Below are 57,671 nucleotides of genomic sequence, written 5' to 3' on the forward strand. Positions count from 1 at the left end.
TACAGGAAATGAAAGCGTTAAGCCCAACAGACATGCCGCCGCCGTTCGCGCGCTATGCGCATGGCGTCGAAATTCCGGGCGACTGGAGGATGGTGCAAACCTCGGGGCAACTGGGTATTCGCCTGGATGGGACCATCCCCGAAGACGCCTATGATCAGGCGGTGATTTGCTTTCAAAACATCGAGAAAATACTTGGATCAGCGGGCATGAGCGCAAGCGACGTTGCGCATGTCAGCGCCTTTGTCACCGACCGGTCCCATATGGCGGATTACATGCGCGCCCGAGATGAGTTTCTTGCGTCGACCAGCCGCTTGCCAAGCTCAACCCTGTTGATTGTCAGCGGCTTTACGCGACCAGAATTCAAAGTCGAAGTCGAGGTTCTGGCGGCAGCTCCCTAGTGCATGCGCCGGGACCTCAGCCCCATCTTGCCGAAATCTCAGGAAACCGCAGAAAGATGGCGGCTGTTGTTTCAGCTCCAAAGACTGGATTGGCATCTCGGAACAGGATTTCTTCGGTCCGCTTGCGTGCGGCTTCAAGTGTCGATGGCGCGCCGGCATCCGCCCAGGCCTGCGGCGTCGCACGATCTGCAAGGTCGGGGTAGAAATAGTCGCTCTGCATGCGTCCCAAGGTCTGCCCGCTGCCCAGGAAATGGCCGGGCCCGTTCAGGCAAACCTCGCGGATGACGTCAAAGGCCAAGGCGTCTTCGTTTATCTCAAAACCGCGCGTCGCTCGCATGACCGAACCGATCATGTCGTTGTCCAGAACAAAGCTCTCCTTGCTGGCCGCCAGTAGTGACCCGTACATGCCCGCCGCCTCGTAGATCAGGTTCGCGCCCGCCAACGCGCTGAGAAGCTCGGTGATGCCCTTTTCGTACCCTGCCTGAAAGTCGGGCATTTTGCTGTCCGTCATACCTGCGCTGACGGCGCAGGGGATGCCGTAGTATTGCGCCATCTGGGCGCAGGCCGCCATCAATACACCTTGCTCGGCGCTGCCGCCGGACATGGCCCCCGTGCGCAGATCGCTGACAAAGGGCAAAGCGCCAAAAAGTGCGGGGTGCCCGGGGTTCAGCAGGTTCACATAGAGCAGCCCGGCCAGCACTTCGGCCGTTTGCTGGGCGACCGCGCCCGCAAGCGGGGCAGGGCTGGTTGCCCCGGCCTGACCTGCCGAGACAAGTTTCAGCGGCGTGCCGGTTTCTGCAGCGCATTCGATGATGCCAAGCGCTTCTTCGGCAAACGTAAGGGGCGGCACGACAAAACAGGTGGAAACACAACAGAAGGGCCGCGCGCGCCATGCCTGTTCACCGCCTGCGATCATATGGAACATCTCAACCGCCGACTGCATGGTTGAGACGGAACTGAAGGATGTACCAATCGGCTTGGCCGTCCCGGCGGCGCAGGCATAGGCCGTATTCAACTCCATCGCATGCGTATCTTCGATGTCGCGCGCCACGACCGTGCGTTGGAACATGTGGATGTTCGGCAGCGCCTGTGCCAGTCGGGCCATGTCGTGCAGATCGGCCAGAGTGCTGTCCCGTATCTGGCCCGTCTTGCTATCGACGATATGAACTGCCGCGCCCGAGGTGCCCAGATGAATACGCGTCCCGCTTGGATCAAGGTCATATTCCGGGCGCTGTCCAAACAGCTTGAACCCGCGGCCCGCAGTTTCCAGCGTGCGTTCGACAAGCTCTGGCGGAAACAACAATCTGCCAGCCTTGGAAACGGACCCACCTGCAGCTGTGATCGTTTCAATGCAGCGCGGCGTTGCGCTGGCCAACCCGACCTCGGCCAGAATACGCAAGGCGGTCTGGTGGATGGCTTCGATCCCGTGGGCCGGGATCGGACGATAACGCCCGCCTTCAATGCCGGGCCAGATGGCCTCGCTAGGCCCCGAACCAGCGCCGCCTTGACGTTCGGCGTGCCGTGCCGCGCGGCCTGATCTTGATCTGCTCATCACGGGTCTCCTTGGTGGGTCAAAAGTGCGGCAATGCCCGGATGTTCTGGCCAGTTGCGCAACTTGGCCGCCCACGCATCCGAGTGCGGACCGGTATTGGCATGGAATTTCTCCCAAATCTGAGCGTTGCTCATGGGTGCCTGTGGCGCACCCAAAGGATAGGCGCAGGTGTCCCGGATGACCGTTCCATCCGTCAGCGAAACAACGATGCGGTCAGGGTCATTTTCCGAATAGTTCAGGTCAGGGCGGATTGGCGCAAAGGCATGCACTTTGGTTTTCGCGATAAGACCGGCCACCTCGGGGTCGTCCCAAACTCCGGCCTCAAGATCGGACAGCGTCAGCCCACCACGCAGAACCCCCATCGCCACAACAAAAGGCGCGCTGAATAACGCCTCGGCGCGGTTCGACGGCTGGCCAAAGGGCAGCACGGCAGCGTGGAAATCCGGAAGATGCAGATCGACCTGCTTGATCCTGTCAGGCGAAAACCTCTTATTCATGCGCACCGCGCAGGTCATGAGGCGATGCGTATATCCACAGCTTGGCCAAGGCTTCAGAACCAACCCATGTTCGGTTAGGGCATAGCTGGTGCCGAGCTTATCGAGGGCGGCGTTCATACGGTCAGAATTCAATCCGCCCATCAACGCCGCGCTGCCTCTTGCGTGGTCCAAAACATGCGGCTGGCCGGTCAAGCCTGCCTGGGCAAGGCACGCTGCTTCAACGCCGGCGCGGGCTGCAAAACCCGCCTGAATTGGCTTTGCATGAGAGCCAAACTGGCAGGTATACCCGCTGGCCGAACTGATGGCGAAAGACATGGCATGTGTCGTTTCCGCCACCGACAATCCCATCAAGCGTGCACAGGCCGCGGCGGCGGCCGGGGCACCCAGCGTTGCGGTGGAATGCCAGCCGGCATCGTAGTGCTGGAAATTCATCGCCTCGCCCAACCGTGCGATCACTTCGAAACCCGCAAGGTAGGCCCGCGCAAGCTCCGCTCCGTTGGTCTGCGGTCCGGCCACCGCCAGCAAAGCAGGCAACAGAACCGCGGTCGGGTGCGCGTTGCCCGGAATTTCCCAATCGTCAAAGTCTAGCGCGTGCCCCGCGACCGCGTTCAGGAATGCGGCCTGAGGTCGGGCGGTTGTCATGTCCGTTCCGATCACGGTCGCAGGACCAGCCGCGGCCAGGGCCCGAACACCCTCTCGCGTAAGGCGCGCGACATCTGTTTGCAGCCCGGCATGGATGCAGCCCAAGGTGTCAATCACACCATTGCGCAAAATGGCGAGTGTGTCGGGATCCGCGTCCAGCGGATCTTTGGCAACAAAGCGGGCCAACCTGATCAGGGCTGGCTCAGCGCCTGAAACGGTTTGCGATCCCGGCATGCTCGGCATCTCGCCCGCGAAAAAGGCTCCTTCGCTCCGCTCAGCCATGCGCGACCTCATCGAACAGGATTACGCCACGCCCCGCCTTTCCAGCCAGCATGTCAGCAATGGCTTCATTGATCTGATCAAGCCGATAGCGCCGCCCGATCAATTGGTCGATTGGCAGATCGCCGTTCAAATAGTGCTGCGCATAGGCCGCAAAATCGCGCGTTGTGCAGGCCGACCCAAAGATAGAGCCGGTTACAGTGATCTCGGCCCGGGTAATATCTGTTGTGGGCAGGTCCATGGTTGCGTCATTGGCATCCAGTCCAACAAAAGTCACCTGCCCGCCGGGGCGGCAGTATTCCAACGCAGCCCGTTGCAGGGCGCGTTTCCCGACAGCCTCAAACACATGATCCGCGCCGTGCGCCGTCATTTCTTTGATACAGGCACCGACATCCACGTCAGCAAGGATGAAATCCGTGGCCCCCAGATCACGCGCTTTGGCTTCGGCATCAGGCGAGGCGTCAATTGCAATGATCCTGCCCGCGCCAGCCAGTTTCGCGCCCATGATGATCGACAGGCCAACACCGCCCGCGCCGATGACGGCAACCGTTGATCGTGGCTTGACCCGAGCGCGGTTCAGCACGGCCCCAACGCCTGTCGTAATTGCACAACCCAGCAAGGCGGCAACCTCGAACGGGACGGATTTGTCGATGCGGACGCAGCTTTCCTGGGGCACCACCACATGATCCGCCCAGCAGGCCAGCATCGACAGGTGGCGCACCGGACCATCTGAATTGGAAAACCGGCATGTCCCGTCCATCATCGTGCCGTCCCAAAGCGGCGCTTCGTAGGTCTTGCACAGGTGGGTTTGCTCATGCCTGCAAAAGAAGCAATCGCCGCAATAGGGGATCCAGCTCAGCACGACGTGGTCGCCGACGGAAAGATCACGCACCCCTTCACCCAGTCGGACCACCTGACCGGCACCTTCATGACCCAAGACAACCGGCAACTCATGGTTGGCCTGACCTGAGATCACGTGGTAGTCGGAATGGCAAACCCCGGCCGCCCCCATGCGAACCAACACCTCGCCTTTGCGCGGCGGGGCCAAATCCAACGTTTCCACGACAAGAGGTTCTGCCTTGCCGTACATCACGGCCGCCCAGGATTTCATGACGGAAACCTTTCGGGTGACACGTGCGGCAAGCGCGTTTTTTGCGGATTCATTGTTCACTCCGATAGGAATGATGGGACTTTTGAAGAAGACTATTTTGCCCTATTCATCAGGGGAACGTCGGAAAACCTTATAATTCCCATTCCATGGGGGAATAGAATGGCGGCCTTGAACTGGAAGCTTCTGACCGCTTTTGAGTCAGTCGCACGGCATCGAAACTTCACGCGTGCAGCGCGCGAGATGAATGTTCAGCAGCCCGCGATCAGTCGCCGGGTGGCCGAGTTGGAATCCGAGCTGGGAATCAAACTTTTGCAACGAACCCGGCCCTTTGCAACGCTCACGCGGGAAGGTGAGGTCCTTTACCGCGCACTTTCGGGTGGTATCATGCAGGTCAGCAGCGCACTGGAACAGGTACGCCAGCGACCGGACCAATCATGTGTTTCCGTCAACACGACCATTGGCTTTGCCAGTTGTTATCTGATGAAGCGATTGCCCGAGTTTCGCGCCTTGCACCCGAATATCTCGATCGAGTTGATCTCAAGGGATCAGAATGACGCCTATGACACAGATACGGATGTCGTGATTGCCTTCAATCATCTGGACCGCTTACCGGGTTCGCACAAGGCCCCGATCTTTCACGAGACTATGGTTGCCGTCGCAAAGCCCGCCCTTGCGGCCTCAATCGGTGACGACCTTGAGGCACTTGCCCAGCAAAACCTTCTGTGTCTGACGATGGGTATACACGGCAACGACTGGGCAACCTTTTTTGATGGCACGGGCATTTCTGTACGACCGCCCACGACCGATCAGAAATTCACCAGCTTCATGGTCTATCTGCAGGCGGCATTGAACGGCGATGGTGTCATCCTGGGGTGGGAGACGCTGTTGCAGGATCATTTCGACCTCGGCCAGCTTGCCCCCATCACAAGCCGACGTATCGAAACACAGCGCGGGTACTACGGTTGCCTGATGTCGCGCGCAACGGACAAATCTTCGGCTGTCGCGTTCCTAAATTGGGTGTCTGCCTAAGCAAAAGCATGCCGTTTCCAAGGGTCGAAACAGGGCTCTGAAGCCGTGGCGTTTCTGCGAATCTTGAATATGTGGCATTCTGTGTTCCGGGCGATACCAGACGGAACGTGATTCAGATCTGGCGCCCGCGGCCTGGGAGGAGCCAGTTATGAACCTGAGACCTGACCCGACTTTTCACGCAACTCCGAAACTTGCTATGGAGGCACCAGCGGAAACGCTTGCATTCACAATGATGCTCAGTCCGGACGGCTCACAGCCGGATGGCCTGGCCGTTGTGGACGTTGACCCGAAATCAAAGACCTACGGCCAGATCGTCCATCAGCTTATCATGCCCAACAAGGGTGATGAGTTTCATCACTTTGGATGGAACGCGTGCTCTTCTGCGCTTTCGCCCCTGACCGGGCATGCCTTTCTGGAACGCAGGTATCTGATCGTACCGGGTATCCGGTCCTCGCGCATCTACGTGATCGACGTGAAGGAACCCCTGAAGGCGAAGATTCACAAGATCATCGAACCTGAAGAGGTGTTCGCCAAAACGGGCTATTCCCGCCCGCACACAATCCACTGCGGTCCCGAAGGGATTTATGTTTCGACACTCGGCGGCGGTGGGGCCGATGGCACAGATGGTCCTCCGGGCATTTTCATCATGGACTGCGAGACCTTTGATATCCTTGGCCGCTACGAGATGGACCGCGGGGAACAGGACAAGCACTATGATTTCTGGTGGAATCTTCCGCGCGACTACATGGTGAGTTCCGAATGGGGGCTGCCGCCGCAGTTCGAAAACGGGATCGTGGCCGAGGATTTGCTGTCCAATAAATACGGTCACAAGATCCATTTCTGGAACCTGCGCGAACGTCGTAACGTGCAAACCATTGATCTGGGTGAGAACCACCAGATGGCTCTGGAAATTCGGCCCGCTCATGATCCGGCAAAGGATTATGGATTCTGCGGTGTCGTCGTGGACACAACAAACCTGCAGGGCGCAATTTTCACGTGGTGGCAAAAGGATGACGGAACCTTCGAGGCGAAAAAGACGATCACGATTGATCCGCGACCTGAGAAGGCCGAGAACCTTCCGCCTCTGTTGCAGGGATTTGAGGCCGTACCTCCGTTGGTCACCGACATCGACCTGAGCCTGGATGACAGGTACCTCTACGTCGCCTGTTGGGGTCAGGGTGAAATGCATCAATATGATGTCTCTGACCCGATGAACCCCAAGCTGACCGGCAAGGTCGAGCTTGGCGGGATTGCGCGCGGGGCGAAACACCCGAACGGCAAGGATTTTGTTTACGGCCCCCAGATGGTTGAGATCAGCCGGGACGGCAAACGGGTCTACTGGACCAACTCGCTGTATTCGACCTGGGACGATCAGTTCTACCCGGACGATGAGGGCGGGCAAATGGTCATGGCCAATGTCGGGGAAAACGGTGGTCTGGAACTGGACAAGGATTTCTATGTCGAGTTCCCCAAAGGCTATCGCAGCCACCAGATCCGCCTGGAAGGCGGAGACTGCTCAACCGACAGCTTCTGCTACCCGTCTGTCTGACGCGTGGACGGATTAGACACGGCAACAGCCCTGTGGTGGGCTGTTGTCGCCTCGGGCATATATCACGGGGTCAATCCAGGTATGGGTTGGCCCCTGGCCGTGTCCGCGGCGCTGATGGACAAAAGCCGCAACAGTCTGTTCAAGGCGTTGATCGCGCTGGCGGCCGGGCATCTGGTGGCGATGGGCGCCATTCTGTTTCCCTTTACCGCGCTGCTGTTTCTGGCCGAATGGCAGCGAGAGATTCAGATCTTCGCAGCCTGTCTCGTGATCGGACTGGGCGTCTATCTGTTGTTCAACCGGCGTCACCCGCGGATCCTTGCGCGGGTCCCTCCGTCGCGGCTGGCGCTCTGGTCGTTTTTGGCCGCGATGGCACATGGTGCGGGGCTGATGCTGGTTCCGATCTATCTTGGCATCTGTCGCACGATCGCCACGGACCCGGGCCATGCAGCGGCCGCTGATCTGATGACTGGAAACGCTAAAATCGCTGTTGGTGTTGCCTTGGTACACACCCTGGCCATGACGGCCTCGGGCGGTATTCTTGCGTTTGGAGTGTACCACTGGCTGGGCCTGCGTTTTCTCTCAAAAGGGTGGTTCAATCTGGACGTTGTTTGGGCGTTGAGCCTGATCCTTGTGGGGTCAATTTCGTTGCTGTTCGTTCACTGAAGCTGCTGGGATAGACGCCCGAGCATAAGGTGACGGACACTCAGAACGCTGCCTTTGTTATCGTGCATGACAGCGGCCAGAAGCTGCGCCTGCATCATGAACAAGCCAGACAATTCCAGTTGATCCTCAAAAAAGCCTTACTTCGCGGGGCGAGTGTCGGTCTTTTGATGTTCAAAGCATCGACTAGTGACTTTAATTGTCTAAAAAGACAATATGGGTTCTGATAGCACTTCGAGGAAAACCACACATGCTTGATCAAGACAAAATGCCGGAGGAGGCATTCCAGATTCTCAAACCCGAAGCTTATACTTCGGAGGAATGGTTCGCGCGGGAAAATCGCGACCTGTTTTCAAGAACATGGGGTTTTGCTGGCCTCGAGACAGACCTAGTAAATTCAGGCGACTACATCACCGCCAAGGTCGGACGCTACACGTTGCTGGCCATTCGCGGAACCGACGGAGAACTGCGGGCGTTTCACAACATTTGTCGGCACCGAGGGACCGAGCTGGTGGATCGCGGCTGCGGCAACACCGGTAAGACGATTGTTTGTCCTTACCACCGCTGGACCTTTGGCCTGGACGGTGCTTTGCGCGGGGTGCCTGATCAGAAAAGCTGTTTCCCTGATCTGGATAAGAAAGCCAATGGCCTGCACCGCGCGTCCGTTGGCGTTTTCAAAGGAATGGTGTTCGTCAATCCTGAACCCGACCAGAACGTCTCTGATTGGCTAGGTGGTGTACAGGATGTGGTCTGGCCGCATGACATCAACAGCAAGGAAATGGTGGATTTCGGCGAGATCGTCACCTACGAGATGCAATGCAACTGGAAGGTATTCTTCGAAAACGCCATCGACGGATACCACCTGGCCTATCTGCATGAGCACACGCTTGGCGGCCCGACCCAGGATAAAAACATCTGGGACGCGTATGGCGACAATCAGGTCTGGTATTCGACGGAAAACGGTATGGCCCGGTCCAGAACGCCAAACTTTGTCACGCGCAACATGGACAAGTGGCGCTCCAAAAAGATCCCCCATGCCGAGAAAGAAGGGTACGGCGGCGTGTATATGCTGTTTCCGACAACACTGATCGTGGCCAACCCCTGGTCCTTCTCGGTGTCGGTGATGGAGCCCGTCAGCGCCGAAGTTACCTTGTTGCACGCACGCGTCTGGGCTGCCAAGTCATGGATGTCGATGCGTGGGTCGGTCAAGGACATCCCCGGTTATGACAAGAAGAGCGGCATGATCAAGTCTTCGCACTGGACCAAACACCCGTTGGAAACGAATGACTTCCAGACCGAAGACGTCTACGTCGCCGAAAAAATGCAACGTTCGCTGGGCTCACCGAAATACGGCGTAACCGATCTGGCAAATGGGGCGGGCGCGGAATCTCCGCTGACCTATTTCCAAAGCCGCGTCAGCCGGTACATGACGTAGCAGCATCGACGCCAAGTCTAACAATGCACATGTGACGGCGGGTGCCCATACCGGCCGTCACAACACATGAATTCTGATACACACCCGCTGGTCAGCGGTGGCCAACGTCTAAGGATTGGTCACAGAGCCCCGCTGTCGGGCGCGCCGTGCAAATCGGAATTTTCCCTGCGCTTAGACAACCAATACAAACCTTGGCGAGGGCCCAAGACTCACCTGCTGTGATCTACCTTTGCTATGGTTGAGCCTCTCTCGATCAGCCTGACTTCCAGTCTTTCAGCTCTTGGTTTTTCTTGAATGGAAATCCACCGCTCCAAAGCAACGGCTGCCCTTTCTCCCATCCGGGAAACAGGAAGGTGCACCGTTGTTAAGGAAGGCACCGAACAAGCAGAGCTTGGCAAATCGTCCAGTCCCATCAAGGATACTTCTTCTGGTACGCTTATTCCTTTGGACTGCAGGCCAAACAGAACCCCTAGCGCGACGACATCCGAAAGGCACAGGATGGCATCGGGTTTGGTCGGATAGCTTAGAATACGTGCAGCAGCTTCTGTTCCGCCACGGAGGCTGATCTCGGTCTCGACTGTTGTAAGCTGACCTTCCCAGTCTATTTCGCGCAGCCCCGAGAGGCGGGCGAATGTCCGGTCGTTGTTGTGAACCGGGCCATGTACGACTGCGATTTGCCGATGCCCAAGTTCGATGAGGTGCCGCAAAGCCAACTGCGCTGCTGCCTTGTTGTCATAGCCAATCGTCGGCAAGGCACTGGCGTCATCAAAATACGACGTGATGATCGTGGGGATCATTGTACGATCCAACAAATCGTGGAACTCGGCGGTATGTGCCGCTCCGGTAACGATCAACCCTTCTGCACCAATATCGACAAGGCCCTTCGCTTTCTTGGCTTCGACCTCCAGATCGGACTCTGTTGTGGCGACGACAAGTGAAAGGTCATTTTCCGAGAGCTTTCGTTCCAGCGCGGCAAGAAAACGGGCAAAAATTGCATTGTCCAAAGTAGGCACCAATGCTCCGACAAAACGCGTGCGACCAGAGTTGATTGCCCTTGCAGCAGCGCTTGGAACGAAGCGAAGCTCAGTGATTGCCTTTTGAACGCGGTCCAGCGTGTCTTTTTTGACAAGACCCGGTTCATTCAGAACCCGAGACACCGTGGCAACAGATACGCCCGCAGCTTTTGCAACGTCTCGAAGGTTTGCACGCTTTTTTGGCGTCGGGTCTTTTTGCGTCACCTGATTTTGCACCTGTTTTCCGATTTCTAACGAAAGTGTTGACATATGAAACTAGTTTCATCAACCTCTGTAACTAGTTTCATAACTGAGAATCCGTCAGCGACATGCAAGGTTCGGCCGTCCTACACGCGTTCACGAATACTGGGTTTAGCAGCCCGGGGCGTAGCTTCCCGGGCTTTCCCAAAGAATCTGGCACCCGGAAACTAACGCTTGCGCCGCGTGACGCGGATTGCGTTGAGCTTAACGCAGGCGACCTGCTTTCGGTTGAAGCGAGCTCGGGGCACAGTTCACTCGAGATCGTTGCTTTTCTAAACGGTCAGCCTGCGCTTTCCTGTCTGGGCCTGAAGGCCAGCGGGGCAGTTGATCCGGACACCTTCAGCAGCGAACGTTTTACTTCCTGGATCGCGTCAAACGGGGGAGGGCAGTCGGAACGCATTCCCAATTGCAGGCTGCCGGTAGCGACCGAGCCCATCGTGCTGCGCTCCGACAGACCTGTGGTGATCTGGCTGATCCGATCCGTGACTGTTACCGATTTGATCGAGGGAACTGACAGCGGCTGTATAACGGTTTCCCACAAACACGCTGACCCGGATTACCCTCTGTTGCCGCCGCTTCTGGGCGATACCCGGGACGAGTTCACCGTGCCGCGTGGGACCGGGTTGGCCTACGAAGTGAAAGCTGGCGAATTCGTTCAGATCATCGACATCGAAGGGCAGCAATGCTCGGATTTCATGGCCTTGCGCTCGGATGGCTTGGATCAAGGCGTCGAGTGGATGATCGACTCGACTGCAACACGATCGATGGTGCGCCGCGCCTATCCTGGTCCCGGATTGCTGGACAAATTTTATGATCGAGAGATGCGGCCACTTCTTAACGTCGTTCAGGACACGTGCGGGCGTCACGACACGTTTGGCCTGGCCTGTACCGCGCGCGGTTATGAAGAACGTGGTTTCCCCGGTCACGTGAACTGTTCTGACAATATGTCCAAGACGTTGGCGCCTTATGGCGTTGCGCGTCGTTCGGCGTGGCCTGCGATCAACTTTTTCTGGAACACGTGGATCGATCCAACAACGCATCACATCCTGACGGAAGAGTCTCACTCTCGCCCCGGCGACTACGTCGTCATGCGCGCGATGGAAGATCTGGTCTGCGTCTCGACGGCCTGCCCGGACGACATTGACCCAATCAATGGTTGGAACCCGACAGATGTGCATGTCCGCATCTACCGCCCGGAAACGCCAATCCGCCGTGCGGTTGCTTATCGTGAAAAGGAAGATGCTCCGATGTCGATCAGTCAGGAATCCGCGTTTCACGACCGGCTTGCGCCTTTGACCCAGCAGTTTGCGCCTGCGCGTGACCTTTGGACGCCTGTCAGTTTTCCTGCCTATGGGACGCTGGGTGAATACTGGGCCTGCCGCGAACGGGTCACGGTTCAGGACATGAGCGGGTTGCGCAAATTCGATATTGTCGGACCCGACGCTGAGAAGCTGCTGCAACACGCAACAACACGCAATGTGGCCAAACTGCCGGTTTGGCGAGGGTCGTATACTCTGATGTGCGACGAAAGCGGGTCTGTCATCGATGACGGAACCTTGTTCCGGCTCGCGCCCGAGCTTTTCCGCTGGTGCTGCGGGTCCGAGGAAAGCGGCCGCACATTGCAGGCCTTGGCATCGGAACTGGATCTGCAGGTTCGGGTGCATGCCGTGCAGAACGCGATGCCAAATCTCGCCATTCAGGGGCCAAAATCGCGCGATCTGCTGCGCAAGATCGCCTTCACGCAACCGCATGTCCCATCGCTTGATGAACTGAAGTGGTTTGGCGTCACAATCGCGCGGCTCAACGATCGCGAGGGCGCACCGTTCATGCTGTCGCGGTCAGGCTACACCGGCGAGCTGGGTTACGAAATCTTCTGCGCCAAATCCGATGCGGTGGCGATCTGGGACGCGGTAATGAGCGCGGGTGAAGAGTTTGGCGTCACCCCCATGGGTTCAGCCGCGCTGGAGATCATCCGGATCGAGGCCGGGCTGGCTGCGGCAAATGCCGAGTTCGCGCCGGGTATTGATGCATTCGAGGCCGGGCTGGGATTTGCCGTCGATCTGAACAAGAGCAGTTTCACGGGCAAAGCGGCCCTTGAAAGAAACGCGCGCGAACCGCGCCGCGTTCTCAAAGGGCTATTGATCGGGTGCGATGATGTGCCGGCACACGGCACTCCGGTTTTTGCAGGCGAACGGCAGGTCGGCGTCGTCACATCAGCCACCCGCTCACCCATGCTAGAGCACGCGATCGCAATTGCGCGCCTGTCGGTCGAGCACGCAGAAAACGGCACCGAACTGGAAATCGGGCAACTCGACGGGCGGATGAAACGTCTGGGGGCAACGGTTTCGGACATTCCTTTCATAGACCCGCAACGCAAGCGGGCACGCGCCTGATGGCGCATCCAACACCACGCAACGGGAGATAAAGGCATGAAAAGACTGACAACACTCACAGCAACAATGGCCTTGGCCTTGGGGGCCACTTCGGCAATGGCCCAGGAAAAGGTCATGGTGGGTGAGCCCAGCTGGCCCGGCGCCAAAATCATGAGCCGTGTCATCGGGCAGGTGATCGAAACGCGATTGGGCGGAGAGGTCGGCTACGCGCCGGGCGCGAATGCGGTGATTTTTGCCGCCATGGACGGCGGGCGCGGGGATATCGACGTGCATCCGGACGTGTGGTTGCCCAACCAGTCCTCGTTCACAGACGAATACGTCGATCAGAAGGGCACCGTCGCGCTGTCATCGGGCAACTACGAAGGCCGTGCGGGGATTTGTGTTCCGAACTACATGGTCGAGGATCACAACATCAAATCAATCTACGATCTGGCCACGCCAGTGGCGCAAGAGCTGTTTGACTCGGATGGCGACGGCATGGGCGAGGTTTGGGTTGGCGCGTCCGGTTGGGCTTCGACCAACACCTTCAAGGTGCGGGTGCGCGACTATGGTATAGAAACCTTTCTGACACCCACCACCGAGGATGAGACGGTCTTCTATTCCCGCCTCAAGGATCAGATCGACCAGAAAAAGGGCGCTGCGTTCTACTGCTATGCGCCGCACTACGTGCACGCCTTGTATGACGTGACGATTCTGGAAGAACCCGAGCATGACGCGGCCACCTACAAGATGGTTCAGCCGGATCAGGATGCGGATTGGTACAACAAATCGCATGTCAGCACTGGCGAGCCGGTGAAAACCGTGACCGTTGCTCATTCGAAATCGCTGGAACAGCGCAACCCGGCTGCGGCGTCTTTCCTTGCCAATATCGATATGGATGCCGGTCAGCTGAGCGGACTGACCTATGAAGTCGTCGTCAAGGGACGCGACACCGATGAGGTCGTCGCCGAATGGATCAACGCAAACGGTGACACGGTCGACGGCTGGCTTGGCCTGAAAACCAACTGATACCGAAAGGCCCTCGGCCCGTGTGCCGGGGGCTCAATCTACAAGCTAGACCAAAGTGGGGCCAGTATGACGGCGGATATCGCAATTGATGCGCGCGGCGTGTGGAAGGTGTTCGGCGCACGCGCAAAGGAAGCGCTGAAAGCCATTCACAGCGAGGGGCTGAGCAAAGCCGAAGTGCTGGAGCAGTTCGACTGCGTCGTCGGCGTGGCTGATGCCAGCTTTGAGATCCAGCGCGGCGAGCTGTTTTGTGTCATGGGTCTGTCGGGGTCGGGTAAATCGACCCTCGTGCGTCACGTGAACCGCCTGCTGGAACCCACCGACGGTCATATCTATCTGGATGGCGATGATGTCATGGGCCTGAACGATGAGGGCCTGCGCGATTTGCGGAACCGGCGCGTCGCCATGGTGTTCCAGAACTTTGGCCTGATGCCCCACCGAACCGTTCGTGACAATGTCGCCATGCCGCTGGAAATTCGCGGCACTGGCAAGGCACGCCGCTGGGAAGAAGCCGATCGTGTTCTTGAACTGGTGGAACTCAGCGGTTGGGAAGACAAATACGCCCATGAGCTGTCCGGCGGCATGCAACAGCGTGTCGGACTTGCCCGCGCTATTGCTGCGGACCCGGAAATCCTGCTGATGGACGAGCCGTTTTCGGCCCTCGATCCGCTGATCCGCAAGCAATTGCAGGACCAGTTCATGGAGCTGAGCCACAAACTCAACAAAACCACGATGTTCATCACCCATGACCTCGATGAGGCGATCCGCATCGGTCATCGCATCGCGATCATGAAGGATGGGCGCATCGTTCAGATCGGAACGCCGGAAGAGATCATTCTGAACCCGGCAGACGACTATGTTGCCGATTTCGTCGCCGGCATCTCCAAGCTCAACATGATTTTCGCCCACGCGGTCATGAAGCCGGTCGACGAGTTCGAGGCGCATCATGGCGAGGTTCCCGACGACGCCAAAGAGGCACATCCGGACATGGACCTGTCTGACCTGATGACCCTCTGTGTTGACGGGCACGGCGTGGTGGCGGTGACACAGGACGGCAAGACTGTGGGCGTTATCAACCGCGCGGGGCTCATCCGCGCGATCCAGGACAGTCAGGCATAAGGGGACCACGATGAAACACGTTGATGCACAACAGGTCCAACCCGAAACCGCCGACCGCCTGGAAGGGTTGATCGGTGATTTTGTCGGGCAGAGCCAAGCCTATTACCAGAAAACCTTTGCCTACATGATGCAGGCACCCGGTTATCGGTTCACTCTGAACAAGGCCGCGGCCATTCTCGGTCCGATCTGGTTCGGCGCACGTGGCCTCTGGTCGTGGTTCCTGGGTTTTCTGGTGCTTGAGACGCTGGCCTATATTCAAATCGGCTTGGGTCTGTTTGGCGATCTTGGTCGTGAATTCCGCGAACGGGCCGACCAGATTGAACAAACCCTGTCACTACGACGGCAGCAGATCGAAGCGGCAGAACAGTCCGGTGCTGCGTCACTGGATTCACTCAAGCGCGCGGCCGAGTCGCTGGAAAGCGCATTGGTCGGAGCGCAGGAAGCCGCCCAGAACGCAGATTCCACCGGCATCACCTATCTGGCTGTTGGCATCGTTTTGCTGCTGGCGGTCAAGTTTCTGGCGGCCTCGCTGGCGAACTGGACTTTGGAAGGCCAGTTCGCGCGTTGGCGGTCGGATTCCAGCGTGGCGCATGGATGGTCAGTGACCCGGATGGTCGTTGCCTCTGCGCTGACGCTGGTTGTTGTCGTGTTGTCGACAATCAAATTCGCGCAACCGGACGCGCTGGCCATACTGAAAACATTCCCGACAAACCGCGATTGGCGGCTGAATGTCGGCGACGGCGTGCAGGCTGTGTTTGAGTGGGCAAAGACCGCAGGCCGCGGCTTTTTTGACGGGCTGACCTATGGAATGCGCACGCTGCTGGACTGGATCGAGGTGGTTCTGGTCGACACGCCGTGGCCGGTGGTCGCGCTCGTGATCATCATGCTGGCTTACCTTTCCGCAGGGCCGCGCGTCGCGATCTTCACCGGTGCCGCGCTGGCCTATCTCGGGCTGCTGGATTTCTGGGAAAAGGCAATGACAACAATCGCCTTGCTGGGGGCTGCGGCGCTGATCTCGATCACGCTGGGCATACCGCTTGGTATCTATTGCGCACGCCGTCCGCGCGCATTTGCGATTGTGCGACCAATTCTGGACTTCATGCAGTCGATGCCGTCATTCGTGTACCTGATCCCGGTTGTCGCTTTCATCGGGTCCGGCAAACCTGCTGGCGTCGTGGCGACGATGATCTTCGGCAGCCCGCCTGTCATCCGCTTCACTGTTCTGGGCCTGCAGCAAGTGCCCGAGACAGTGCGCGAGGCTGCATTGGCCTTTGGCGCGACACCACGGTACCTGTTGTGGAGAGTTGATCTGCCGTTGGCGCGCAAGACCATCATGGCAGGGGTGAACCAAACCATTCTGATGTCGCTGGCCATGGTTGTTGTCGCATCACTGATCGGTGCCAAGGGCCTGGGCGAAGACGTGCTGGAAGCGCTGCAATACGCTGCGGCGGGTCAGGGTATTCTGGCTGGTCTGGCAATTCTGTTCTGCGCGCTCATCCTTGACCGTATTGTTGCGGGAAAGAAATGAGTTGCCCTTGTCGCTGCAATAAAGTCGAAGGGTTTTTGGCAGTGCGCTTCGGCGGCCTTAGAACACAATGCGGGTTCTAAGGCCGAACAGTGCGATACTGTCCTGATCCGGGTTTTGCAGCGGGTTTGAGATGAACTGCACAGACGGCGTGATCTGCAGACCCGGTGAGATCGAGAAACGATAAAAAGCCTCAACAGTGAACTGATCACCGCTGATCCCGCGCGCTTCGGCCCAGTTCAGGCCCACCCCGGCAAGATCGGTGTTTCGACCATAATAACCTATGCCGGTGGAAACCGATCGCTGATAAAGCGCTGCAGTTCCCTTGGACACCCCCGCGCGAAAAAACGGCATCCACTTATTGTCGATGAACCAAGCGGCTGAAAACGCCCCGCCATAGTCTTTGGCGCGCGAGCCATCGTCGGCGGCATCGGCATGCCAAAGCGTCAGATGGATGTTGTCAAAGTAGATACGATCAAACCCCGACGTGTACCCAAGTTCCAGAGATTTAAAGAGGTTACCGTCACTGAAAACGTCAAAGTTGGGATCGGACGGGTCAGCGTTTGCATCGGCCAAACTGGCCACAAGGTACAGGTTGTTGTTGAGCTTCAGGCCCCCGGCAATACCCAAGCCTTGATTTGGTGTATTGATCGTTGGGTTGGTGTTGAACGCGAGGTTTTGAAACCCGCTGTAAGGGCTGACAAGACCATAGATATCAACGAAATCCGTCACGTCGATCTGCCCGATCTGAAGGGTCCATGCTCCGTTGCTGGCCCTTTGCGTCCAAAACAGGTTGGTAAGAAGCAGCCCGGAGTCGTTGAACGCCGTCCCCGTGATCGACAAAGCCCCTCCATTTAGTCCAAGGAACTGAGGGGCCACATCCGTATAACTGTGCCTGTGCTCGATCTTGAACGTCACAGAGCCACGCTCAGTCGCCTGCCAGTTTCCGTAAAACCTAGCGATACCGCCAGCCGCTTCGCCTGTTCCAAGATCGGCATCCGACGTTTGGCCCAGTGCCAGATAGTCAAAGCTGAAACGGAACCCGTTTTCAGCCAACCGATCCTTCCAATTGAACCAACCCGGCGCGATGTTGCGTGGAAAGTCCGATCGATATTGCGGATCGGTCAAGCCGTCTCCGGGTTCAAGTTCGGCCCCGACAGAGGAAGGCCCCGAAAGACCTTGGGCCGAGGCCGCTTGGACAGTTGCAAAGGTCAAAAGCGCAGCAATCAGGGGCCTTATCATTGGGATGTTTGTGCTCCGCCTGTTTTACGTTGTCGTGCGGCGCGAAAGCGGTCAGCCGCGCTGTCGCTCCATTCCAGTTGATCGCCCTGCGTTTCCAGCGTTTCAACGCTCTCCGTGTCCAGCTGAAAGGTCGCGTGCATGGGCATAAAACCATCCACGACCATCATGCTTTGTTCGGACGGTGAGATGGTCAGGACGCCTGTTAGACGTACAGGTTCGTGGAAATAGCTGGGCGTCCAATCGTCGTTCAACCGCACGCGGATCATCTGGTTGGGCGGGGGAGGGGGCAAATGGCTGCACATCCCGCGCTGTGGCACCAGATAAGCCACCGGACGCCCGTCCGGATCAGCGGGGGCCGGAATGGCAAACCCTGCCACAGTGACTGTTTGACCGTCGATCTGCGGGTTTCCATAGGTGCCCGCCTTTCTGCGCCGTTCGGTCACGACCTCTCGCTGATCCAACAGCCAGTCGACATCAATCCCGCCGTCCGCCAAGGCGTCCTCGGTCTCGGTCAAAAGCTCCTGCCATTTCTGCCTGTCCTCAGCGCTGCCAGCATCCTGCTGCAGCCTGCCGCGCAAGCGAACGACGTAAAGGAGATCATCGAACTGTTCCGGACCAAGATCGCGATAGGGGTCTTCAAAGACCTGAACGGACGGATCCGGCAGGTCTGTCCAGTCAAGCACCGTTCCCGGTGTCGCAAAGGCGGGTTGCGCGCCCCAGACCATTCCCGCGAACACTGCGAAACGAAACCAATTGCCCATAACCACTCTCCGGCTGTCTGTCCCGATTATTCCAGCGTGTTTTTGTATATCACACCATCTTTCATAATCAGTCGAATGGTTTCAGGGCTCTCAGGTCTCGGGTCGGCTCCGAACCACTGGTCGCCCGTGCCGACGACCGAGAAATCCTCAAGCGGGTTGCCGTCGATCAGCAGAATATCAGCATAGGCACCTTCTTCGATTACGCCCAATTTGCCACCTGTGTACGGGTTCATGAAGTCGCCCGACAACGCGACGACCTCACCACCGGTCGAGGTCAACGTGACCATCGACGTATAGGGACCAAAGAATTCATTGTTTAGGTGTTTCTCGTAGGCGATCTGGATATTGCACGCCTCGACCGAGCCGACACAATCCGTCTGGAAGCCCCGTTTCACCGGGCATTCTTTCATGTTGTCGATATAGCCCGCAAAAGTGGCCGAGGCCGATTTTGCCTTGGCCAGGCTGGACGGCACGTTCGCCACCGCCGGTATATCCAGAAGGCCAGGATCGAAAGCAGTGAGGTTCGTGGTAATGTAGGCCCCTTTTTCGTTCATGACCTGTGCGATTTCGCAGTCAAACGAGAAGCCATGTTCGATTGACATCACACCGGCCTCAAGCGCTCCGAGGATCGCTTCCTTACGATACGAGTGCGCCATGACATAGCTGCCATATTCGTTGGCCACCTGCACCGCGGCTCTGATTTCCTCAGGCGACCCCGCCAGCAGTTGCCACGGGTCAAAGGCCGAAACAACGCCCCCGGACTGCATGAACTTCAACTGTGTTGCGCCCATGCGAAAATTGTTGCGTGCAAACTTGTAGACGTCATCAACACCGCTCACCTCTTGCGCCAGGTTCAGACGGCTCATGTTTGTCTCCGACCCCGGTGGGGCGGTGAAATTCGCAAAATCGGCGTGCCCTCCGCGCGTACCGATGAAAGCGCCCGACGGGTAGTATCGAGGTCCGTCGATTTGCCCGGAATCGATGGCCCTGCGCAGTCCTCCATTGGCGCCTCCTGCATCTCTGACGGTGGTGAAACCCTGCATCAGATACATCTCGGCCATCCGCGCACCGTGTATGGCAAAGTCTTCCCAAGTCGTATTGGCCTCCATCGCCGGCAGCGTCGGCCCCATCAACATGAGGTGCGCATGCAGCTCAATGAAACCCGGGGACAAAGTGCGCCCGCCGCCGTCAATCACGGTCGCATTGGGGGCCTCGATCGTTTCCGCCGAGACAGACTTGATCAGATTGCCCTCGACCAGAACGCTGGCGTTTTCGATACGTTGTTCATTCACGCCATCGAAGACATGCACGTTGGTGAACAGCGTTTGAGGGGCCGTCTCGTCCTGAGCCGAGGCGGGCAGGGCATAGGATAAAGTCGCTGCAATGATCGACGCCGAAAGAAGTGAGCTGCGTAATGCGGACATGATACACCTTTTTACATTCAGATTTGTCTAACGTTAGCTTGGAAACATCTGGTCCGGTTGCCACTTTTTCACTACGTTGTCCGATTATGGGGTCAAAAATGGCAACTGACCCAACGCTTTGTTCAAGCTGAAGGTGGCTTACATGCCTTTCAACTCAACCCCACAAGACCACAGCGAAGGCTTTGTACGGCTGGCTCTGGCGGGACCCTTCCTGCAATATCTCACTGAGCGCAGGATAGATCCCCACCCCGCGCTGGATCAGGTCGGGCTGAAAGCCGAGCTTTTGTCGGACCCCTCCGTGTATGTGCATTCGGAACTGGTCTACGGACTGTTGAATGCCTTTTCCGACTTGGCAGGAGACCGCTATTTGGGCCTTCATGTCGGGGAAACGTTCGACTTGCAGGGCTGGCCTCCGTTCGCGCAGGCGCAGCAAGAGTCAAAAACACTTTTTGAATTCTTCACCCGTTTCGTTCGGCTTGTGCCGCAGGAATCAAGCTCGGTTCGTCACAGGCTTATCGTGGATGCAGACAAGGCGACCTATCGAATCGAGCGGCAACAGGAACCTGCCGTGCCGCCGATACAAGTCACAGGCTTCGGAGCCGCGATCTACATCCGTCTTCTGCAAGCCGTGGTTGGCAAATCCTGGGATCCATCGGTCGTGCGGTGGGAAAGCAGGTTCATCAATGGGTTGCCGATCGATTACAAAGGTGTCGAGGTCGGTCTGGGCACCGGCCCGGGCATGCAAATCAGTTTTCCCGTCAACTGGTTGTTCATCAATCTGACGCCAGAGACCGCTTCCAAACCCTATGTCTGCGCGCCGCAGGACGAGCAGGTCACGGTCGTTGCAGCGATGAGGTCCGTGTTACGCGACAAACTGGATGAGCCGGATTTGGGACCACAGGTCGTGGCGGACCTGTTGGGCATTCAGGCGGACCGGCTTGTTAAGGCGCTCAGGCAACAGGGAACAACGATGCCGCGCGAGGTCAAACGCCTGAAAATCGACGTCGCCAAGGAACACCTTAGAAAGGGGGACAAGACCGTGGGCGACATCGGGCTGTTATTGGGTTACTCGGACAAGTCCCATTTCACACGTTTTTTCCAGCGCCAGACAGGGATGACACCAACGGCCTTTCGGGCGGATTCTCAGTCGTAGGTCCGCCCGCGCTCAGGCGTCTTTCTGTGGTGATTTGAACAGATCCTTGCGCAGTGTCATCAACGCTCCGGGGTCAATTTTTGCCTGAATGACAGTTGTTTGCCCGGACTCTATGGCCTCTGTCAGCGCCGATCCCATGCCGCCCGGACCATCAACCCAGATCCCTTTGCCGCCGCATAGCTCTGCGAATTTGTCGTAGCGCGGACTTTGAATTTCCGCGCCCAGCAGACGGCCACCATAAAACTCTTGCTGATAGGCTTTTTCGGCCCCCCAGGCCTCGTTGTCCAGAACCACGATAACCACCGGAAGATCATTGGAGACGGCGGTTTGGATTTCGATCATCGTATAGCCAACCGCGCCGTCGCCCATGACCGCCACAACCGGGCGATCCGGTGCCGCCGCTTTGGCGCCAATCGCGGCAGACAGACCAAATCCAACCAGGCCAAAATCCAGTGGCGTGATCAGCGACAGGGGATCGTAATGAGCCAGGCGATCGGCAGCCTGCAGGCAAGTATTGCCGGTATCCAGTGTGACAATCGCGTCTGTGGGCAGCGCCTCGCGCAGCTCAGCCAGCGCGCGGCGGGGATGCATCGGAAGAGTCTCGATTGCGGCCTCTTCGGCGCGTTCGGCCCGCAGACTGTCCATATCGGCTTTGAACTGCACGCGCCAGGCATCGCAGTCAGGTCTGGCCGTTGCCGCTGTCAATGCTTCAGCGGTCATGCGCGCATCGGCTTGCACTGCGATCTCGGCGGGGAAGTAACGCCCGACTGCCGATCCATCTATATCCACATGGGCGATGCGGGTCTCGGCCCCCACGTAGTCATTGCTGTGGAAGGTCGAGTTAAAACCCAACCGTGCGCCCAGCACGACCATCACATCGGCCTCTTTGGTCAGTCGGCTGGCCACCCGGTTTCCGCGTGGCCCGGCTTGCCCCGCGAACCACGGATGGCCGTGGCGCATCACATCGGCATGACCGGTTGAGGCGGCGACCGGTATCTCCAACGCCTCGGCCAAAGTGGTCAGGGCATCGCGCCCCTGGCCCCACTTGAAACCGCCACCTGCAAAGATCACCGGGCGTTTCGCGCCGTGCAAAAGCTCGGCAATCGCGGCTACGTCTGCGGGCGAAGCGGGTCCGGGGCGTGCGATGTTCACCGGCGCGGGCTCAATCGCGCGCACCTCAGCTGCAAAAAGATCGCGCGGTACATGCAGCACGACAGGACCGCGACGGCCCGAGTTGGCCAGCCGGATCGCATCTTCCAGCATGGGCGCAAGGCGCGACGGGTCGGTGACCATGACCGAGCGCTTGCAGATCGGGGCAAACAGCGCCACCTGATCGACCTCTTGAAAGGTGTCCTTGTGCTGATCCGCCCGCGTGATCGCCCCTGCAATGACCACCAGCGGGGAATAGGCCAGTTGTGCTTCGGCCACGGCCGTCACGATATTGACCACACCCGGCCCAGCCTGCGCGCCCAGAACGACGCCGGGTTTGCCAGTCATCCGCGCCCAGGCATCCGCCATGTGTCCCGCCGCGCGTTCATCCCGGGCACCGACATAGGCGACCTCGCCGCCCTGATACATGGCGTCATAGAGTTCCAGCATCGAGCCACCCAACAGCCCGAACACAGTGTCGATCCCGTTGGCCTTGAGCACGCGATAGACGGCCTCGCCGCCAGTGATATTGGTCATGATCTTAGTCCTCGGATCGGGGGCGCAGGTTCTGCGGGTCAAAAATGGCGTCTTCATGGACGGTTGCAGGGATTGAGCGGTTCAGGATTTGTACGCTCAGCCCCTCGGGCGGGGTTCCTTTTCGCACGAACAGCCAGCCAAGAGATTTTCCGACCGTATATCCATACCCGCCCGAAGTGGTCAGACCAACGGGCGTTCCGTCCAGCAAAACAGGCTCTCCGCCATGAATGTCGATGTCGTCGGCATGAAGTTCGGCGTAGTACAGCTGCCAGTCCGGGCGGCGGGCCAACAGAGCGTCTTTGCCGACAAAGTCGCGCCCCTCGGTGCGTACAAACCGGTCCAACCCGACGTCGAACGGGCCGACATCCGTGGTCAACTCGCCGCTAGCGCGATAGGCTTTTTCCATCCGCATTCCGTTGAACGCGTAAGAGCCCATATCTACCAGACCGTGTTTGGCACCAGCGTCGAACAGCGCATCATAGAGTAGCGCGATCCGGTCCAGTGGCGCGTGCAATTCCCAGCCAAGTTCGCCGACAAAGGACACGCGCAACGCATGGCACGGGATGCCCGCCACCGTGATCTCTTGCCCTGAAAGCCACGGGAAAGCCGCGTTGCTGAGGTCCGCCTCAGTCAGCCCGGCCATGATCCGGCGCGAGGCGGGGCCGGACAGCGCGAGCATCCCCCAATCGGAAGACAGATTGGTCATCTGCACGTCTTCGCCGGGCCGGATATGGGACTTGATCCAGTCGAAATCCGGCTTGGACCGCGCAATGGCTGAACCGGTGAAGTACCGATCCTCAGCGATGCGCCAAATGGTGATCTCGGTCTCGAACCGCCCTTTGTTCGTTAGCAGGTGGTTCAGGCTGATCCGCCCGTCACGCGCCGGGATTTTGTTGGCCGACAGACGGTCAAGCAAAGCACCCGCATCCTTGCCGGTGATCTCGAACTGGGCAAAGGCGCAGAGGTCGATCACGCCGGCAGCGGCGCGTGTGGCCTTGGCTTCGGCCATGGCATTTTCGTGCCAGGTCTGGTGGCCCCAACCGATCTGTTCGACCTCACCCACCTGACCGAAATAGCGCGGGCGTTCCCAGCCTGCGACCTCGCCGAACACCGCGCCCTTGGCGGCCAGCCGGTCATAGAGCGGGTGCCGGTTCAGTGGGCGCAGGCTTTCGAACTGTTTGCCGGGGCAGGGTGTGTCGTGGCGGCGCATGAATTCGTCCTTGGTGCGCTCGACGATGAAAGTGTCCGTACTGAAATCACCGTAACGTCGCGGGTCCATCCCACGGGTATTGATCTGGGTTTCGCCGTGCACCATCCAGTCGGCCAGCACTTTACCGGCACCGCCGCCCCAGGCGAGGCCAATGGACGACCCGCAGGACAGCCAGACATTTGGCGCGCCGGACGGGCCGACCAGCATCCCGCCATCCGGCGTGTGGGTGATTGCCCCGCGCACCACACGTTTGATCCCCAGCTCGGCCAGAATGGGCATTTTGTCGAATGCCACTATCAGAAAATCGCCAATCGAGTCGTAGTCGGCCTCAAACAGCTCATTCTCGGCTGCCCAAGGCGCGCCCTGTGGCATTTCCCAGATAGTGGGGCAGACATGGCCTTCGTAAATCCCGATCAGCCCTGATTTCTGTTCCTGCCGGATGTATCCACCAAAGGCATTGTCGCGCATGACCGGCAGTTCGGGACGGTCCAGAAACTCGGGCACCGTATCCGTGACGAGATAGTGATGCAGGCATGAAACCGAGGGAATTTTCAGCCCGAACCATTCTCCGACCTGATTGGCGTAAGACCCTGCGGCGATCACCACGTGTTCGGCCAGCACATCGCCCTTTTCGGTCTTTAGCAACCACATGTCGCCTTTGCGCGATGCTCCGATGACGCGGTTGTGCCGCTCGATCTTGGCACCTCGCGCACGGGTGGCGGCAGCAAGCGCCATGGTGACGCCGGATGGGTCGATGTGACCGTCTTCAAAGGTCTGAACAGCGGCCTTGACGTCAGAGTTTCTGTAGAACGGGTTGCCCTTGGCAACCTCGTCCGGCCCGACCAGTTCCATCGGAAGATCCAGCAGTTTACCGACACCCATGATCGACTTCATCCAGTCGACTTCGTCATCCGTGGTGGCGATGCGGAACCCACCGACCTCGTGCCAGCCGATGCTCTGACCGGTTTCTGCTTCGACGCGCTTGTAGGTCTCGATCGAGGTCTTGTTGATCCAGCCCGCGATCCGGCTGCCCACCGCATGCGCGATCTGCCCAGCCGCGTGCCATGTCGACCCCGAGGTCAGCTCGGCCTTTTCGAACAGGATCGTATCGGTCCAGCCGTTTTCGGCCAGCTGAAATTGGGCCGCAACGCCCATGATCCCGCCGCCGATGATGGCGACCTGTGTGGTACGCGTGGTGTCAGTCATTGGAACGCCTCTTTGGCGGGTTTGAACGCAGCGCGGGCGCTGTAGCGAGTGCAGGCGATTTCGACGTCGAACCCCGCGACGACCTGGTTTGCGGCCAGTTGATCAAGCGGCGCGTTGACCATCGCCAGCGCAACAGAGCGCCCGAAACGATAGCTCCATGCGGCCGAGGTGATTTGCCCGACGACCGCACCGCCGAAGTAAACCGGCTCATCGTGGATCGGGATCGCATCCGGGTCATCGAACAGTAGCGATACGATCCGGCGCGCGGGTGTGTGATCGCGCAGCGCCTCTTCGCCGACAAACCCGGTGCACATGGCGCAGAACGCGCCCAAACCGGCCTCATGCGGGGTGGTGCCCGGGGTCAGTTCATGGCCGAAGGCACGAAACCCGCTTTCGATCCGCAGACTGCCGCTTGCGTAAAGCCCCGCATGACTGGCCCCGGCGGCCAGCAGTGCCTCATAGGCGGTCATGGCCATGTCGGAGGGGAGGTAAAGTTCAAAGCCTTCTTCGCCGGTAAAGCTCAACCGCCCGGCCCAACCGCGCGCCAACCCGATTTCAACCGGCGCGAAGTGAAAGCGTTTCAGGTCAGGCACGGGTGTGTTCGAGGTCGCTTGCAACACATCGCGCGCCTTGGCGCCGGCAAAGCCCAGAATGGCATAACCGCTGGTCACGTCGGTGAACGCAACGCGGAAATCACCGCGGGTTTCCCGCATTCGCTTGAGGTCGCGCACAACTTCGCCCGCACCGACGATCAGCAGATAGGTCTCGGGCCCGTGACGTTGAACGGTAAGGTCGCTTTCCACCCCGCCGCGCGCGTTCAGGATCTGGGTATAGGCGATGCGCCCCTCGGGGATGTCCATCTGTGCCGCGCAAAGATGGTTGAGAAACGCGCAGGCGTCGGGGCCCTGCACCATGATCTTGCCAAATGCGCTTTGATCCAGAATAGCCGCCCCGTTGCGGCAGGCTTCGACCTCACTCCCAACCTGAGCGCGCCAGGCGGGCACACCGAATGACAAAGGCAAATGCGCGGCCTCGCCGCCGAAATGTACGGCCCGTTCCCAGCCGCCCCGGCTTTCGAATTGCGCGCCCGCCGCAACAAGCCCGGCGTGAATGGGTGAGCGGCGCTGACCGCGCGCCGTCTCCATCGCCCGCCCCGGATAGGGGTTGTCATAGTGACGGCCCAAAACCTCGGGGATGCGGGCCTCTAACGCGCCCATCACATTCATTTCGGGGCTAAAGCGGCGGATGTCGGCCTCATTCAGCTCCATCGTCGGCTCGCCCGCGATGATCCATTCGGCCATCGCCTTGCCCGCGCCGCCAGCCAGAGCGATGCCGGTCGAGTTCATGCCGCCCATCAAAAACAGGCCCGGCACCTCGGGGCTTTCGCCCAGCATAAACTGGCTATCCAGGGTGAAACTTTCAGGCCCGTTCAGCAGCATCCGCACCTCGGCCCGTTCCAGCGAAGGAATTCGGCGCAGGGCGTTTTCCATCATCGGCATGAAATGGTCCCAGTCCTCGTCCAGCAGATCAAAGCTGAAATCGGCGGGCAAGTCGCGGGTGGAAATTCCTTTTGCGTGGGGTTCAAAACAGCCCACCAGCAGCCCTTGGACATCGTCGCGCGCATAAAGGAACGCGTCCTGATCGTTCAGCGTCGGCAGATGCGCGCCCTTGCCAAGCGCCTGCACCTCGGCCAGCGGTTTGGTCAGGATGTAAAAATGTTCGCACGCATACAGCGGCATATGCGCGCCCGCCATCGCCGCCATTTCGCGGGACCAGAGGCCACAGGCGATCACCACCTCGTCGGCCTTAATCACATGCTCCCCGATCTCAACGCCCGAGATGGGCCCTCCCTTCTTTTGCAGGCCCGTCACGGCGGTATCCTCGAAAATTCGAACCCCGCGCGCCCGTGCGCCTTTCGACAGCGCTAGCGCTACATCGGAGGGGTTCACCCGCCCATCCGCCGGGGACCAAACCGCGCCGATCACGTCGTCTGTTTCGATCAGCGGCCAAAGCTCTTTGGCGCGGGCGGCATTGACCACTTCGGCCTCCAGCCCGAAGGCCCGGCCCAGCGAGACTTGCCGTTTGATATTGGTCAGTCGGTCCTGGTTGGTGGCCAGTGTCAGCGATCCGGTTTGAGTCCAGCCGGTGGCTTGTCCGGTCTCGCGCTCCAACTCGCCATAGAGGTCAATCGAGTAGTTGATCAGCTTGGTCAGCGTTGCCGAAGGCCGCAGCCGTCGCACCAGACCGGCGGCATGCCAGGTTGTTCCGCTGGTCAGTTTTGAGCGCTCCAGCACAACGATGTCTTTGCGCCCCTCTCGGGCCAGATGGTAGGCGATCGAGCAGCCGATAACACCGCCACCGATCACAACGGTGCGCGCAGCTGAGGGAAGGGTCATTGCAGTACTCCGTCGCGGATCATGTCGGAAAGAGTTGCGCGGAACGCTGCCAGAGCCTCGTCGATCAACTCAGGAGTATGAGCGGCAGAGGTCAGACCAGAGGTGTAGGACATAATATCCACCCCGCGCGACAGCATGCCGTCGCGATAAGCCCTGACAGTTGACTTGGGCAGCCCCCGGATTTCCGCCGGGCTGAACCCATCCACGGTTTCAGCGCCGAAATAGACATGGAAGATCGAGCTTTCGCCATAAGCTATTCCAGCTACGCCACGCTCTGACATCGCAGCGTTCATGCCATCCCGCATTCGCGTGGCCATGGCATCGGCCTGCGCCTGCGCCTCGCCACTGGCCAATAGGGGCATCGCCGCGCAAGCCGCCGCCGCCACCAGAGGTGAGCCGTTGAACGTCCCCTTGTGACTGACAGCCGGACCCAGCCCGTTGCGCACAGTGGCATTGCTCAAAAGCTCCATGATCGCCGCCCGACCACAAAGGGCACCACCCGGCAAACCACCGGTGACAATCTTGGCCAGAGTGGTGAGGTCCGGAACAATCCCGTCCCGGGCCTGTCGCCCGCCGGGCGACCAGCGGAAACCGGTTATGATCTCGTCGAAGATCAGCACCACGCCTGCGGCCCGCGCCACGTCATGCAACGCCCGCAGCGTATCTGTGGACAAGGGCACACAGCCATAATTCGCGCCAGACACTTCAATGATGACCGTGCCAATACGTTCGTCCTGCAGCGCGCTTTCCATCGCCTGAGGATCAGCAGCGCAGATGTGGATCAGATCGTTGATGGCATCGGGAATCCCAAGCGACGGAGCCTGTTCGCTGCCGGGTTTTGCCCCTTTCAGCGCGTGATCGTGCCACCCATGAAAGTGACCGTCCACGCGCAAGACATGATCCTTGCCGGAATAGGCGCGTGCCAATCGCAGGGCCAGCATCGTGGCCTCGGTGCCCGACGAGGTAAACCGGGTCAGCTCGGCCGAGGGATACAGGCGATTGACCCATTCGGCCCATTCGATCTCTGCCTCATGACAGTCAGCGCTGAAAATCGAACGGGCGGCCTGTTTTTGTATCGCGTCCACAATCGTTGGATGGCAATGCCCCAGCATCTGACTGGCGCTGCCCATCTTGAAATCAACGTATCGCCGGCCTTCCCGGTCCCATTTTTCGGCCCCCAGGGTGCGGTCAATGAACACAGGATGTGGGTCGCGGTAACGCAGCTCATGGCTGACGCCGCCTGGCAAAGCGGACCGCGCGCGAGTACTCAGATCATGGTTTTTCATTCCGGTCGTCCCATCTGTGCCCGCGTCAGGCGAATGTCGAACTGTTGTCGCAGCGCTTGATCCACGGCATCCGGCAAATGGTCTGGAAAACTGGTGCTCAGGATCTCGCGGGTTTTTTCACGCGCAACGTCGCCGACACGCAGGGCACCGTCATCCTGCCAGTCTGCAGGGGCGCGGCGATCTCCGATCTCGGGGTAGAAATAGTCGGATTTCATACGGCTGAACGTGTGCTGTTCGCCAAGATAGTGACCCTCGCCACGGCACACTTCGGCAATGACGTCTGCCGCTATATTGTCTGGCGTTGCCTCGATGCCACGGATCGTTCGCAGGATATTGCCCAACAGATCGTTGTCACTGACATAAGCCGCGTGGCTAACACCCAGAAGGCTGGACATCATGCCCGCCGCCTGCGTGATCAGGTTGGACCCGGCATGGGCCGCCATGGTCACCGCCAGAGACTTTTCGGCCCCGTATTGCGCATCCAGACGCTTGGAGTCCGTTATCCCGGCAATCGAACTGGTCGGCAGATCCCAGCGCCGACCCATTTGTGCGGCACCGGCCATCAGAATAGCCTGTTCGCCGCCGCCGCCGCTCATCGAACCGGTGCGCAGGTCGGCGACCAGAGGCTTGGGGGCAAAAATGGCTTTGACCTCGGGATCAACCAGACGGGCGAACACCAGGCCCGCCAGCGTCTCGGCCACAGCCTGCACCAGTGACCCTGCTATCGTGGCCGGGCTGGTCGCACCCGCCTGACCTGCACTGATCAACTGCACAGGAAAGCCCGCCTCGATGGCCAGTTCCAGAACTTCACAGGCCTCTTCGGCGAACCGCATGGGCGGAACGACGTGACACACCATCACCGTCAGAAAGGGCCGGGCCCGAAATGCCGCCTTGCCACCTGCGATACTGTAGCAAAGCGCGGCAATTTCAGCGACATTCTGCGGCTCGGTGATCGAGATCGAGACATGCTTGGACGTACCCGCCAAACAGGCATATGCCGTGTTGATATCCAACAAGGTGTTGTCTTCGATGTCGCGTGCGACAACCGACCGACTGAAATGGTGGATGTTGTCCATCGTGTCGACGATCCGGGCGGCGTCATAGAGATCCTGCAACGAGGATTCGCGGTATTCATGTGTGTCCAGATCAAACACACCTGGCGCCGCGCCGCCGGTCGACATGTGAACCCGGGCGGCTTCGATCTTCAGGTCATTCTCGGGCCGTTGCCCACACAAGGTAAATCCACGCTGGGCCCCGTCGATCGCCCATTGGACCAGAGCGCGCGGGAACAGCAACCGGCCGTCTTCAGTCATAGAGCCGCCTGCCGCGGTGACTTTCTCGATCATTGACGGGATGGCCTGGCTAAGCCCCAGATCCTCCAGAATGGTCAGAGCCGCTTCTTCGACCCGCGCCTCTTCCTCGGGCGACAGGGGTTTCAGACGCCCTCCGACCACCCCGGGCCAAACAGGGGGGCTGGGGTCAACCTCCGATCCTTGCATCAGGCGTTCTTTGCGGCCGCGCCGGCGGTTCGTTTTGGACATCGACTCATGAGCTCAGGTTCATTCGCCATTACCTTGCCCGAGAAATCACTGCATTTACAAAAGCAACTTTCTCATCGAATAATGAGTAAAACTTATCTATGAGTTCTGATGAGACCTTCTCTTCCAGCACTACGCGCCTTTGACGCCGCCGCCCGGCAAGGCAGTTTCCGGGCCGCTGCCGAAGACTTGTCGGTGACGCCGACAGCGATCAGCCATCATATCCGTGGTCTGGAAAGCCAACTTGGCCTGACATTGTTCGAGCGGGACGGGCGCGACGTTGCCCTGACGGAACACGGCAGGCGGCTTGCCAAGGCGACGCGGCAGGCCTTTGAGCTGTTGGATGATGCTGTTCTTGCCCTGCAGAACAGCGCGCGCAAAGCCGTTCGCGTCTCGGCCGGGCCGATCTTTACCGCCCGGTGGCTCATGCCGCAGATCAGTGATTTCTGGGAAGCGCATCAGGACGTCGAACTGGAAGTCGTCCCCTCATTCCAGCCCGGAACGCACATTCGGGAAAACGTCGACATCGTGATCCGCTGGGATCGTTTGGCAGGGGCGGACGAGGCCGCCATCAAGCTTTTGGAACTGAACCCCGTGGCGATTGCATCCCAAGATTTTCTCACCAAACATGGGCCGATCAAATACCCCGCTGACCTGCTGGAGCTGCCCTTGCTGCATCAAAAAAACCACTGGGGCTGGCTGGATTGGTTTGCCGCGATGGGTGTGCCTTTGGACAAGCCACTACAGGGTCCCGTGTTCGAGGATGCGAATGTGCTGTTGCGGGGCGCCGCCGCAGGGCAAGGCGTGGTGGTTGGGTGGCTGCCATTGATCGATCAGGATCTGTCGGAACATCGGGTCGTTCGCGTCTTCGACGAAAACATCTCCCCAACCCATGGATACTTTCTTGAGGTGCGCGACGGCAGGGAATCGCGACAGGAAGTACGCCAAGTGGTCGAGTGGTTGACGAAGTGGGTGAAACCCGCCTCAACCGTAGATAGGTGAATATCACCCGGACCTAGGCTGGTCGATGCTAGTGGCAATTGGTAATTGTTGCAATGGCTTAGCGCGAATACTAGCCCGTACACCGCATCAACCGTTCGGGATCAAAGGTTCAGGAAACAGATTCAGCCTTGGTTTTCATCCTGCATCATCTGATGTTTCTGTCATAACAGAAACAATAGACATAACGAAACCAAACACGGCTAGCCAGTTCATCCTGTACTGGGGTGATATGGGCAATCAATGGGGCGTTAACCGCTCGGTCGCGCAGATTCATGCGCTGCTCTATCTCAGCGCCAAAACCCCTTAATGCCGAACAGATCGCCGAGGCTCTGGGCATTGCGCGATCCAGCGTGTCCAACTCGCTCAAGGAACGCGAGATAGATCCAGCTACACAAACCCTACGCGCCTGGGTGGCGCAGGCTGAAACCGAAAGCTGGTTGAACCCGATTGCGTTACAGTGGATGCAAGACGTGCAGGACTTACTTTCGACCGCTGACACCTGGTTTCGCGATATACTGACGGTGCCTCGTCCCAAGCTTGTGATGTTGATGAAAATGGGCACCAAAGTTGTCTCTCTCCTCAATTTCACCGGAGGCAAAATGAGAGGCTAAAGAATTTTGACATCTAAATACTCTCACAACGCAAACAACAGAATGATCGAAAATAATGCTAAACCCGCACCGTCTGACCTTAAGCCGGGTCACACGAAAACCGATGCGGCCAGTTGTCGGGACGATCAGTTCGAGACTCTGCTGGGTGATGCCAGCCTGGCTTACCAGGGCCGCGTGACCCAAATGCGGATAAACCCAGATCGGCCGAACTCTTCATTCTGCGACCAGCGCGACAACCGCTTTGTCGGCTTCGGCGGGTTGATGAGTGGGCACTGAACGCTCTCGGAACCGGCCCCGATACACCAAGGCGAAAACCGGCGGGGTGAAGTAGAACGACACAACCGTCGACAACAGAACGCCACCCGCGATGGCAACCGCGAAGGGGGGCCAGAACGCGCCACCACCCAGGATCAGCGGAAGGAACCCGCCAAAGGTTGTGACCGTTGTCGAGATGATATGACGGCTGGATCCGGAAACGACTCGCGCCATGGCGGCACGGTTGCCACGACTAGCCTCGGGGTCCTGTTGCAGGCCGGTCAGAATGATGATGGCCGCGTTGATCGAAACACCGATCGAGCCGATGACACCGATGATCGCCGTAATGCCAAACGGGAATTGCATGATCGCAAGGGACAGCATCGACAGGCCTGCGGACAAAACGCAGACGACCAGAGTAACCAAGGTCAGCCGGAAGGAATTGAACGTCAGAACAATGGTAGCGATGGATAGGGTGACGATCAGACCAACCGAGGCCAGCAGATTGCCCACTGTGTTCGAGCGCGCGTCGCTGTCCCCGCCCAAGGACATGGAATAGCCCTGCGGCAGGACAAATCCCGAAGCGTCGAGTGCCTGCAGAACGTCCTGCAGGGCCTCTTCGGGCAAGACACCGGGCACGATGAAGGCCTGAATCGTGTTCTCCCGAATGCCGTCTGTCCGAGTTATGACGCTTTCTGCCGGTTCAATGACCGGGCGGGCCAGCTCTGACAGCGGTACGGCAGGAAACACTCCGGTCGCCGAGACCGCGGCTGCGTTCGGCAGAAGGATCGGCATGCTGACAATTGTGTTGAGGTCAGAACGCACATTGTCGCCCAGTCGCACGCGTACCGGCAGTTGCTCGGTCCCCTCGATCAACGAACCGCCGGTGACGCCGACCAGCGCCGTGTCCAGCTGACCCGCGATATCGGCCACATCCAGACCCAGCAATCGGGCTTTGACCTCATCAATCTCGAACCGGATCTGGGGATTTCCGCCATTCACGCTGGCGCGGGCCTGGGTAACCAGATCCAGGTTGGCCATGACTGAGCGTACCTCGTCCCCCAGGTTGCGCAGGACCGTGATATCCTGCCCCTGGATTTTGACCTCGACCGGGGCTGCAACCGGTGGACCCTGAACCAGATTTCGCACGATGATCTGAGCATCGGGAAAGGCGGTATCCAACTGGCTTTGCAACGCGGCGACAAGCCGGGCGGCGTCGTCCGCCGTTTCGGTCGTTATCATGGCCTGCGCAAATCCGGGCTCGCGCGAGCGGTTTCCGACGATGTTGTAGTAAAAGGCCGGGCCGGACTCACCCACTGTCCAATAGACGCTTTGAACACCGTCGTCGGCCAGCAATATGTCGTCGATCTGACGCGCGGTGGCCTCGGTGCTGGCGATTGACGTGCCGCCGGGCATGTCAACTTCGATGTAGAACTGGTTGCGGTCCACACCGGGAAAGAACTGCGCGGTCAGGGTCGGAAAGGCCGCAAAGCCAAGGACCGGCAGAACCAGCGCCAAGGCGATGGATCGGATCGGGTTGGCCACAGACAACCGGATCGAAGCTTCGAACAAACGGGCCAGCGGCGGGATGCTGAGGCCCCGGCTCAGGACACCGGCGTCTGCGCGATCTGATAGAACCCAACCGGCAAGCGCGGGCGTGACAGTCAGGGCAACCACCAGTGACCATACCAGCATCAAGACTACGGCAATGGCGATGGCACCAACAAAGTCCCCGGCCGGACCGGGCAACAGGATCATCGGTGTAAAGGCCAGCGCCGTCGTGACGGTTGATGCCAAAAGCGGAGCGGCAAGGCGGCGAACAGCATCCCGCACGGCCGCAAGACGCTGCATCCCATCCTGCAGGCGGCGACGGATTTCGTCCGTCATAACGATGGCCGCATCGACCAGCAGACCCAGTGCCACAATCAGGCCCGTCACTGACATCTGGTGAATGGGCAGGCCGATCATGTTCATGGTCGCCAGCGTCGCCAGCGAGACAACGGGAAGCACCAGCGCGACAATCGCAGCCGCCCGCACCCCCAGCGTGATGAACAGCACACCCACCACCAGCGCCACGCCGATGGCCATGTTCACGCCGACCTCGGTCAGACGCTCGGTCGTGTATTGGCTTTGGTCAAACAGAAGGATTTCCTGAACCCCCACCGGGACCGAGGCTGCACCGGCCTGCAATTCCTCGCGCACAAAGCTGGTCCAGCGGTCGATCTGCACCCCGTCCTGGGCCAGAACGCCGACCAGAACGGCGGGCTTGCCGTTGGCAAATGCGATCGAGGATTGCGGGTCGCGCGCACCCCGGTCGATGCTGGCAATATCACCCAGTTGCACCACCGCCCCATCGGCGCTTTCGCGCAGAACAATTTTGCGAATGCGGTCCAGCGTTTCGATTTCGCCACTGATGTTGATCGTCAGATCTACATCGGATTGCAGCCGCCCGGACTGTACCTTGCCATCCGCTTCTGCGATCCGCGTTGAGATTTCGGCCGCGCTAAGCCCCAGCGCTGCGGCGCTGTCCATATCAACGCTGACCAGGACCTCTTCTTCCGGCTGGCCAAAATACTCGACAGCCCGCGTTGCCGGGATCGCCCGCAAGCGGTCACCCAGGGCTTCGGCATGGCGCGACAACAGAGTTACCGGAAAGTCGGCCCTGTCGGCGGCCACAGCGATCACGGCGGAATAGGCCGAAATCCCCTCGGCATCGAATTCCGGGGGCAGGGCGCCCGCAGGGAAGTTTTGGCTGGCATCGTCAACCGCGTCTCGTGCCTCGGCCCAAACCTGCTCAATGGTGGCCTCGTCCAGCGTTTCCAGCAGTTCGATCGACACGACCGACACGCCCGAGCGCGAGACGGAACTGACCTCGTCAACCTCGGCGATCTTGCGAAGCTCTTCTTCGATTTCCGCTGTGACCAACGCCTCGACCCGCTCGGGGTCAGCGCCGGGGAACTGGGTTGTCACGGTCGCTAATAGATTGGTGATTGTCGGGTCTTCCTGACGGCCAAGCGACAGGAGCGAAGACAATCCTGCCGAGACAAGAACCAAAATGATCAGGGCAACGAGTCTGGGATGGCGAAAGGTCAGGGTTTCCATGGGTCGACTCCGTTACTCAGCTGCGCCAAAGGCGACGCGCTGCCCGACGGTGACGCGTTGCGGCCCCTGATCGATCAGAACGGTGCCTTCGGGAAAGGCCCCGCGCACAAAGACCCGGTCATTCTCGGCGTGCAGCACTTCGACGACCGCCAGACGCACTGTTTTCTGCGCATCGGCAACCAGCATGGTCCACTGCCCGCGCGTCCCTTCTTTCAACGCGATGGTGGGCACCCATGTCCCGGCGCTTTGAACCGGGTCAAGCACGTGTACACGGGCCGTTTGGCCAAACGTGACGTCCGGCCTGTCCTGCAGGTTGAACAGCGCGGTTCGGGTGCGGGTAACCGGGTCCACATCCGGGCGCAGCGTGGCAAGATCAGCGCGATAGCTTTTACCCGCGATTTCGATCTGAACATCCGTCAGCAGCATTGGATCGACGTCCAGAGGAATTCCGATCCGTACTTGTGGCGAGACAACCTCGACCATACCCAACACCAACTCCCCAGCGCGCAAGGTCTCGCCCCCATCCACGTGGCGAGCGGTGATCTGGCCGGCAAAGGGTGCCTCGATACTGGATTTTTCGATCCGAACTGTCACGTCGCGCAGCCCGGCGTCCAGCTCGCCAATCCGGGACAGCAGCTCATCCTGCTGTGCCACGGCTTCGTCCAGACGCGCCTGGCTGGTAAAGCCCTGCTCGATCAGCTTGGCATTCCGCTCGACTGTTTTTCGGGCAAAGGACAACTGCGCCGCGATGGCATCGCGCGAGGCGGTCAGCCGGTCTCGTTCAACCTCTAGTAAGGCGGTATCCAACGTCGCCAAAAGCTGACCCTTGGCGACTTCGTCCCCTTCGTCGACCAGGATCTGGTCCAGCTGGCCATTCAGCTCGAACGACACATTGGCCGAGCGCTGCGGTTCGACCTGCCCGATAAAGACGCGGTCCACGATGTATTCGATTTCGGAGGTGATCGGCGTCACCGAAACCGGGGTCACTGCGGCGGCATCTGGCGGCGGAACGGCCTCTGCCCTGCGCGTCAACTCGGACGCACCAAAGTATACGGCAGCGGCTGCAACCGCGATGAAACTGACGGTAACGCCAAGCCGGATGGTGCCGCGCAATAGGCGCAAAATCAGGCTGGGCTGAGTGGTCTCAGAAGGGGATGGCGCAGGATTCTGCATTTTAGGACCTCATCAAGTTAGCATCTCTAACATATGTTAGAACTTCTCACTTTGACAAGGGATACGCGATCTGCCACATGTTGGATCATGACGAGCACAAAAAAAATTGAAGAAAATACCGGCCAGCCGACCGCGGGAAAAAAAGCGTATCACCACGGCGATCTTCGCGCCGCCCTCATCGAAGCAACGCGACAACTGGTCGAGGAAAAGGGCCCGGACAGTTTTTCGGTTTCCGAGGCCTGCCGCAGAGCGGGGGTATCTACTGCGGCCCCGTATAAACACTTCAAAGACAAGACAGAAATGCTGTCAGCCGCCGTTCTGGAAGGGATGGTACGGCTGCGGGGAAACATGCTGGCCGCACTGGAGGGCATCCCCGAAGGATCGCCGGAACGCGTCACCGCAATCGGCATGGAATATGTTGCCTTCGCCTTGAACGAGCCGGGTATCTTTCGGCTCAAATTCGGGGGGTTCACCGACCGCATCGCCGACCCCCGACTGGAAGAAGGTGGGCAGCAGAGCTTTGGCATTCTGCTGTCAGAGGTCGCGAAATGCATGGGAGAATCGGAAGTAACCGAAGACGTGCGCAAGCGAAGCTTTTTGATGTGGAGCTTTGTGCACGGCCTGTCCTTCATCCTGCGCGACCACGGTCTTGCCGACAAAGGCAAGGAATTCGAGCTTCACAGCCTGCTTGAGGACGTGTCCGAGAGGATGCTGAGGTAGCCGCCTTGGGTCCGCGCGACGCTGAACCCAACCGAGCAACCCGCTAAGCAGGATCATTCAAAAAGCGCGCAGTCCGGTGCAATAATTCCGGAGCGGCGCGTCGTATCTCTTTGGTTATCGGGCAATTGCCCAGCCAGTCAGACCAACGGAGATGCTATTATGAAAACCTTTGCACTCACCACTGCCGCCACGCTGCTGGCGTCGACCGCAGCCATTGCGCAAGTCGAAACCCGCACCGTGACCTTCGAGAATGAGGGCGCGACCCTGTCCGGCACGCTGTACCTGCCCGAAGAGCGCAGCGACGAGCCCCTGCCTGTTGTTGTTGTCACCGGTGCCTGGACATCCGTACAGGAACAAATGCCAGCCAACTACGCGCGTGAAATGGCCGAGCGGGGCTTTGCGGCCTTTACCTTCGATTTCCGCGGCTGGGGCAAATCGGGCGACCTTCCGAATAACGTGCGCTTTGTCGAAAGCCCCGAGGCGAAAACTTCGGACATCAAGGCTGCAATCCAGTTCGTGTCGACCCTTCCCGAAGTGGACGCCAATCACATCAACGGTCTGGGGATCTGCGCATCGGCTGGCTACATGGTCGACGCAGTGTCCGGCAACCCGCTGGTCGAACGTGTCGGTCTGGTGGCCCCCTGGCTGCAGAATGAAAACATCGTCGAAGCCGTCTATGGCGGTAAAGAAGGCGTCGCCGGGCTGATCGAAGTGTCCCACGCAGCCGAAGCTGCGGGCGGCCAGATCATCCCCGCCGCAGGTCCTGAAGGGGCCGAAGGCGTGCTGATGCCGATCGGTGGTTACTACTACGAGGCCGACCGCGGTGCGATCCCGGAATATGACGACAAGTGGAACAATGCGGGCTGGGAAGGGTGGCTGACCTATCACCCTGCGGACAACCCGCAGCGCTTGGACAAGCCTTTGGCGATCGTTCATTCGGAAAGCGCAGCGATCCCCCAGGGTGTTCAGACCTTCCTTGCCGGGTTTGCGGGTGACGCAACCGCGCAATGGCTGGAAGACGTCACGCAGTTCGACTTCTACGACAACCCCGAGGACGTGACCCGCGCGGCTGACACGGTCGCCGACCACTTCCGCGCCGGTTTGGAAAACTAAGACCCCTTTGCGGGCGCCGGAGAAGCCTTCGGCGCCTTTCCCTCCATCCCCTCGGAGCAACCAAATGTGTAAGAAACTCACAACCACCATCGCCGCCGCAACACTGATCAGCGGTGCGGCCTTTGCGGAACAGCACGTCGCGATTTCAACCGCGATCACCGATATCGCCGCCGGTGCCGACCGCCATGACTGGGACCGGGTGCGCGGCGCTTTTGCCGACACGGTCACCATCGATTACACCAGCCTTTGGGGCGGCGAACCTGCGACGCAACCCGCTGATGCACTTGTTGCGGCATGGGCAGCCTTTCTGCCCGGCTTCGACAGTACGCACCACATGGTGACAAACCACGCGATCACCGCTCTGTCCGACGATGCAGCCACGGCGCAAGCCGATTTCACCGCAACACATCGCTTGGATGACGATCTGTGGGTCCTGGGTGGCCGCTATGACTATGCGCTTGAAAAATCGGATGACCGCTGGGTTGTCACCTCGATGACCATGACCGCGCTGTGGGAAACCGGCGACCGGGGCCTTGTCGCTCTTGCGGGCGAGCGCGCGACCGAAGCTAACTGACCCCGAAACCTGAACGGAAGACCCCATGCTACGCAAGTTTATCTCCGTTGCAGTGCTGACCATGGCCGCTCCGGCCCTGGCGGAAGACGCTTTGCCTGCGGCCATCAGTTGCTACCAGACTGCGACCAACGGCAAAAATATCGAAGCCTATATGGCATGCTTCACAGACGACGCCGAGATGATCGACGTCAGCCGCACCTTTGAGGGCAAGGACGCGATCCGGGCCTGGGCTGAACGAGAAGTCATGCCCGGCGGCCAAAGCTTCAAGCACCGGCAGATCCTCAAAAGCGATCCCGGCTATGCCAAAACCGAAGTGAATTGGGCCAGCTGGGTCGCGCATTACCATTATTGGTGGAATGACGACGGCAAGATCACCAAGATGTCCCTGCAATACGCTGATTGACCTTGAAAGGGTGACCAGATGACCAACCAACGCATTGCCCTTGTGACCGGCGCCAACCGCGGCATCGGCAAAGAGGTCGCCCTGCAACTGGCGCGCGACCATGGGCTAAAAGTCCTTCTAGGGTCGCGCGATCTGGCCAAGGGCCAAAGGGCAGCGCAAGAGATCGGGCATGGCGCGGACGCTCTGCAGCTGGATGTCTCTGATCCTGTGTCGGTTGCAGAGGCCTTCTCGCAGATCAAGGCCGAATACGGACGTCTCGACATTCTGGTGAACAACGCAGGCGTCGATTACGACACCGATCAAGAAGCGCATCGCGCCGATCTGAACCGCGTGCGCCGCGCTTTTGATACCAACCTCTTCGGCCCGTGGGACATGACGATCGCCGCGGTTCCACTGCTGCGGCTCGGTGAGGATGCGCGGATCGTCAACGTGTCGTCTGGTGCGGGCGCTTTGTCCGATATGACTGCGGGCACGGCCGGATATGGCGTGTCCAAGGCGGCGCTGAATGCGCTAACCATCAAGACAGCGGCTGAGCTGAAGCCCTATGGCATTCTGGTCAACGCCTTGTGCCCCGGTTGGGTCGCCACCGATATGGGCGGTGGGGGCCGTCCGGTGCCTGAAGGAGCCAAAGGTGTCGTCTGGGCCGCAACTTTGCCCCCGACTGGCCCGACCGGCGGGTTCTTTCGCGATGGTCGGACGATCGACTGGTAAGGTTATCCCTATGCCATGAAATCAATCAGCGTTCAAACCAGCGCGGGCAGCAGGCGGCGGCAGGCCCAAGAAGCACTTGTGCGTTATTGGCCCGTTCAACCCCTGGTCCTCTATGAATCTCTACCCTGCGCAAACGAAATCCATCATAATATTCGTCGCGGTCAGACCCAGGTCAACTTCCGGGTTTTGTCCAGAACAATTAGCGAGCCGCCGAAAAGCTCCATCATACCAGCGACCCATGGCATCGAGAACGTCGCGGCCTCCCCCAAAAGCTCGGTGGCCTTGGACAAGCTGAGGTGGCTGGCGACCACCGTGAAAATGGTTCTGAGCCTCGGCTGACCGACCGGAAGCCGGTATCAAGATCGCTAACCTAAGGCCCCGAGCACCCCGGTGGGCAGGGTGCTCGGGGTGTTGGGTTCAGGTGAACAGGCCCAGCCTTTCACCGCCCGCCACATCCGCGAACCGTTCAAGGTTCGGGAACAGGGTGTTCAGGGCCGAAGGCTGCACGCCGAACCAAAGGGACAGATCCGCGTAAAGCTGATCGGTTGAGGTTGTTGGGATCAGCACTCCATCCCCCACATCCAGCGCGTTGTCGCTGGCCAGACCCAGTTCGGGGTAATCCCCCAAAATCTGCCCGCCTTTGACCGAGTTACCCATGACCAGCGTGTTGCCACCCCAGCCGTGATCGGTGCCGTTGCCGTTCGACGTCAGCGTGCGGCCGAAATCCGATCCGGTGAAGGTCACGACGCGATCGGCCAGTCCCATGTCGTCCAGCGTGGCCTGAAACGCGCCCAAGGCCTCGGACAGGATGCGCAGCATGCGGCCATGGTTGGTCAGCAATTCATCATGATGGTCCCAGCCGATATAGCGCACAAAGAAGGTCTGCTGTTCGTGACCCAGCCGGTCCGAGGCGGCAATCGCCTTGGCAACCATGCGGAATTGCTGCGCCAGATCCGAGGACGGGAAGGACCGTGGTATCTTGATCCCGCGGGTCGCAGATTTGAACGTCTCATGCTTGGCCTGGGCGTCGCGCGTCAGGTTCAGATAGGTCTCGCGGAAAGGATCGCCGCCGTGATCGGCGTTCATCATCCGGTTGAAACTGTCCAGCAACAGATCGTTCAGCTGGCTTCTTTCCTCTTTCACATATAGTCCGACGCTACCCTTGTCGGTGATCGCATAGGGCAGGTCGATCTTGCCGTTCTGAGCAATATTGTTCCCGGCCAGAGAGATGTTCATACCGATCTCATGCGCCGATTTCAACGGCTGCAGATCGTCGGCAAAGAAGCCGAACCAGCCGTCATTGACCCGCAGATCGGGGCGCGAGGTTTGCCAGTGCTTGAATTGGTCAACGTGGCTTAGCAATCCCAAAGGCAGCGCGGCTGAGCCATCATAGAACTGTTCCTTGCGCACGCGTTCGACCAGTGGGCCGACATTCGAGACGAAGGACAGGCGCTTTTGATTGAACAGATCGGCCACCTCGGGCATCGACGGATGCAGACCAAAGCTGCGACCCAGCCGGTCTTTGGCTGTGTCCAGATCCAGCAGCTCGCCCCGTGACAGGGCCAGGTTGGCGCGGGTTTCCGCATATTGGCCATGGGCGATCTTGTCGCTTGGCACCAGCATGTTGAAGCTGTCATTGCCGCCGTCCAACATCACGAAGACAAGCGCTTTGCGGGCGGGTTTGATCATGCCGGTTCCGGCCTGCGCCAGGCCGGGCAGGGCGGCCCCCGTCATGGCACCGGTGGCGGCCACGCCGGTCGAGGCCAGGAACTGACGGCGGGTGAAGGATTTGGTCAGCATGGGCTCAGGCCTCCTGCACGGTGAATTCTGGGGAAACGGTGATCATGAAGGCGATGGTCTGCACCACCCATTCTGGATTGTCGGCATATTGCACGTATGCCTGTTTGATCCGCTTGCGCGCCGCCGCATTCGTCTGCCCGGTCAACAGGACCGAGATCCGATCGATCAGCTCATCATGCCGGCCCCGGTTTTGGGCGATCTTGATCTCTTCGCTCAAATCAAACTGCAGGGCGTTCTTGGTGTTGGCCCAGAGGGTGTCGGGGTCCATCTCCATCACCATCATCTGTTCGGGACCGGACCCGATCTGGTTCGAGACCAGAGGCAGATAGCCCCCGAAGAACCAGTAGTAGATGTTGTTGACATAAGCGACCGAGGTCGCGGCAGTGTGCAACTCGAACTCGGGCGCGCGCAGGCCCATTTTCTGCAGGGCGCCGTGCGGGGTGAAATCGGGTTTGTAGAAGTTAAACACTGTGGGTGCGGACAGCGGATGCATCTGCAATGCGTCCTGAATGTCATCTCCCAGCAACCACAACTTGCCGCTTTGGTTATGCGCACCGAATGCCAGCAAGACCTGCGTCACCCGATGCAGCGGTGATTTCAGCTTTTGGGACTGAACGATCTTGGCCGAGGTCTTGTAGGCCGACGGCAGACGCTTGGCCGCAACTTCGTGGGTCAGTGGGTAGGTCAGGATGGTGCGAACCGCGTTTTTCAGATCGCCTGTCGGGCCAAATGCGCGCGAGACAGCCTCGACGTAAGCCGGTGACGGGTTGGAGGTGACCAGCCGGTTGATTAAATGGGTTGCGATAAAGGGCGCGGTCGTCGGATGGGCCACCAGTTGATTGACGGTCGAGCGGATTTCCTTCGGGCCAGACTGATTGCCGGGCAGGCTGAGGCGACCGTTCAGCAGGGATTTGGCACCGCGGTCGTGATACTCTTCCTCAACAACCATCGGTTTGGTTGCGTCGATGAAAGGCACGGTTTTATAGGCCATTTCGATCCCGTCATCGAAGGCCACAGGGTAACCGTTATAGCTGCTTTCCCAGAACGAGGTGTTCCATTCGTATTCATAGGCGGCAGGCAGCAGGCCGGTGAAGACACGCGCCAGTTCCTTGATGTCACGGTTGTCATAGGTCGGGATCGGGTCGCCACTGGCATCCAGTTTCTCGGTCCCGTCAGGGTTCAGCTCGAAAAGGCCGATCGAAAATAACTGCATGATCTCTCGCGCATAGTTTTCGTCCGGGTGGATGTTCTTGGCCTTGTTTGCCTTCTGATTGGTCATATGCGACAGGTAGATGCCCATCATCGGGTGCATCGACACATCGTACAAGAGGTCCGCATAGCTGCCGAAGGCATGTTTGTAGAGCAGGTCGTAATAATTCGCCATGCCGATGGCATCCAGCTCAAGCGATGAGGCGTCCGAGATCACCAGAATTTCAGACAATGCTTGCGCCACACGCTGACGCAGCAGGTCGTCCCGCTGGGTCAGCGTGTGGTTCCACCAGGCCATGTGGAAATACCACTTGTAGGGCAGGGCGGGGTTGTTGCCGTCGCCATTGATCGCCCATTCCCCATGCGCGCGCTTCAGGCGCTTGCGGAAGCTTTTCCAGATCTTGCGCGTGGACTTTTCAAACGGGCCTTTGGTCGCAATACGGGCGTCCAACTGATCATCCAGCCAGTGTTCCGGGCCGATCTTGCTGACCTGTTGCAGCAGAGTTTGATCCGCTCCTAGCGTGGCCTGCATCAAAAACCGACTGGTGTCTTCCAGAGATGTCTGCATGTGCTCGCTGTCCTTGAAATCTGAATTGGATGGCAGAAAAGACTCATTAACTGTCACAATGGACAAATTAAAAGCCACTCCACATCTTTCAACCCTCAGATTCGGCGACAGGCAAAAAAAAATGCCCCGTTTCCGGGGCAGTCGAGGTCCAAAACTTAGGTCGGCTTTAATTGGCGTAGTTCATCTTCAATCCGACCGAAGAGTTGTTGCCGTCATAGTCAATCGCCGCGTCCTCGAACACGGGGACAGACCGGGTGCCGGCCCCTTTGGTATAGGCCCAGCCTTCCTGTGGAACCGGGCCCTTCATCTCGAACTGGCCGTTGTCGTTTGCGTCATGGTGGATCATGATCGCCAGTTGCCCCGGTTTCTGGTTCTTGAGCGTTCCCGATACCGAACTGCCCGAAGCCGGAATTTTTGCGTAGCCCACGATCTTTGCCATCTGGCTTTGGTCAAATGCGGCCTTGTCATCAAACGCGAGGACGTGGATGACCCCACCGCGCCCGGCATCAACGCCAGAGATGTCGACCTGAATATCTCCGGCCGCAGCCTGAGATGCCGCAAGGGCCATGAAACCGGCGAAAAAAGCAGTCTTGGTCATTGAGAGTCTCCTGAACAGTTAACCGATTTAAATTCCGAACAACCGCCACGCGAGGTCCTGCACGACGTAAAGCAGGCCAAACAGGAACCACATGGTCGTAATGGCGTAGAAGAGGGGTGGGTTTTCCCGGCTGTCGATTGTTTCAATCAGAAAGGCCTGTCCGGTCATGAAGGACGAAACGGCCCACCACATGAAAAGCGCGCCCCAGATCGAATAGACCTGAAACCATGTTGCCAGCAGCAGGCAGACGAAGACGATCCAGGAAAACGGATGGGATTTGATGTATTGCATTAGGTTCTCGTTTTGGCGGGGCTTGCTGCCCTCATATGATACGTGGGTGACGTCAGTACATTTTCGGAGTCATAAGATGAGCCCGTCAGGTAAAATGCCATTGGCAACGCCGTTTGCTTTGCGGATCTGCCGATTGCCAGCCGACAGATGATCCTTTGGGGTCTCCTTGACATCGGATAAGTGAACGATCACTCAAACAAGATCACACCCTGAGTTTTTTGTCAAAGTTGGCAGGTTGTCTCAACTTCCAAAGCCCCGAACAAGCAAATGGCCGCCGATGTAGAGGACGCATTGCGTCGGCCATTTGCGGATGGGGTTCGACCGCAAATGACGGTCGTACATGTGATCAGAAGTTGTGCGATACACTCACCCGAACTGCGGTGCCGGACACGTTCCGGATTTGCAGACCGGCATCCGGTTCGTTGACATCGCCAAGTGTTCCATAGGTGACATCGACCAGGATGCGGGTCTGACCGATCGAGTGCACGGCCCCCAGAGTGATCCCTTTGCCGCCGCCCTGATAATCGAACCCGATAAAACCGCCTTCGGGCTGAGACCGCGACAGGATGCCGTAAAAGTACCATTTCGGGTTCAGCAGGTATCCGACGCCCAACTGATAATCGACCGAGTTTTCTGCGAACTCTGCGAGCGGACCACCAAGGGCAGGCGATTGGACCGCGGTGTCATCCCAGTTTCTCCAGCGTATCGACCCGAAGGCGCCCCACGGGCCGCTGATCGAACTTTGCACGTTTAGCGCAACTGTCTGTGGCGTGGTCAACTCGGTTGTCACGTCGCTTGGTGCCAGCGGTTGAAGCTGCTCGACCCCGTCCAAATCGTGATCGATCTTCGAGTAATAGGTCAGGTCGGCACGAAATGCGAGCGACGGGATCTCGTACGCTGCACCCACAAGAAAACCGGGGTTGTAGTCGCCTTCGGAGTCCAGCGAATAGCTAAGGGAGGGGTTGATCAGAGCGCCGCTGAAGTCGTTCAGCTTTTCGAAGCGAATACCCGCATAGGCGCTAATATTCTCGTTGAACTTATAGCGTGCCATCAGTGCGACTTCGGTGCCGCGATAGCGGACGTTTGTTCCCGCAGAAGGAGCGCCCGTTCCCGTAGGATACTGCAGTTTGTAGTTGATCGAGTTGAACCCGCGGATCGCGAAAACCCACTTTTCCCCAAGGTCTTGCTTGTACGCCAAAGACAGACCACTGATGCTGGGCGTTACATCGCCTGTGGGTTGGCCAAGCTCCGTACCTTCGGTCTTGCCGTCAGCCCATCCCCCGGTGATCTCGACATAACGACCCTGCTCGAACAGGAACCGGGTTTCGGATGGAAACCCTTCGATCCCGCCCGCAAGAACGGGGCTTGATATCAGGCCCGCACCCAATGCCAGTGTTGCAATTTTCTTCATACTTCCCTCCCTTTCTCTTGTGTCAGCTCATCGAGCGACCCAGAGGATTTGATGTGACCGTGTGCAATTCGCTTGCCGGTCTGTTGCATGCGCCGCGAACGGCACGTTGTTGGGCACCCGGTTCGCGAACATGTCGCCACCCAAGTGCGTTTTCCGGCTTGTAGGTCTGTGTGCAGAGCAGTAGGGAAGCGCGCATAGTGTGGGCGTCGCAATCGCATGCGAAAACGGAATGTGGGCTTCCGTTTAGTTGCCTCGCTGTGCCCCGTGAGCAGGCAGGCATGCAGCAGGCAACACCAATTTGTTCGGCCAAAGGCCGGTTGCGCGATTTTTCATTGTCCCTGTCGTTCTTGCAGCCCAATCGCAGGCCGGTTTTTGGTTGTTATCGAGGTGCACGACGCACCGGTCTGGTATCTCCTCGTCGCTTGTTTGAATTTGGTGAATAATCAGCCCGATCGCGAACGCCGTTTCCCTCCTGAAACTGCGCGGCGCATCGGACTAAACTGTCCTGCACGACACCCGTCAATGATCCGGGCGAATCCTGGATTGGTCATGGTTCTATCCCTGTTGCTTGCCAGTGGGCTGGATTTATTGTCGTTTGTGACAACCTTTTGTTACACAAAATTTGAATCTTTTCAATACGCTTGTATGGTACAACTGATTTGTAATTGTCTTGCGCCGCAAATGTTGTGTTTTCAGCGCTTTCGCCCACGTTTTGTGAAGTTGGGGCCACCCCTCACACTTTGGCGGAAATTGCGCTATGAGAGGCCGATGATCCAAAACTTGCCCGAGAATCGCGCCAAGCAGCGTGACAGGAACCGAGAACACAAACGCCGCGAACTTGCCGAAAATGCGATCAAGACGATTGCACAGGCCGGGTATGCCAACACAACCTTACGAGACATTGCGGCCTCGACCGGGGTTTCGCTGGGAAAAATACAGTACTACTTCCCCGAAAAAGAGGGGCTTCTGCTGTATTGTATCGACCTGTCTGTCGATCGCTTTACCGGTCAGCTGACCGAGATTCTTGATGCCGACCTCACCCCGGATGCGGCGCGCAGCGCCTATGTCGAATTGTTTGCCTATTCGATTGCCAACCACGCGAACATGCACCGGCTTTGGTATGACATCCGCAATCAGGCGATGTTCGACGGCCAACTGAGAGGTCGCGTTGCCGACGTCGAGGCCCGGTTTATCGAGATCTGCGACGAGTTGGGCAGGAAATTCGCTGCGAAGAACGTCTCGGGCGTCGAGATCTATGTCATTCTGGACGGGGCCTACCGATACTTCATACAGCAAAGTGTTTCAGGGATGCCCGTCACCGCTGAAAGAATGTCAAAAATGCTGAACCGCATTATCGGCCGTCTCACCGGAGACAACTAGGCCGAGTATTCGATATCGACCTTACGAGAGAACGAACGCCGACGACCAGTCCCTCAGAGAATATGAATTTTGCAACACGCTTCCCTGCGTCAGCAGTTTTCGGGCGTTTGAATGTGTTGGTTTTTGTCTGTTCCGCTTTAGCGTTTTTCTTTGATTGTATTTTGAGCACAGAGTTGAAAGAAACGTTTTTTGGTTTGAATTGGTGCGGGACGTTTTTCAGGAAAGCATCTAGGTGATCGCGGCAAAAATGCGGCGAAAGTGACGTGAAGATTCGAGCAGTGACACACCGGCGAACGGGCCTTTTGGCCCTGGTTTGCGCATTGGCGACGGGCCTTGCACAGGCGCAGTCTGTGTCGACCTACGGCACCCCCGGCCTGATCGAGATCCCGACCGCTGAGATGTTCGATGATGGCGAGCTGGTTTTCACCGCAGCGGGGCTGAGGAACACTGGTCGGGCGACGATGACCTTTCAGCTGCTGCCCTGGGTTCATGGCAGTTTCCGCTATTCCGTTCTGAACGACTTCCAGGGGCCCGGCGCTACGCTGTATGACCGCAGCTTTGATGTCCACTTCCGGTTGCGTGAAGAAAGCAGGAACGGCCCGGCCATCGTGATGGGCCTGCGCGACTTCGGCGGCACCGGTGTCTATGCGGCCGAGTATTTCGTGGCCACCAAGACCTTTCGCGACCGGTTCAAGCTGACCGGCGGCATCGGCTGGGGGCGCATGGCGGGTCGCGGGGCGTTCTCGAACCCGCTGGGCATCTTCGGCAGCCGGTTCGACACGCGACCGGCGTCAAACTCGAACGGTCAGGGCGGCGAGGTAGAGTTCGGCAACTGGTTCCGCGGCGACGCGGCCCTGTTTGGCGGGGCCAGTTGGCAGTATAATGACAGGCTGGCCTTCCTGGCCGAGTACTCGCCCGACCTGTACACACAGGAAAGCGACGGCGGCATTTTCAAGGTCAAGACTCCGATCAATGTCGGCGCGCAGTACCGGTTCAGGAACGGATCGCAGCTGACGGCGTCGCTTCTGTATGGCAACTCGCTGGGGCTGACCTACAGCTATTTCGTCGATCCGCGCAAAGCGGTGACGCCCGGCGGGCAGGGCTCTGCGCCGCCGCCCTTGCTGCCCCGGTCCCAGGTTGCCGCCGCAACGACCCCAGCCGACAGCGACGCAATCCGCACCCGGATGCAGTCGGCGCTGAACCAGGAGGGACTGCGGCTGGTCTACCTGTCCGAGACCGGCGACACGGTCCGCATCGGGGTCGAGAACAACCGCTATGGTCAGGCGGCGCAGGCCCTGGGTCGCACCGCGCGGGTGCTGGCCAATGAACAGCCGCCCCAGGCCGAGCATTTCGACATCGCGCTGATGTCGAACGGCGTGCCGCTGAGCGCGGTGCGCGTCAATCGTGACGACCTGTACGATCTGGAACACGACCCCGACAACACCTGGCGCAGCTTTGCCCGGGCCCAGATCTCGGACACGCTGCCGCTGGTGCAGGGCGGCGTTCTGACCGATGCCTTCCCGCATTTTTCCTACAGCTTCGGGCCCTACCTGAACTTTTCCTTCTTCGACCCCGACGACCCGCTGCGCTACGAGGTGGGTGTGGCGCTGGAGCTGGATTACACCGTCACGCCGGGCCTGACCTTTTCGACCGGGCTGCGCCAGCCGATCCTCAGCACATTGGACGACAGCACCCGGCCCTCGGATTCGACCCTGCCGCGGGTGCGCTCGGACTGGAACATCTATGCCCGCGAATCCAACCTGCGGATCGAACATATGACCGGCGAGTATATGTGGCGGCCGGGCGAGAACCTTTATGCCCGCACCACGCTGGGCTATCTCGAGACCATGTTCGGCGGGCTGTCGACCGAGCTGTTGTGGTATCCCACCAACAGCCGTCTGGCCCTTGGGGCCGAGGCCAACTATGTGGTCCAGCGTGACTTTGACGTGCTGTTCGGCCTTCAGGATTACAACGTCTTCACCGGGCATGTCTCGGCCTATTACGATCTGCCGGGCGACTATCACGCGCAGGTCGATGTCGGGCGTTATCTGGCGGGCGATTATGGCGCCACTTTCACCCTGGACCGCGAGTTCAACAACGGCTTCAAGGTGGGCGCGTTCTTTACCCTGACCAATGTCAGCTCGGAAGAGTTCGGCGAGGGCTCGTTCGACAAGGGCATCCGGCTGGAAATCCCCATCTCGTGGATGACCGGACGCCCGTCGCGCAACAAGATCGCGCAGACCATCCGCCCCGTCCTGCGTGATGGCGGCGCACGGCTGAACGTGCGCAACCGGCTGTATGGCGTCACCCGCGAGGCGCGCGCGCAGGATCTGTCGCGCAGCTGGGCGAGGTTCTGGCGATGAAGATTTTGCGCACCGCCCTGCTGGCCCTGGTCCTGGTCTCCTGCGGTGAGGCGCAGGACGATGTCGACCTGCTCAGGGGCACGCTGTTTCCCAACACGCCGCGGTTCAACCCGCGCGCCGAGGCGCTGGCTGCCCGCCGCCCGATCCCGCCCCGGCTTGAGGTCGGCTTTCCCAGCCGCGATCTGGCCGGCGTCATGCTGCTTGAGACCGAGCGCGCCGGGGTGCAGACCTGGCTGACCGCAGACGGGGCCACCATCACGCTGGAACGTGGCCTGCTGACCTCGGCCCTTGGCTTTGGCGATGGCATGATGGGCTCGGATGTCCGTCAGAGCGCGGCGCTGATCCTGGGCCCTGGCGCGGGCCGGGCCGAGCGGTTCCACAGCTTTCTCAACGGCGATGACGAGATCGAACTGCGCGCCTATGACTGCCAGATCACCTCGCTGGGCCCCGAGACCGTTCTGTTGCGCGGCACCCCTGTCGCCACGGAAAAACGGCAAGAGGACTGCTTCGGGGTGGCAGATCGCTTTACCAACGTTTACTGGGTGCGCCAAAGCACCGGACGCATCGTCCAGTCCTCGCAATGGACCGGTGAGTTCCTGGGGAATATGTTCATAAAGGATGTGCCCGATGACCGTTAAGACGTCGAACCATGAAGACCGCATCATACGCCGGATCCCGCTGTTTCTCGGGGCGCTGGCGCTGAGTGCCCTGGTCGCCGGATGCTCGACCATCTATCGCAGCTCATCGGTCACCGCCGGGGTGTCGGACGCCGGCAAGGTCCGCGTCGTGTCCGTGACCCCCGAGACCGTGCGGGTCGCCAACCGCTCGCCCTATGCACCCAAAACCCTGCCATCGGTCTTTGCGCAATCCGCCGGCTCGGGCTCGTCCACCAGCCTGCGCGGCACCGGCCCCCTGCCCGAGGCCCCCTCGACCCAGGACGGATCGCGCGCGCGCCTGCAGCTGGACCCGCCGCCGCAGGTCAATCCGGGGCCGTATACCATCGGCATCGGCGACGTGCTGGTGCTGTCGACCCCATCAACGCAAGGCACCGCCGGAGAGCTATCGGGCCTGCTGGCCGCGCAGAACAGCCGCAACGGCTATACCGTGCAGGATGACGGGTCGATCAACATCCCCGATGTCGGGCGCGTCCGCCTGGTCGGCCTGACCGTGGACGAGGCCGAGGCCATCCTGTTCCAGCGCCTGGTCGAGAACCAGATCGACCCCACCTTCAGCCTCGAGATCGCCGAGTTCAACTCGCGCCGCGTCTCGGTCGGCGGCGCCGTCGGCCAGCCCGGCGTGCAACCCATCACCCTGACCCAACTGACCCTGGGCGAGGCGCTGTCGGCCGCCGGATCCGTCTCGGTCAGCGATATCGACAACTCTTCGGTCCGCCTCTACCGCGACGGGCAGGTCTATCAGATCCCGCTGGAAGACCTCTATTCGCGCACCGAGTTGCAGAACCTCAACCTGATCGCCGATGACTCGGTCTTTGTCGACACCGACTATGACCTGGACCGCGCCGAGCGCTACTTTGCCCAGCAGATCGCCCTGCGCGAGACCGTGCTGGAAGGCCGCCAGACCGCCCTGCAGGAACTGAACACAGCCGTCTCCCTGCGCCGCGACGATCTGGATGAACGTCGCAACAACTTCGTCCAGTCGATCGAGCTGGACGCTGTCGACCGCGACTATGTCTACCTGTCCGGCGAAGTGCGCACCCAAGGCCGCTATGCCCTGCCGTTCAACCAGACCGCGACACTCGCCGACGCGCTGTTCGACACCGGCGGCGGCATCGCAAAGGAAACCGGCGACGCATCCGAAGTCTACGTCCTGCGCGCCTCAGACGACGCCCGCGAATTCGGCGCCGTCACCGCATGGCACCTCGATATCCGAAACGCCGCACAACTCACCCTCGCAGCCCAGTTCCAACTGCGCAGCAACGACATCATCTTCATCGCAGAAAACCCCGTCACAAAATGGGGCAGAACAATCTCGCAAATCACACCATCCCTCATAACAACACCAATCAACGCTGCCGTGAACTAAATGCCAAAAGGCTCCCCTTTCACTTTGAGGCGAGGGCCTATAGAAAGCGGCGTCGCATTCGCGTCACTATGGCCACTCACTAGGATTCAATTTTGGCATGAAGCAAACTCCGATTCATGACGCACAGTTCAAATCCAGCCGCACATCTGTAATCGATGACTCGGCAGAGGATGGTATCGATCTTGTGGCCGTGGTCCGAACCCTGTGGCGTGGAAAGTGGGTCATTGCGCTGACCACATCCGCCGCAATCCTTGTCGGGGCCTACTATGCGTTTGTGGCTGCCGTGCCACTGTATCATTCCACATCGGTGGTGATGCTTGAGACGGAACAGGCCAGCGTTGTGGACCTGCAAAGTGTTGTTGGCGGACTGGCGGGAGATTCGGAAACCGTAAACTCCGAGCTTGAGGTCCTACGGTCGCGTGGGTTGATGGGCAAAGTTGTGGACAGGCTTGATCTGACCTCGGACCCAGAATTCAACACGTCGCTGCAGGTGCCTTCATTCCTGGCGCAAGCCAATCAAGCTGTCAGGTCGGTTTTGTCGCCTGCCGCACAACCGGCACCCGTGCCTGACGATTTGGCTGCGCAGTTAACGCGTGACAGTGTGGTTTCCGCGCTACTGGAAAAAGTCACCGTTCGAAACGTGCGCCAGAGCCTGGTGTTTGAGGTCACTGCCGAAACAACACAAGCGCGCAAGTCAGCATTGATCGCGGACACCATCGTCGAGCTGTATACCCTCAACCAAATCGAAGTGAAGTTCGAGGCGACGGAACAGGCAACCACGTGGCTGACAGGGCGCGTGGCCGAGTTGCAGATCGATCTTGAGACGGCCGAAGCAAAGGTCAATGATTTCAATTCCACAACCGCTTTGGTTTCGCCAGAAGCCCTGCGACTTCAGGAAGTGCAGCTGAAAGATCTGCGCGAACGCCGCGTGTCGGCCGAAGCGAACCTTACCGCGGCCCAAGCAAAGGCAGACGCCCTGAGTGGTGCGGATGACCGCGCAGCCCAGGTCGAAGTCAGTCAGAACCCTGAACTGCAACGTCTGTACGCTCAAATTGACGGGTCCGGTGCGGGCGAAACCGCTTTTGACACCGCCTTTCAGCGTCTGGTGGCCCGCACAGTGCTGGAAGCACGCCGTGCAACTCAGCAGGTTCAGGCTCTGACGGTTTCGGCCGACGAGTTAGCACAACAGATTGCGACCCAGAGCTCAGATCTGATTACACTGCAACAGCTTGCGCGCGAAGCCGAAGCCGTGCGGTTGCTTTATGAGTACTTTCTGGCCCGCCTGAAAGAGACCTCGGCGCAGGAAGGCATCCAGAAAGCCGACAGCCGACAACTGTCGCGCGCGGTCATCCCCAACATGCCCGCATCGCCGCGCAAATCGCGGATTCTGGCTCTGTCTGCGGTTCTGGGTCTTATGCTGGGCGTGGGTATTGTCCTGCTGGCTGAGGCACGGCGCAAGGGCTATCGCTCGGCCCGCGATCTTGAGCGCAAGACAGGTCATAGTGTGCTCGGCCAAATCCCGACCTTCCCGGCGCGTGGTCGCCGTAAAGTTCTGGAGTATCTCGCATCGAAACCGTCTTCCGCCACTGCCGAAGCCGTGCGCAATCTGCGCACATCACTAATGCTGTCGAATGTGGACCGCCCACCGCAGGTTGTGGTGATGACATCATCCCTGCCTGGTGAAGGCAAAACCACGAACTCTCTGGCCCTAGCGCAGAACTTCGTCGGGATCGGAAAGAAGGTTCTGCTGGTCGAAGGCGATATCCGCAGGTTGACCATGACCGCGCAGCTGAAAGGCGCGCCCAAGAACGGCATCGTGTCCGTGCTGGCCGGCGACGCCACCCCGCAAGAAGCGATTTTCCAGGATCCGCTGCTGGGTTGTGACATTCTGGCTGGCGAAAAGACATCGGCCAACGCTGCTGACCTTTTTGCCTCGGACCGCTTCCGGGCATTTCTGGATGATATGCGCAAGCTCTATGACATCATCCTGATCGACACGCCGCCGACCCTGTTGGTCTCGGATGCGCGCCTTATCGCACGCAATGCAGATGCGGTGCTTCTGACCGTCAAGTGGAATGATACGTCGGAACAGGACGTCGTCGAGGCCATGCGTCTGTTCCAAACCGACAATCAGAGAATCACCGGGCTTATCCTCGGCCAGATCAACGCCAAATCCGCGAAACACTACGGGTACTCTTACGGAAAGTACGCCAGCAAGTACTATGTCGACTAGGTTGGCCGAGACATCTTCGACCTAAGGCTAAAACCAGCGTTGACCCGTTCGCAAAGACATAACCTGTATCCAGGTTTCTCCGGAGCACCGGCTTGACCACGCTGGGGTTGGTGATGGCAGGGTTAGGTTATCAAAGCTCGCGACAGGATTAGGCTGGGCACTGAAACACCCCGCAGCTTCCGATCGACCGAAAACCAACCTGGCAAAAAGAAAACAGCGCATCTGCAAGACGCGCTGTTTGTACTTCTGTCGGACAAAAAGCCTGAGCTTTAGTTTGTGCCGCTTGTGCTTGTTGTGTTGGTTGTCGATCCACCACCACCTGCAGCAGCAACACCGGCAACCGCCGCAGCAGCACCCAGCGCGGGAACGACCAGCGGAACAAATCCTGTTACGCCCGCAGCCGCAGCCGCGCCCGCTGCTGCGCCAGCACCACCAGCTGCGCCGCCACCAGCGGCACCACCAGCACCCGCGCCGCCGGCTCCGGCACCGCCGCCAGCACCACCCTGTGCAGCACCCGCAGCTCCGGCATCCTGCGCATATGCACCTGTCGCAGAAAGGGCCAGTGCAAGAAGAGTTGCTCTGATCATCTTGAAGCTCCTAAATCAAGTCTTGGCTGATCGTTATCACACCTGTTTCAACCTGAGAATGGCGTAATAACAAAAATTTACCAGGATATTTAGGATCCATGCACAGAAGTGCAGATAACTGAATGTCAGGACCGCTATGGCGCTGATCAGGGCAAAGAACGAGTTGACCGAGGGAAGACACGTCATCTTGGGGCTGCATTTCAAATTGATGCCTTTCGCAACGCGCATGAGCATTTACAATTTGCGCGCAATCAATCAGTTGAAAGCTGTTCTGGCTTGAATTTATGAGGGCGAAGTTATGAAGATTGCGGTTGTAGGGCTTGGGTATGTTGGGTTGTCCAATGCGGTCCTGTTGGCACAGAATCACGACGTGACGGCGATCGACATTTCTGAGGCTCGGGTGGAGATGGTCAATTCCGGCCAATGCCCAATCGTAGACGCCGAACTGGAAGACTTTCTTGCCAATCGCACTCTTTCTCTCAGGGCAACAACGGAACCGGCCTTCGAAGACGCCGAGTTTGTGATCGTCGCGACCCCGACAAATTACGACCCCAAAACCAACTACTTCGATACGTCCAGCGTTGAAGCCGTCGCCCGACAGGTGAATGCGGTAAACCCCGCCGCGACAGTCATCATCAAGTCGACAATCCCGGTCGGCTTTGTTCGGTCCCTGCGTGTCGAGCTCGGCAGCGATAACTTCATATTCTCGCCAGAGTTCCTGCGCGAAGGGCGGGCGTTGTATGACAACCTGCACCCCTCACGCATTATCGTTGGTGAGCGCTCGAACCGGGCGCGGGTGTTTGCCGAGCTATTGCTCGAAGGGGCCCTGACCGCAGATGTGGACATTCTGTTCACCGACCCGGACGAAGCCGAGGCGATTAAGCTGTTCTCGAACACCTACCTCGCCATGCGCGTAGCTTTCTTCAATGAACTCGACAGCTATGCGATGGCAGGTGGCATGAACACGCGGCAGATCATCGAAGGGGTCTCACTGGACCCGCGTATCGGCGACCACTACAACAACCCTTCTTTCGGCTATGGCGGCTATTGCTTGCCCAAGGACACCAAACAGCTGTTAGCCAACTATAACCACGTGCCGCAAAACCTGATCCGCGCCATCGTGGACGCCAACCGAACGCGCAAGGATTTCCTGGCCGATCAGATCCTGATGAAGGGTCCTCGGGTCGTCGGCATTCACCGGTTGGTCATGAAAGCGGGCAGCGACAATTTCAGACAATCGTCGATACAGGGCATCATGAAGCGGCTCAAGGCCAAAGGCGTCGAGGTGATTGTCTATGAACCTGCGCTTGAGGAAGATGAGTTCTTTCGCTCTCGCGTCATGCGCGATCTCGAGGCCTTCAAGTCTGAGGCCGATCTGATCGTCGCCAACCGGTTCAGCCCTGAACTCGAGGATGTCGCGGACAAAGTGTTCACCCGCGATCTGTTCGGCGCGGACTGACCGGGATCCGTATGAATGACCTGCCGCTCAGAGATGAGCGGCAGTATCCAGCCTTACGTTTGACGATAGGGCGTCACGCAAGAACCAGCGCATGAATACCGGTCGCGGTGGTTCCGGTGGCATGTACGCGTGCCGTGCCCACGGGCAGGATCGAAAAGTCCGTCACGATGACTGTTCGGGTTTCGCCCTGAACCGTCGTCAGAACCACCGAACCGCCTGTTTCGACGTACAGACCGATCGCCACGTCGGTCAGGTCCGCGCTGTCCGAGGCTACAACAGGAACAATGTCACGCGCCGGGCCGGACAGGCTTGAGGCACGGTCTAGAAAGGGATTTGTCGTCATGGAAGAAGTCTCGCTGTCTGTGTCAAACAGCGGCACGTTAGGTAGAACCGTTTAATGATCCGACAGCCCACCGCGCGTTGCATCGTACCGGCGGGCGTTTCCCATGACCCTCATGCCAGAAGGCTGCCGCACCCCTGAGACAAGAGCGCGGCAGATGATCGTCAGCCTTTGGCCCCTTGACCGCGCGCGTATTTGTCTTCGTAGCGAACGATGTCGTCTTCACCCAGATAGGTGCCGGTTTGAACCTCGATCAGGACCATGGGGACTTGGCCAGGGTTTTCCATCCGGTGGACAGCCCCAAGAGGGATGTAGACCGATTGGTTCTCTGTCACCAATTGCTCGGTATCGTCGATGGTTACGCGCGCTGTGCCCTCGACCACGATCCAGTGTTCCGAGCGGTGGAAATGGCTTTGCAAACTTAGCGACGCGCCGGGATGGACGTGAATGCGCTTCACCTGGAACCGGTCACCCACCACAAGACTTTCAAACCAGCCCCAGGGACGGTGATCTTTGGGGAATGCGGTCGCTTGTGGCGCGCCTTTTTCCTTAAGCGCGCTCACTGCCTTTTTAACGTCCTGAGCCCGCGATGTGTCGGCGACGAGAACAGCGTCGTTCATCGCCACGGCGATGATGTTATCCAACCCGATCCCCACGATTTCCAGCTGCTCGCTATCCGAGCGCAAAAGCGAGTTCTGGCAATCGATCGCCGTTGCGCTGCCGCTGGTCACCACGCCCTGGTCATCTGGCCCGCTTTCGCGCCATACGGCATCCCAGCCCCCCAGATCCGACCAGGCCGCATCGAATGGCACCACCGACAGGTTTGTGGCCTTCTCCATGACGGCATAGTCGATCGAGATATCGTCGGCCTGCGCCCAGCTTTCGGGGTTCAGACGGAGGAAGCCAAGATCCACCGCGGCCGTATCGACGGCCGCTTTGACCGGATCCATCAATTCAGGCGCGTGGGCCTGAAACGCCGCGATAATGTCTGCCGCACGGAACAGGAAAATCCCCGCGTTCCATTTGTAGTTCCCGGCGGCCAGCATTTCTGTGGCCCGGGCGAGGTCTGGCTTTTCAACGAATGTTTTCAAAGGCACCGGAGCTCCGTCGTTGCCGGGCACGGCAGCCAGTTCGAGATAGCCGTAAGCGGTCTCAGGATGCGTTGGGGTGATACCGAAAGTCACCAACTGGCCTTGCGCAACCGCATCCAATCCTCGGGCAACGGCGGCCTGGAACGCTGCCGCGTCCGGTACGACATGGTCGGACGGGGCAACCAGCAAAACTGTGCCCTCGTCCTTGCCAAAAGCATGCAGGGCCGCCGCAAGAACCGCGGGGGCCGTGTTTCGACCTTCGGG

Annotated in this window: 46 protein-coding genes (1 of these 46 only partly in view); 24 read left to right on the plus strand and 22 right to left on the minus strand. The window is 59.2% G+C overall.

Annotated elements, in window-relative coordinates; genetic code table 11:
• Nucleotides 1-8: 8 nt before the first annotated feature.
• Nucleotides 9-398 (plus strand): RidA family protein, encoded by a 390-nt coding sequence (locus tag ACR0MV_RS08705; protein WP_480701826.1) that lies wholly within the window; start codon nt 9-11, stop codon nt 396-398.
• Between the two features lie 16 nt (nt 399-414).
• On the opposite strand, the gene ACR0MV_RS08710 is transcribed toward ACR0MV_RS08705, so the two are convergent.
• From ACR0MV_RS08710 to ACR0MV_RS08720, 3 genes are read right to left on the minus strand one after another with little or no spacing between them, the layout of a single operon-like run.
• Nucleotides 415-1,950, minus strand: a complete 1,536-nt coding sequence (locus tag ACR0MV_RS08710) for a trimethylamine methyltransferase family protein (RefSeq protein ID WP_480701827.1) — start codon at nt 1,948-1,950, stop codon at nt 415-417.
• Nucleotides 1,950-3,371 (minus strand): MmgE/PrpD family protein, encoded by a 1,422-nt coding sequence (locus ACR0MV_RS08715; protein WP_480701828.1) that lies wholly within the window; start codon nt 3,369-3,371, stop codon nt 1,950-1,952. Before ACR0MV_RS08715 ends, ACR0MV_RS08710 begins: the two co-directional genes overlap by 1 nt.
• Nucleotides 3,364-4,479, minus strand: coding sequence for a zinc-binding dehydrogenase (locus ACR0MV_RS08720; protein ID WP_480701829.1), 1,116 nt, complete (start codon nt 4,477-4,479; stop codon nt 3,364-3,366). The genes ACR0MV_RS08715 and ACR0MV_RS08720 overlap by 8 nt, the downstream gene beginning before the upstream one ends.
• Nucleotides 4,480-4,638: 159 nt before the next feature.
• Between ACR0MV_RS08720 and ACR0MV_RS08725 the strand changes: the two genes are divergently transcribed.
• The 4 genes from ACR0MV_RS08725 (at nt 4,639) to ACR0MV_RS08740 (ending at nt 9,152) form a co-directional block, all read left to right on the plus strand.
• Nucleotides 4,639-5,508, plus strand: a complete 870-nt coding sequence (locus ACR0MV_RS08725; protein ID WP_480701830.1) for a LysR family transcriptional regulator — start codon at nt 4,639-4,641, stop codon at nt 5,506-5,508.
• Nucleotides 5,509-5,656: 148 nt separating this feature from the next.
• Nucleotides 5,657-7,057 (plus strand): selenium-binding protein SBP56-related protein, encoded by a 1,401-nt coding sequence (locus ACR0MV_RS08730; protein WP_480701831.1) that lies wholly within the window; start codon nt 5,657-5,659, stop codon nt 7,055-7,057.
• Nucleotides 7,058-7,060: 3 nt separating this feature from the next.
• A complete protein-coding gene (locus tag ACR0MV_RS08735; protein WP_480701832.1) occupies nt 7,061-7,720 on the plus strand; it encodes a hypothetical protein in 660 nt (219 codons plus the stop codon).
• 247 nt (nt 7,721-7,967) lie between these two features.
• Nucleotides 7,968-9,152 (plus strand): aromatic ring-hydroxylating oxygenase subunit alpha, encoded by a 1,185-nt coding sequence (locus tag ACR0MV_RS08740; RefSeq protein ID WP_480701833.1) that lies wholly within the window; start codon nt 7,968-7,970, stop codon nt 9,150-9,152.
• Nucleotides 9,153-9,361: 209 nt separating this feature from the next.
• Here the strand turns inward: ACR0MV_RS08740 and ACR0MV_RS08745 are convergent, their stop codons facing one another.
• Nucleotides 9,362-10,390: a LacI family DNA-binding transcriptional regulator gene (locus ACR0MV_RS08745; protein ID WP_480701834.1), complete on the minus strand. Its 1,029-nt coding sequence runs from the start codon at nt 10,388-10,390 to the stop codon at nt 9,362-9,364.
• A 473-nt stretch (nt 10,391-10,863) separates the two neighbouring features.
• Between ACR0MV_RS08745 and ACR0MV_RS08750 the strand changes: the two genes are divergently transcribed.
• From ACR0MV_RS08750 to ACR0MV_RS08765, 4 genes are all read left to right on the plus strand, one after another.
• Nucleotides 10,864-12,819 carry a DUF1989 domain-containing protein gene (locus ACR0MV_RS08750; protein WP_367647650.1) on the plus strand — a complete coding sequence of 652 codons (1,956 nt, stop codon included), beginning with the start codon at nt 10,864-10,866 and terminating at the stop codon, nt 12,817-12,819.
• Between the two features lie 36 nt (nt 12,820-12,855).
• Nucleotides 12,856-13,827, plus strand: coding sequence for an ABC transporter substrate-binding protein (locus tag ACR0MV_RS08755; RefSeq protein ID WP_480701835.1), 972 nt, complete (start codon nt 12,856-12,858; stop codon nt 13,825-13,827).
• A 66-nt stretch (nt 13,828-13,893) separates the two neighbouring features.
• Nucleotides 13,894-14,943 (plus strand): quaternary amine ABC transporter ATP-binding protein, encoded by a 1,050-nt coding sequence (locus tag ACR0MV_RS08760; protein ID WP_480701836.1) that lies wholly within the window; start codon nt 13,894-13,896, stop codon nt 14,941-14,943.
• 10 nt (nt 14,944-14,953) lie between these two features.
• Complete coding sequence (locus ACR0MV_RS08765; protein ID WP_480701837.1) at nt 14,954-16,471, plus strand: ABC transporter permease; 1,518 nt, start codon at nt 14,954-14,956, stop codon at nt 16,469-16,471.
• A gap of 57 nt (nt 16,472-16,528) precedes the next feature.
• Here the strand turns inward: ACR0MV_RS08765 and ACR0MV_RS08770 are convergent, their stop codons facing one another.
• From ACR0MV_RS08770 to ACR0MV_RS08780, 3 genes are read right to left on the minus strand one after another with little or no spacing between them, the layout of a single operon-like run.
• The gene (locus tag ACR0MV_RS08770; RefSeq protein WP_480701838.1) at nt 16,529-17,710 is read right to left on the minus strand and encodes a carbohydrate porin; all 1,182 of its coding nucleotides are present in this window, start codon (nt 17,708-17,710) and stop codon (nt 16,529-16,531) included.
• Nucleotides 17,707-18,471: a DUF3299 domain-containing protein gene (locus ACR0MV_RS08775; protein WP_480701839.1), complete on the minus strand. Its 765-nt coding sequence runs from the start codon at nt 18,469-18,471 to the stop codon at nt 17,707-17,709. The genes ACR0MV_RS08770 and ACR0MV_RS08775 overlap by 4 nt, the downstream gene beginning before the upstream one ends.
• Before the next feature lie 26 nt (nt 18,472-18,497).
• Nucleotides 18,498-19,895 carry an amidohydrolase family protein gene (locus tag ACR0MV_RS08780; protein WP_480701840.1) on the minus strand — a complete coding sequence of 466 codons (1,398 nt, stop codon included), beginning with the start codon at nt 19,893-19,895 and terminating at the stop codon, nt 18,498-18,500.
• A 142-nt stretch (nt 19,896-20,037) separates the two neighbouring features.
• On the opposite strand from ACR0MV_RS08780, the gene ACR0MV_RS08785 reads away from it, so the two are divergent.
• Nucleotides 20,038-21,048, plus strand: coding sequence for an AraC family transcriptional regulator (locus ACR0MV_RS08785; protein WP_480701841.1), 1,011 nt, complete (start codon nt 20,038-20,040; stop codon nt 21,046-21,048).
• A 12-nt stretch (nt 21,049-21,060) separates the two neighbouring features.
• Here the strand turns inward: ACR0MV_RS08785 and ACR0MV_RS08790 are convergent, their stop codons facing one another.
• From ACR0MV_RS08790 to ACR0MV_RS08810, 5 genes are read right to left on the minus strand one after another with little or no spacing between them, the layout of a single operon-like run.
• Nucleotides 21,061-22,734, minus strand: a complete 1,674-nt coding sequence (locus ACR0MV_RS08790; RefSeq protein WP_480701842.1) for a thiamine pyrophosphate-binding protein — start codon at nt 22,732-22,734, stop codon at nt 21,061-21,063.
• Between the two features lie 4 nt (nt 22,735-22,738).
• Nucleotides 22,739-25,150 (minus strand): FAD-dependent oxidoreductase, encoded by a 2,412-nt coding sequence (locus ACR0MV_RS08795; RefSeq protein WP_480701843.1) that lies wholly within the window; start codon nt 25,148-25,150, stop codon nt 22,739-22,741.
• The gene (locus ACR0MV_RS08800; RefSeq protein WP_480701844.1) at nt 25,147-27,546 is read right to left on the minus strand and encodes a GcvT family protein; all 2,400 of its coding nucleotides are present in this window, start codon (nt 27,544-27,546) and stop codon (nt 25,147-25,149) included. The genes ACR0MV_RS08795 and ACR0MV_RS08800 overlap by 4 nt, the downstream gene beginning before the upstream one ends.
• Nucleotides 27,543-28,832: an aspartate aminotransferase family protein gene (locus tag ACR0MV_RS08805; protein ID WP_480701845.1), complete on the minus strand. Its 1,290-nt coding sequence runs from the start codon at nt 28,830-28,832 to the stop codon at nt 27,543-27,545. The genes ACR0MV_RS08800 and ACR0MV_RS08805 overlap by 4 nt, the downstream gene beginning before the upstream one ends.
• Entirely contained in the window at nt 28,829-30,373 is a 1,545-nt protein-coding gene (locus ACR0MV_RS08810; protein WP_480701846.1) for a trimethylamine methyltransferase family protein, read from the minus strand. Before ACR0MV_RS08810 ends, ACR0MV_RS08805 begins: the two co-directional genes overlap by 4 nt.
• Nucleotides 30,374-30,481: 108 nt before the next feature.
• On the opposite strand from ACR0MV_RS08810, the gene ACR0MV_RS08815 reads away from it, so the two are divergent.
• Together ACR0MV_RS08815 and ACR0MV_RS08820 are read left to right on the plus strand one after the other, a co-directional pair.
• On the plus strand, nt 30,482-31,372 hold the full coding sequence (locus tag ACR0MV_RS08815; protein WP_480701847.1) for a LysR substrate-binding domain-containing protein: 891 nt from the start codon (nt 30,482-30,484) through the stop codon (nt 31,370-31,372).
• Between the two features lie 272 nt (nt 31,373-31,644).
• Nucleotides 31,645-31,983, plus strand: a complete 339-nt coding sequence (locus ACR0MV_RS08820) for a hypothetical protein (RefSeq protein WP_480701848.1) — start codon at nt 31,645-31,647, stop codon at nt 31,981-31,983.
• A 213-nt stretch (nt 31,984-32,196) separates the two neighbouring features.
• Here ACR0MV_RS08820 and ACR0MV_RS08825 read toward each other — a convergent pair whose 3' ends face one another.
• Both ACR0MV_RS08825 and ACR0MV_RS08830 read right to left on the minus strand, forming a co-directional pair.
• Nucleotides 32,197-35,340 carry an efflux RND transporter permease subunit gene (locus tag ACR0MV_RS08825; RefSeq protein ID WP_480701849.1) on the minus strand — a complete coding sequence of 1,048 codons (3,144 nt, stop codon included), beginning with the start codon at nt 35,338-35,340 and terminating at the stop codon, nt 32,197-32,199.
• A gap of 12 nt (nt 35,341-35,352) precedes the next feature.
• Nucleotides 35,353-36,513, minus strand: a complete 1,161-nt coding sequence (locus tag ACR0MV_RS08830) for an efflux RND transporter periplasmic adaptor subunit (RefSeq protein WP_480701850.1) — start codon at nt 36,511-36,513, stop codon at nt 35,353-35,355.
• An 87-nt stretch (nt 36,514-36,600) separates the two neighbouring features.
• Here ACR0MV_RS08830 and ACR0MV_RS08835 point away from each other — a divergent pair, with 87 nt between their 5' ends.
• The 6 genes from ACR0MV_RS08835 to ACR0MV_RS08860 all read left to right on the plus strand — a co-directional run bounded on the left by ACR0MV_RS08835 (nt 36,601) and on the right by ACR0MV_RS08860 (nt 40,373).
• Nucleotides 36,601-37,233 (plus strand): TetR/AcrR family transcriptional regulator, encoded by a 633-nt coding sequence (locus ACR0MV_RS08835; RefSeq protein ID WP_480701851.1) that lies wholly within the window; start codon nt 36,601-36,603, stop codon nt 37,231-37,233.
• A 159-nt stretch (nt 37,234-37,392) separates the two neighbouring features.
• On the plus strand, nt 37,393-38,346 hold the full coding sequence (locus tag ACR0MV_RS08840) for an alpha/beta hydrolase (RefSeq protein WP_170424226.1): 954 nt from the start codon (nt 37,393-37,395) through the stop codon (nt 38,344-38,346).
• Between the two features lie 64 nt (nt 38,347-38,410).
• A complete protein-coding gene (locus ACR0MV_RS08845; protein ID WP_480701852.1) occupies nt 38,411-38,920 on the plus strand; it encodes a nuclear transport factor 2 family protein in 510 nt (169 codons plus the stop codon).
• A 25-nt stretch (nt 38,921-38,945) separates the two neighbouring features.
• Nucleotides 38,946-39,323 (plus strand): nuclear transport factor 2 family protein, encoded by a 378-nt coding sequence (locus ACR0MV_RS08850; protein ID WP_480701853.1) that lies wholly within the window; start codon nt 38,946-38,948, stop codon nt 39,321-39,323.
• A gap of 18 nt (nt 39,324-39,341) precedes the next feature.
• Nucleotides 39,342-40,034 carry an SDR family oxidoreductase gene (locus ACR0MV_RS08855; RefSeq protein ID WP_480701854.1) on the plus strand — a complete coding sequence of 231 codons (693 nt, stop codon included), beginning with the start codon at nt 39,342-39,344 and terminating at the stop codon, nt 40,032-40,034.
• Nucleotides 40,035-40,049: 15 nt separating this feature from the next.
• Nucleotides 40,050-40,373, plus strand: a complete 324-nt coding sequence (locus ACR0MV_RS08860) for a hypothetical protein (RefSeq protein ID WP_480701855.1) — start codon at nt 40,050-40,052, stop codon at nt 40,371-40,373.
• A gap of 78 nt (nt 40,374-40,451) precedes the next feature.
• Here the strand turns inward: ACR0MV_RS08860 and ACR0MV_RS08865 are convergent, their stop codons facing one another.
• The 5 genes from ACR0MV_RS08865 to ACR0MV_RS08885 all read right to left on the minus strand — a co-directional run bounded on the left by ACR0MV_RS08865 (nt 40,452) and on the right by ACR0MV_RS08885 (nt 45,911).
• Nucleotides 40,452-41,834 (minus strand): DUF1501 domain-containing protein, encoded by a 1,383-nt coding sequence (locus tag ACR0MV_RS08865; RefSeq protein ID WP_480701856.1) that lies wholly within the window; start codon nt 41,832-41,834, stop codon nt 40,452-40,454.
• A gap of 4 nt (nt 41,835-41,838) precedes the next feature.
• A complete protein-coding gene (locus ACR0MV_RS08870; RefSeq protein ID WP_480701857.1) occupies nt 41,839-43,611 on the minus strand; it encodes a DUF1800 family protein in 1,773 nt (590 codons plus the stop codon).
• Nucleotides 43,612-43,777: 166 nt separating this feature from the next.
• The gene (locus tag ACR0MV_RS08875) at nt 43,778-44,209 is read right to left on the minus strand and encodes a DUF2141 domain-containing protein (protein WP_170424240.1); all 432 of its coding nucleotides are present in this window, start codon (nt 44,207-44,209) and stop codon (nt 43,778-43,780) included.
• A gap of 27 nt (nt 44,210-44,236) precedes the next feature.
• Nucleotides 44,237-44,500 carry a hypothetical protein gene (locus ACR0MV_RS08880; RefSeq protein ID WP_480701858.1) on the minus strand — a complete coding sequence of 88 codons (264 nt, stop codon included), beginning with the start codon at nt 44,498-44,500 and terminating at the stop codon, nt 44,237-44,239.
• A gap of 346 nt (nt 44,501-44,846) precedes the next feature.
• Nucleotides 44,847-45,911, minus strand: a complete 1,065-nt coding sequence (locus ACR0MV_RS08885; protein WP_480701859.1) for a hypothetical protein — start codon at nt 45,909-45,911, stop codon at nt 44,847-44,849.
• Nucleotides 45,912-46,679: 768 nt separating this feature from the next.
• Here ACR0MV_RS08885 and ACR0MV_RS08890 point away from each other — a divergent pair.
• The 5 genes from ACR0MV_RS08890 (at nt 46,680) to ACR0MV_RS08910 (ending at nt 53,930) form a co-directional block, all read left to right on the plus strand.
• The gene (locus tag ACR0MV_RS08890; RefSeq protein ID WP_170424246.1) at nt 46,680-47,291 is read left to right on the plus strand and encodes a TetR/AcrR family transcriptional regulator; all 612 of its coding nucleotides are present in this window, start codon (nt 46,680-46,682) and stop codon (nt 47,289-47,291) included.
• Between the two features lie 278 nt (nt 47,292-47,569).
• Nucleotides 47,570-49,654 carry a YjbH domain-containing protein gene (locus tag ACR0MV_RS08895; protein ID WP_480701369.1) on the plus strand — a complete coding sequence of 695 codons (2,085 nt, stop codon included), beginning with the start codon at nt 47,570-47,572 and terminating at the stop codon, nt 49,652-49,654.
• Nucleotides 49,651-50,292 carry a YjbF family lipoprotein gene (locus ACR0MV_RS08900; protein WP_170429855.1) on the plus strand — a complete coding sequence of 214 codons (642 nt, stop codon included), beginning with the start codon at nt 49,651-49,653 and terminating at the stop codon, nt 50,290-50,292. The genes ACR0MV_RS08895 and ACR0MV_RS08900 overlap by 4 nt, the downstream gene beginning before the upstream one ends.
• Nucleotides 50,282-51,697 (plus strand): polysaccharide biosynthesis/export family protein, encoded by a 1,416-nt coding sequence (locus tag ACR0MV_RS08905; RefSeq protein WP_480701371.1) that lies wholly within the window; start codon nt 50,282-50,284, stop codon nt 51,695-51,697. The genes ACR0MV_RS08900 and ACR0MV_RS08905 overlap by 11 nt, the downstream gene beginning before the upstream one ends.
• A 97-nt stretch (nt 51,698-51,794) precedes the next feature.
• Nucleotides 51,795-53,930, plus strand: coding sequence for a polysaccharide biosynthesis tyrosine autokinase (locus tag ACR0MV_RS08910; RefSeq protein WP_480701860.1), 2,136 nt, complete (start codon nt 51,795-51,797; stop codon nt 53,928-53,930).
• Nucleotides 53,931-54,199: 269 nt separating this feature from the next.
• On the opposite strand, the gene ACR0MV_RS08915 is transcribed toward ACR0MV_RS08910, so the two are convergent.
• Nucleotides 54,200-54,517: a hypothetical protein gene (locus tag ACR0MV_RS08915; protein WP_170429792.1), complete on the minus strand. Its 318-nt coding sequence runs from the start codon at nt 54,515-54,517 to the stop codon at nt 54,200-54,202.
• Between the two features lie 298 nt (nt 54,518-54,815).
• On the opposite strand from ACR0MV_RS08915, the gene ACR0MV_RS08920 reads away from it, so the two are divergent.
• The gene (locus ACR0MV_RS08920; protein ID WP_480701861.1) at nt 54,816-55,976 is read left to right on the plus strand and encodes a nucleotide sugar dehydrogenase; all 1,161 of its coding nucleotides are present in this window, start codon (nt 54,816-54,818) and stop codon (nt 55,974-55,976) included.
• 73 nt (nt 55,977-56,049) lie between these two features.
• On the opposite strand, the gene ACR0MV_RS08925 is transcribed toward ACR0MV_RS08920, so the two are convergent.
• Nucleotides 56,050-56,319 (minus strand): spike base protein, RCAP_Rcc01079 family, encoded by a 270-nt coding sequence (locus ACR0MV_RS08925; RefSeq protein WP_170429797.1) that lies wholly within the window; start codon nt 56,317-56,319, stop codon nt 56,050-56,052.
• A gap of 161 nt (nt 56,320-56,480) precedes the next feature.
• Nucleotides 56,481-57,671: the 3' portion of a mannose-1-phosphate guanylyltransferase/mannose-6-phosphate isomerase gene (locus ACR0MV_RS08930; RefSeq protein ID WP_480701862.1), read on the minus strand. The gene runs 258 nt beyond the window's last position; 1,191 of the gene's 1,449 nt are visible here — the last part of the coding sequence; its start codon lies beyond the right edge, outside the window; its stop codon occupies nt 56,481-56,483.

It is taken from the genome of Ruegeria sp. BC3 (genome assembly GCF_056539265.1).

Excerpts from the sequence above, each read along its gene's own strand:
- ACR0MV_RS08790 (WP_480701842.1), bottom strand. The coding sequence starts at position 22,734 with ATGACCAATATCACTGGCGGCGAGGCCGTCTATCGCGTGCTCAAGGCC.
- ACR0MV_RS08820 (WP_480701848.1), top strand. The coding sequence starts at position 31,645 with ATGCGCTGCTCTATCTCAGCGCCAAAACCCCTTAATGCCGAACAGATC.
- ACR0MV_RS08905 (WP_480701371.1), top strand. The coding sequence starts at position 50,282 with ATGACCGTTAAGACGTCGAACCATGAAGACCGCATCATACGCCGGATC.
- ACR0MV_RS08725 (WP_480701830.1), top strand. The coding sequence starts at position 4,639 with ATGGCGGCCTTGAACTGGAAGCTTCTGACCGCTTTTGAGTCAGTCGCA.
- ACR0MV_RS08785 (WP_480701841.1), top strand. The coding sequence starts at position 20,038 with ATGCCTTTCAACTCAACCCCACAAGACCACAGCGAAGGCTTTGTACGG.
- ACR0MV_RS08835 (WP_480701851.1), top strand. The coding sequence starts at position 36,601 with ATGACGAGCACAAAAAAAATTGAAGAAAATACCGGCCAGCCGACCGCG.
- ACR0MV_RS08860 (WP_480701855.1), top strand. The coding sequence starts at position 40,050 with ATGAAATCAATCAGCGTTCAAACCAGCGCGGGCAGCAGGCGGCGGCAG.
- ACR0MV_RS08810 (WP_480701846.1), bottom strand. The coding sequence starts at position 30,373 with ATGTCCAAAACGAACCGCCGGCGCGGCCGCAAAGAACGCCTGATGCAA.
- ACR0MV_RS08765 (WP_480701837.1), top strand. The coding sequence starts at position 14,954 with ATGAAACACGTTGATGCACAACAGGTCCAACCCGAAACCGCCGACCGC.
- ACR0MV_RS08885 (WP_480701859.1), bottom strand. The coding sequence starts at position 45,911 with ATGAAGAAAATTGCAACACTGGCATTGGGTGCGGGCCTGATATCAAGC.
- ACR0MV_RS08760 (WP_480701836.1), top strand. The coding sequence starts at position 13,894 with ATGACGGCGGATATCGCAATTGATGCGCGCGGCGTGTGGAAGGTGTTC.
- ACR0MV_RS08815 (WP_480701847.1), top strand. The coding sequence starts at position 30,482 with ATGAGACCTTCTCTTCCAGCACTACGCGCCTTTGACGCCGCCGCCCGG.
- ACR0MV_RS08755 (WP_480701835.1), top strand. The coding sequence starts at position 12,856 with ATGAAAAGACTGACAACACTCACAGCAACAATGGCCTTGGCCTTGGGG.
- ACR0MV_RS08855 (WP_480701854.1), top strand. The coding sequence starts at position 39,342 with ATGACCAACCAACGCATTGCCCTTGTGACCGGCGCCAACCGCGGCATC.
- ACR0MV_RS08720 (WP_480701829.1), bottom strand. The coding sequence starts at position 4,479 with ATGAAATCCTGGGCGGCCGTGATGTACGGCAAGGCAGAACCTCTTGTC.
- ACR0MV_RS08880 (WP_480701858.1), bottom strand. The coding sequence starts at position 44,500 with ATGCAATACATCAAATCCCATCCGTTTTCCTGGATCGTCTTCGTCTGC.
- ACR0MV_RS08925 (WP_170429797.1), bottom strand. The coding sequence starts at position 56,319 with ATGACGACAAATCCCTTTCTAGACCGTGCCTCAAGCCTGTCCGGCCCG.
- ACR0MV_RS08920 (WP_480701861.1), top strand. The coding sequence starts at position 54,816 with ATGAAGATTGCGGTTGTAGGGCTTGGGTATGTTGGGTTGTCCAATGCG.
- ACR0MV_RS08705 (WP_480701826.1), top strand. The coding sequence starts at position 9 with ATGAAAGCGTTAAGCCCAACAGACATGCCGCCGCCGTTCGCGCGCTAT.
- ACR0MV_RS08870 (WP_480701857.1), bottom strand. The coding sequence starts at position 43,611 with ATGCAGACATCTCTGGAAGACACCAGTCGGTTTTTGATGCAGGCCACG.
- ACR0MV_RS08840 (WP_170424226.1), top strand. The coding sequence starts at position 37,393 with ATGAAAACCTTTGCACTCACCACTGCCGCCACGCTGCTGGCGTCGACC.
- ACR0MV_RS08770 (WP_480701838.1), bottom strand. The coding sequence starts at position 17,710 with ATGATAAGGCCCCTGATTGCTGCGCTTTTGACCTTTGCAACTGTCCAA.
- ACR0MV_RS08730 (WP_480701831.1), top strand. The coding sequence starts at position 5,657 with ATGAACCTGAGACCTGACCCGACTTTTCACGCAACTCCGAAACTTGCT.
- ACR0MV_RS08825 (WP_480701849.1), bottom strand. The coding sequence starts at position 35,340 with ATGGAAACCCTGACCTTTCGCCATCCCAGACTCGTTGCCCTGATCATT.
- ACR0MV_RS08710 (WP_480701827.1), bottom strand. The coding sequence starts at position 1,950 with ATGAGCAGATCAAGATCAGGCCGCGCGGCACGGCACGCCGAACGTCAA.
- ACR0MV_RS08865 (WP_480701856.1), bottom strand. The coding sequence starts at position 41,834 with ATGCTGACCAAATCCTTCACCCGCCGTCAGTTCCTGGCCTCGACCGGC.
- ACR0MV_RS08805 (WP_480701845.1), bottom strand. The coding sequence starts at position 28,832 with ATGAAAAACCATGATCTGAGTACTCGCGCGCGGTCCGCTTTGCCAGGC.
- ACR0MV_RS08845 (WP_480701852.1), top strand. The coding sequence starts at position 38,411 with ATGTGTAAGAAACTCACAACCACCATCGCCGCCGCAACACTGATCAGC.
- ACR0MV_RS08715 (WP_480701828.1), bottom strand. The coding sequence starts at position 3,371 with ATGGCTGAGCGGAGCGAAGGAGCCTTTTTCGCGGGCGAGATGCCGAGC.
- ACR0MV_RS08775 (WP_480701839.1), bottom strand. The coding sequence starts at position 18,471 with ATGGGCAATTGGTTTCGTTTCGCAGTGTTCGCGGGAATGGTCTGGGGC.
- ACR0MV_RS08875 (WP_170424240.1), bottom strand. The coding sequence starts at position 44,209 with ATGACCAAGACTGCTTTTTTCGCCGGTTTCATGGCCCTTGCGGCATCT.
- ACR0MV_RS08780 (WP_480701840.1), bottom strand. The coding sequence starts at position 19,895 with ATGTCCGCATTACGCAGCTCACTTCTTTCGGCGTCGATCATTGCAGCG.
- ACR0MV_RS08890 (WP_170424246.1), top strand. The coding sequence starts at position 46,680 with ATGATCCAAAACTTGCCCGAGAATCGCGCCAAGCAGCGTGACAGGAAC.
- ACR0MV_RS08915 (WP_170429792.1), bottom strand. The coding sequence starts at position 54,517 with ATGATCAGAGCAACTCTTCTTGCACTGGCCCTTTCTGCGACAGGTGCA.
- ACR0MV_RS08740 (WP_480701833.1), top strand. The coding sequence starts at position 7,968 with ATGCTTGATCAAGACAAAATGCCGGAGGAGGCATTCCAGATTCTCAAA.
- ACR0MV_RS08850 (WP_480701853.1), top strand. The coding sequence starts at position 38,946 with ATGCTACGCAAGTTTATCTCCGTTGCAGTGCTGACCATGGCCGCTCCG.
- ACR0MV_RS08910 (WP_480701860.1), top strand. The coding sequence starts at position 51,795 with ATGAAGCAAACTCCGATTCATGACGCACAGTTCAAATCCAGCCGCACA.
- ACR0MV_RS08795 (WP_480701843.1), bottom strand. The coding sequence starts at position 25,150 with ATGACTGACACCACGCGTACCACACAGGTCGCCATCATCGGCGGCGGG.
- ACR0MV_RS08830 (WP_480701850.1), bottom strand. The coding sequence starts at position 36,513 with ATGCAGAATCCTGCGCCATCCCCTTCTGAGACCACTCAGCCCAGCCTG.
- ACR0MV_RS08900 (WP_170429855.1), top strand. The coding sequence starts at position 49,651 with ATGAAGATTTTGCGCACCGCCCTGCTGGCCCTGGTCCTGGTCTCCTGC.
- ACR0MV_RS08800 (WP_480701844.1), bottom strand. The coding sequence starts at position 27,546 with ATGACCCTTCCCTCAGCTGCGCGCACCGTTGTGATCGGTGGCGGTGTT.